Consider the following 57671-nt stretch of genomic DNA (forward strand, 5'->3'; position numbering starts at 1 on the left):
CTCGATGCTCCGGATAGTTCCTGAAGCCGTCGACGCCGGTCCGGGCGAGCGGGGCGCGGGGGGGGGGGGGGGGGGGGGGGGGGGGGGGGGGGGCCCCCCCCCCCCCCCCCACTCCGTGTACGGCCACCGTCTGAAGGGCCGGTTTTGTCCACCTTCGGGTAGCTTCTAAGCATGAAGGTCGTCACCCCGGCCCGAGCTCTTCTCCGCCCGCTGCTCACCCTCGCCGCCGCCGTGGCGGCCGTCGCGGTGCCGGCCTCCGTCGCGGCGGTGGGACCCGCGGGCGCCGGGACGACGGCGGCCGGCACCACCCGGTCCGTGGCCGCACCGGTCGTGAACGTCCTGCCGGACGGCGTGCCCCGGGTGCCGGCGCCGGGCGGCGTGCCGCGGGTCGCGGCGGCCACCAGCGTCTCCGCGATCGCCGAGGCGCTCCGCAGAGGTCCGGTCTACGTCGACCCGGCCGCGTCCGCCCAGCTGCCGCCCGCCGACGCCGCCGCGCTCACCCGGCGGATCAAGGACGCCGGAAAACCTCTGTTCATCGTCGTGCTGCCCGCGAACTATCCGACGCGGAACCTGTTCACCGAGCTGCGCACGGCCACCGGCATCACCGGCGCCTACGCCGTCCGCGTCGGCGACCGGTTCGACGCCCGCGCCGACTCCTCGGTGCTGCCGCGCACCGCCGTGAGCAATCTCGTCACCAGCGTCCAGGGTGAGAGCGGCCGGACCCAGCTCACCGACTTCACCGACCGGGCTCTGGCCAACATGGGCGGCCGGGCTCCCTCCACCTGGGGCGGCACCGAGCACGGCGGCACGGTCTCGAACACGGCGCTGATCACCGCCGGCGCGGTTCTGGTGGCGGGCGGTGTGGGCGCGTACGCCCTGGTCCGGCGCGGCAGGAGCCGTCAGGAGGCGGAGCAGCGGGCCGCGCTGGAGAAGCTGCGGGTCGTCGTCGACGAGGACATCACCGCCTTCGGCGAGGAGCTGGACCGCCTCGACTTCCATCCCGCGGAGGTCGGCGCGGACGATGCCATGCGCGCGGACTACGAGCGCGCGCTGGACGCCTATGAGCAGGCCAAGCAGTACATGGCCGACGCCCGCAGGCCGGAGGACGTGCGGGCGGTGACCCAGGCTCTGGAGGACGGGCGGTTCTCGCTCGCCCAGCTCGCCGCGCGCCGCGAGGGCCGTCCACTGCCCGAGCGCCGGCCGCCCTGCTTCTTCGACCCGCGCCACGGTCCCTCGGTGACCGATGCCACCTGGACGCCCCCGGGCGGGTCGCCCCGTCAGGTCCCGGTGTGCGCCGCCGACCAGGCCCGTCTGGCCGACGGCCGCGACCCGCACGTCCGCGAGGTCGACACCGACGGGGGCCGACGCCCCTACTGGGACGCCGGCCCCGCGTACGGTCCCTGGGCGGGCGGCTACTTCGGCGGCGGCCTCCTGCCCGGCCTCCTGGTCGGCACGCTGCTCGGCAGCATGATGGCCACCCCGTCGTACGCGGCCGGCTACGGCACCGGCTACGGCGACTTCGGCGCCTACCAGGGCGGCGACCTGTCGGGCGCGGACTTCGACCCGGGTGACTTCAGCGGTGGCTTCGGCGACGGCGGGGGAGGCGACTTCGGTGGGGGAGGCGGCGACTTCGGGGGCGGCTTCTGAGCCCGGCTCAGGCGTTCTTGACGGCCGAGATGTCGAAGTTAAGCTTGATCTTGTCGGAGACCAGGACGCCACCGGTCTCCAGGGCCGCGTTCCAGGTCAGGCCCCACTCCGAGCGCAGGATCTCGGCCTTGCCCTCGAAGCCGACGCGCTCGTTGCCGAACGGGTCCTTGGCGGCGCCGTTGAACTCCAGCTCGATGGTGAGCGGCTTGGTCACGCCGAGGATGGTCAGGTCGCCGGTGATGCGGTAGTCGTCGCCGCCCACGGCCTCCGCCTTGGTGGAGCGGAAGGTCATCTGCGGGAACTCCTCGGTCTTGAAGAAGTCCGCGCTCTTCAGGTGGCCGTCGCGGTCCGCGGAGCCCGTGTCGATGCTCTCCATCTTGACGTCGATGGACGCGGTGGAAGCGGCGGGGTCGGTGCCGTCCAGGTGCAGGCTGCCGGTGAAGTCGTTGAACTTGCCCTTGACGTTCGTGACCATGGCGTGCCGCGCGACGAAGCCGAGCGTGGTGTGGGACGGGTCGATCGAGTAGTCGCCGGTGAGCGCGGCCAGGTCCGGGTTCACGGCGGCCGGGGCGGCGGTGGTGGTGTCGGCGGTGTCGTTCTTGCGGCCGAAGATGCCCATGAGGTGCTCCTTGAGGACGGTAGGTCGCTCGGCGCGGAGACAGAGCGCCGAGTAAGTTGAAGATTCAACGAGGTGAACGAGTACGACCGTAGACCTATTCCGTTCGACTTTCAACATCATCCGGCACGTGTTTGCCGGATCGCGCACGGTTATCGTTTACGCCCTCTGGCGGACGCGCGTAGACCTCGGGCACTATCTCCCTGCACCACCTGCACAGCCGCCCCACAGGACGCACGGCCGACAGCAGGAAAGGTTCCCCCAATGAAGACCACGAAGGTCAGCAAGCTCACCAAGGCCCGCGCGGCAGTCACCGCCCTCGCCCTGGTCGTCGCCCCCGGCGTCGCGGTCATCGGCACGGCCACCGAGGCCTCCGCCGCCACCAAGATCAGCCACGCCACCGCGACCCAGATGTTCCGCGACGTGGGCATCACCTGGTCCTCGTCCGGCAACTGCTCCAACCGCAACGTCTCGACCTGCACGTCCTTCGACCAGCTCAACCTCGCCACTGCACAAGGGGCCCAGACCCTCAAGCGGGCCAGCGGCTGCGCCCTCAACATCACCGGCGGCACCGAGACCGGTCACGCCTCCGGCACCTACTCCCACTGGAACGGCTACAAGCTCGACTACGGCAAGAACACCTGCGTGACCAACTACATCAAGAACTACTTCGCCTACATCGGCCTGCGCGGCGACGGCGCCCCCCAGTACCAGTCGGGCTCCGGCAACATCTACGCCGACGAGGGCAACCACTGGGACGTCCTGTACTACAACTGCGGCGGCTGCTGACCCGCCGCCGTCGCACCCCCGGACGGCGGCTACGCTCTGTGCGAGCCCGCCGCCGTCCGGGTCTGCGCGTCACTCCAGCGAGGGCATGTGCCCGATCCGAATGTGAGCAGACTCCCATGCCGTGACTTTGTGGCATCCCCACAACGCGGAAGCCCTCTGAACAGTCGGAAGGGCTGCAAGCCGTCATGGTTCTGTTCAGTGGCACCAGGAAAACGGGTCGGAGACTGTACGGAGTCAACGGCCCGGTTTCCCAGGTGTCCTTCGTAAGGTCGCTACATGACCGTTTTGGAAGAGACGACGGGTGATCCGGCGGACGCGCGTGGGCGGGTCGCCGAGCTGCACGGGATCCGTGCGCAGGCGGTGGCGGGCCCCAGCGAGAAGGCGACCGCGGCACAGCACGCCAAGGGCAAGCTGACCGCGCGGGAGCGGATCGAACTGCTCCTGGACCCGGACTCCTTCCAGGAGGTCGAGCAGCTGCGCCGGCACCGGGCGAGCGGGTTCGGTCTCGAGGCCAAGAAGCCGTACACCGACGGTGTGATCACCGGCTGGGGCACGGTGGAGGGCCGGACGGTCTTCGTCTACGCCCACGACTTCCGCATCTTCGGCGGCGCGCTGGGCGAGGCCCACGCCAAGAAGATCCACAAGATCATGGACATGGCCATCGCGGCCGGTGCCCCGCTGGTCTCCCTCAACGACGGCGCCGGCGCCCGGATCCAGGAGGGCGTCTCCGCCCTGGCCGGCTACGGCGGCATCTTCCAGCGCAACACCAAGGCCTCCGGGGTCATCCCGCAGATCAGCGTGATGCTCGGCCCGTGCGCCGGCGGCGCCGCCTACAGCCCCGCGCTCACGGACTTCGTGTTCATGGTCCGCGAGACCTCGCAGATGTTCATCACCGGCCCGGACGTGGTCAAGGCGGTCACCGGCGAGGAGATCACCCAGAACGGCCTGGGCGGCGCGGACGTGCACGCCGAGACCTCCGGTGTGTGCCACTTCGCCTACGACGACGAGGAGACGTGCATCGCCGAGGTGCGCTACCTCCTGTCGCTGCTCCCGCAGAACAACCGGGAGAACCCGCCGCGGGTGGAGTCGGCCGACCCGGTCGACCGCCGCTCCGAGGTCCTGCTCGACCTGGTCCCGGCCGACGGCAACCGGCCCTACGACATGGTCAAGGTCATCGAGGAGATCGTCGACGACGGCGAGTACCTGGAGGTCCACGAGCGCTGGGCGCGGAACATCATCTGCGCGCTGGCCCGTCTGGACGGTCAGGTCGTCGGCATCATCGCCAACCAGCCCCAGGTCCTGGCGGGTGTCCTGGACATCGAGGCAAGCGAGAAGGCCGCCCGCTTCGTGCAGATGTGCGATGCCTTCAACATCCCCATCGTCACTCTTTTGGACGTACCCGGCTTCCTGCCCGGCGTCGATCAGGAGCACGGTGGAATCATCAGGCACGGCGCCAAGCTGCTCTACGCCTACTGCAACGCCACCGTGCCGAGGATCTCGCTGATCCTGCGCAAGGCGTACGGAGGTGCCTACATCGTCATGGACAGCCAGTCGATCGGGGCCGACCTCACCTACGCCTGGCCGACGAACGAGATCGCCGTGATGGGCGCCGAGGGCGCGGCCAACGTCATCTTCCGCCGCCAGATCGCCGGGGCCGAGGACCCCGAGGCCATGCGGCAGAAGATGGTCAAGGAGTACAAGGCCGAGCTGATGCACCCCTACTACGCGGCCGAGCGCGGTCTGGTGGACGACGTCATCGACCCGGCGGACACCCGCGAGGTCCTGGTCAAGTCCCTGGCGATGCTGCACGCGAAGCACGCCGACCTGCCCTCCCGCAAGCACGGCAACCCTCCGCAGTAACCCAGCGGACTCGCCGCGGTCATTCCGCGGACCCCTCAGCCACGGAGACTGACACCCATGGACAACGTAGACATCCGCGTCGAGAAGGGCCACGCCGAGCCCGAGGAGGTCGCCGCCATCACGGCCATCCTCCTGGCCCGCGCCGCGGCCCGCCCCGCCGACACGACCCCGGCCCACCGCGGCCGCGCCAAGGCCGGCTGGCGCCGACTGGAGCGCGAGAACGGCTTCCGCGCCCCGCACAGCTGGCACGGCTAGACCGGCCGCCGGTCGAGCCGGCTGCCCACGACGGAAGAGGGCCCCTCCGCTTGGAGGGGCCCTCTTCCGTCGTGCTCGCGTCGTACTCGTGCTGTGGTCGAGCCTCTTGGGCCGGCAAAAAAGCAGGCGGCCCTTCCCATGGGGGAGGGCCGCCTGCTTTTTGTCCCGAGTGCTAGCGGAGCCGGGCCATGAGGGCGTGTTCCACCAGGGTGATGAGGGTGGATTTGGCGTCGGCGCGGTGGCGGGCGTCGGTGATGATGATGGGTGCGTCGGGGCCGATCTGGAGTGCTTCGCGGACTTCGTCGGGGGTGTAGGGCTGCTGGCCGTCGAAGCCGTTGAGGGCGATGACGAAGGGCAGTCCGCTGTTCTCGAAGTAGTCGACGGCGGGGAAGCAGTCGGCGAGCCTGCGGGTGTCGACGAGTACGACGGCGCCGATGGCGCCGCGGACGAGGTCGTCCCACATGAACCAGAAGCGGTCCTGTCCGGGGGTGCCGAACAGGTAGAGGATCAGGTCCTGGTCGAGCGTGATGCGGCCGAAGTCCATGGCCACCGTGGTGGTGGTCTTGTCCCCGGTGTGGGTGAGGTCGTCGATGCCCGCCGAAGCGGACGTCATCACGGCCTCCGTGCGCAGCGGGTTGATCTCCGAGACGGCACCTACGAACGTGGTCTTGCCCACGCCGAAGCCGCCCGCCACCACAATCTTCGCGGAGGTGGTGGAGCGGGAAGGACCGCCGCTAGAGCTTGCGAAGTCCACTGAGCACCCTTTCGAGCAGTGTCACGTCTGGCTGGCCACCGGCGTTCTCGTTGCCGCCGGGCTGATGGATGGCGACCAGGCCCGCCTCCGCCAAGTCGGCGACGAGGATCCTGGCCACGCCGAGAGGGATCGAAAGCAGGGCCGAGATCTCGGCCACCGATTTGATCTCGCGGCACAGATGGCAGATCCGCTGATGTTCGGGCAGCTGGCCCTGCATCTGGTGCGGCTGCGCGGTGGTGTGCACCAGTGCCTCTATGGCGAGCTGGTACCGCGGCCTGGTGCGGCCGCCCGTCATGGCGTACGGGCGCACCAGGGGGTTGTTCGACGCCCCCGCGGGCGCTGGTTCAGGGGTGCGTCGCTGGGGCTGGACCGGCTGGATGCGCGGCGCGGGCGGCTGGTCGTACGGTGACGGACCGGGTCCCTGCGGCGCGTATGGCTGCCGGTAGTGGGGGGTGGAGGGGAAGCCGTACGGATTCGCCGAACCGTCGTTCGGGCCCTGGGCAGGGCCATGCGACCAGTTACCCGAAGACGAACCGCCTGGGGGTGTTGCCACGTTCTCTCCTCCTCCGACTGTGCCGGGCATCCAACGGGTGGAAGCCGCGTCCCGAAACCTTACGGCTCCGGGACGCCAAAACGCACCGGCTGTCTGTTAGTTGAGAAGGCTCCCCTGGAGTTCCGCACGGAGATCCGGGGTCAGGACCGTGCCCGCACGGTCCACCAGAAGGGCCATCTCGTACCCGATGAGGCCGATGTCCGCATCGGGGTGTGCGAGGACCGCGAGCGAAGAACCGTCGGAAATGGACATGATGAAGAGGAATCCCCGCTCCATCTCCACAACCGTCTGGTTCACGCTGCCGCCCTCGAAGATGCGCGAGGCACCGGCGGTCAGCGAGGTCAGACCGGAGGCGACGGCCGCGAGCTGGTCGGCGCGGTCGCGGGGGAAGCCTTCGGACATCGCCAGAAGGAGTCCGTCGGCGGAGACCACCACGGTGTGGGACACCCCGGGGGTGTTGTCCACGAAGTTGGTGATCAACCAGTTCAGGTTCTGTGCCGCCTGGCTCATCGGGCTCACACTAACGCTCCTGGTTGTAGGTGCTGTCAGGACCACTGTGTTCATTCCTTGTGGCCTGGCCGTTCTTGTCAATTCCTGCGCTGCGTCCTCGTTGGACGCCCCGGCGCAGGTTGCTCAGCCTGCCCCGGATGTCCTCGGGGGCGCGGGAGACCTGTGGGCCTCCCTGCGGGGTTGATTCCGCGGTGCCTTCGACCAGGTTGGCCTTGGGCACACGCCGCGGCAGTCCGGAGGAGGTCACTCCGCCTGCCTTGGGCTTGCGGAGCTGCGAGGCCTGCTGCCAGCGATTGTCGTTCGCCGAACGCCAGGCGTCGCCGTCGCTCTCCGAAGTTTGGGTCGGTGCTTCCTGGTCCAGGGGACCCGCGCCGTTCGAACCGCTCGCGACGGATCCGCGACGGGGCAGCCCGGCGTCGGTCAGCTCGTGGGCGGCGGAGGGGGCCGGTCCAGGACGCTCGAAGCCTACGTGGTCCGCCTCGGTTCCGTCAGCGGCCTGCGTGGATTCCGCTTCCGGAGCGTACTGGTCCGGGTAGCCGTTCTGGTATCCGTCCGGCTGCGGCCAGTTGTCCTGGTAGGACTGCTCCTGGAAGCCGGCGAACGCCTCCGGCGCCGCGGCGTGCGCCGACGCGGGCTCCTGCTGTCCGGGCTCCGCATAGCCGGGGTCGGGGTAGCCGCCGTTGGACGAGTGGGCATCGCCCTGCGGCATACCGCCGTTCGGCGCGTAGTACCCCTCGTCGTACGTCGGCCGGCCCTGCTCGTCGTACGCCGTCTGTTGCGGGTCGTACGCAGAGTGCTGCGGTTCCTCGTACGGCGCCTGCGGGTCGTACCCGCCCTGCTCCGGGAAGGGCATCCGGCCGGTGTCGTACGGCTGCTGCTGCCCGGTGAGCTCGTCGGGGTACCCGGCCGGTTCGGCCGTCTCCGAGCCCGCCGGCCGGTCGTGCGTCTGGGCCTCCAGGGCGGCGCGGCGCTCCTCGCGCTTGAGGGAGCGGCCGACGGGGTCCAGCTCCTGGGAGCCGTCCGGGGCATCGGCGTACCGGCTGTCGTCGAAGCCGAGCTCCGCGGCGGTGCGCATCGGCGGGAGAGCCCCGAAGTTCTCGCCCGGGATCTCCTGCTCCGGGATGATCTGCGAGACGGTGAAGTCGTCGCGGTCCAGCGCCTGCTCGCCGCCACCGCCGTGGGTGATCGCGTCCGGCAGCATGACCAGCGAGGTGGTGCCGGCCTGCTCGCCGGAGGGGCGCAGCTGGACGCGGATGCCGTGCCGGTCGGCGAGGCGGCCGACCACGAACAGGCCCATGCGCTGGGAGATCGCGGCGTCCACGGTGGGCGGGTTGGCCAGCTTGTGGTTGATGTCCGCGAAGTCCTCGGCGGTCAGGCCGATGCCCTTGTCGTGGATCTCGACCATGATCCGGCCGTCGGGCAGCCGGGTCGCGGTGACCCGGACCTTGGTCTGCGGCGAGGAGAAGGTGGTGGCGTTCTCCAGCAGCTCGGCCAGCAGGTGCACGAGGTCGGTCACGGCGCGGCCGTGGATCTCGGCCTCGGGTACGCCGGAGAGCTCGATGCGCTCGTACTGCTCCACCTCGGAGGAGGCGGCACGCAGCACGTCGACCAGCGGGACCGGCTGGTCCCAGCGGCGGCCGGGCTCCTCGCCGGCGAGGACGAGGAGGTTCTCGCCGTTGCGGCGCATACGGGTCGCCAGGTGGTCCAGGCGGAAGAGGTTCTCCAACTGGTCCGGGTCGGCCTCGTTGTTCTCCAGGTCGGTGATCAGGGTCAGCTGACCCTCGATCAGCGACTGGTTGCGGCGCGAGAGGTTGGTGAAGATCGCGTTGATGTTGCCCCGCAGCAGGGCCTGTTCGGAGGCGAGCCGGACGGCCTCGCGGTGCACCTGGTCGAAGGCGCGGGCGACCTCGCCGATCTCGTCGGTCGAGGTGATCGGGATCGGCGCGACCCGGGTGTCGACGCGGCCGGGGTCGGTGCGCGAGAGCTGGTCGACCAGCATCGGCAGGCGCTGCTCGGCGATGCCGAAGGCGGCGTTGCGCAGCCGGCGCATCGAGCGGCTCATCTGGCGGGCCACCATTGCGGCCAGGATGAAGGCGGCGAGCAGGGCGATCAGGACGATCGCGCCGGTGATGAACGTCGACTGCTTGGCGTTGTCGGCGATCGAGGCCGCCTCGTTCACCGCGGTGTCGGCCATGTCCGACTCGATCTTGCCGTAGGCGTCGAACTTGAGGGTGTTGACCGCCCACCAGTTCTCGGGCGTGATGCCCTTCTGCGCCAGGGCCGCGCGCTCGGCCGGGTCCGTGCCGCTCAGCGTGGCCAGCGCGGTGACCATCTGGGTCGGATCCTGCGGCGGGGCCACGTAGTTCGGGTCCTTGGCCTTGGCCTGCTGGGCCATGGTCGCGGCGTTGGCCTGGATCTCCCTCTTCAGCGCGTCCAGCTTGTCCGCGTCCTCCTGGGTGCCGCCGCCGATGTACTCCTCGACGGCGATGCCCTCGAGGTAGGCGTAGGAGGACAGGGCGACGCGCTGGCCGGCCAGGCTGGTGGCGTCGGGGCCGGGCTTGATCAGCAGGTGCATGCCGATCGAGCGCTCCAGCGACAGCGCGGCCTTGGTCAGCGAGATGGCGTAGACGGTACGGCCGTAGGAGGTGATGTTGCCGGTGCCCAGGCCGAGTTCGTTGGCGAACTCCATCAGCGGGTGGGCGACCTTGACGTAGCCCTCCTCGGTCTGCACGCCAGGCAGCTTGGAGCTGAACGAAGCGGCGCGCAGCTTCTGCAGCTCGGGCTCGGCGTCGCGGAACAGCTTGAGCCGGCGATCCAGCCCGGCCTTGTGCGGCATGGACTGCGCGGCCCGGTCGAAGGCGTCGGCGGCCTTGTCGGTGACCTTGCGTGCCTCGGTGACGGTCGGGTCGTTCTGGCCCTTGCCCTGGAGCAGGGGGGCCGTGCTGACGTCGCGCTCGTGATAGAGCGCGTCGGCGTAGGCCAGCGAGGCCCGCACCAGACGCGCGGTGTGCTCGGCGTCCTGCGCGTTCTGCCAGGTGTTGATCGAGCTGTTGACCTGGAAACCGCCCATGACCAGGCCGACCAGCACGGGCAGGAGCAGGATGGCGTTCAGCCGGGTCGGCACCCGCCAGTTGCGCGGGGAGAAACGGCCACCGCTCGGGGTGGGCGCGGCCGTCGGCTCCGAACCGGGCACGTGCGCGGGCGCCGCACCGCGCGGCGGCGGGGTGAAATTGCCCCGGGCCGACGGCTCGGGGCCGTTCTTGCTTCGCCTCACTCGACCAACAACCTCTCGGCGGTCGGCACCTACGTTGTGCCGCGGTGTCTCAGAACCCTGTCCGCCATAGGCGGCCACTACCGGTGAGTACGTCTTTGACCATTGGGTAGTTCAGGCATTCCAGCACGTCAACATGCGCTCTTCCAAACAGTGGAAACGGGTGGTTCCACGTGACGCAAGTCCCACATAAAACGGTCATAAACAGCTAGCCCCGGCAAAAAACCGGGGGAATGTGCGCACAGCGGCACCGTATGTGCGCGACGCGTGGCCATACCACGCGATTCCTCTGCCGAAACGTTATGAACACCGGGGCCGACCGTGTCAAAGGACACAGCCGGCTCCGGTGCATCTACGGCAACTGTCGTATGGCGCTGCCGACTTGGGGGCTACTCGTAGTGCTTCGGCTACCTCAGCCGGGCCATGAGGGCGTGTTCCACCAGGGTGATGAGGGTGGATTTGGCGTCGGCGCGGTGGCGGGCGTCGGTGATGATGATGGGTGCGTCGGGGCCGATCTGGAGTGCTTCGCGGACTTCGTCGGGGGTGTAGGGCTGCTGGCCGTCGAAGCCGTTGAGGGCGATGACGAAGGGCAGTCCGCTGTTCTCGAAGTAGTCGACGGCGGGGAAGCAGTCGGCGAGCCTGCGGGTGTCGACGAGTACGACGGCGCCGATGGCGCCGCGGACGAGGTCGTCCCACATGAACCAGAAGCGGTCCTGTCCGGGGGTGCCGAACAGGTAGAGGATCAGGTCCTGGTCGAGCGTGATGCGGCCGAAGTCCATGGCCACCGTGGTGGTGGTCTTGTCCCCGGTGTGGGTGAGGTCGTCGATGCCCGCCGAAGCGGACGTCATCACGGCCTCCGTGCGCAGCGGGTTGATCTCCGAGACGGCACCCACGAACGTGGTCTTGCCCACGCCGAAGCCGCCCGCCACCACGATCTTCGCGGAGGTGGTCGCCCGGCCCGCGTCAGAGCTTGCGAAGTCCACTGAGCACCCTTTCGAGCAGCGTCACAGCCGGTGCGCCACCGTTGTTCTCGTCCCCGCCCGGCTGGTGGATGGCCACCAGGCCGGCCTCCGCGAGGTCCGCTACGAGGATCCTGGCCACGCCCAGCGGCATGGCGAGGAGCGCCGAGACCTCGGCCACGGATTTCACCTCGCGGCACAGGTGGCAGATCCGCTGGTGCTCCGGGAGCAGTCCCATCAGCGCTGCCGGGTCGGCCGTCGTACTGATCAGTGCCTCGATGGCGAGCTGGTAGCGCGGCCGGGTCCGGCCGCCGGTCATCGCATAGGGACGTACCAGCGGCTGGTCGCCCTCATCCCCGTACGGCTCAGCGTACGGATCATGAGAGGCGGGGGGCGGGGTCATGAATCCTCCGGGCGGGACAGCAAGTCGGTCAGTCAAGCCGTCTGACGGGGCCGGTGGGGGGATTGTGGCGGCCGGACGGTGATTTGGTGAGATGGATGGTGCCGGAGCCGGTCAGTGCAGCAGACTGCCCTGTAGTTCGGCGCGCAGGTCGGGTGTGAGGACCGCCCCCGCGCGGTCGACGAGCAGCGCCATTTCGTAGCCGACGAGGCCGATGTCGCACTCGGGGTGGGCCAGAACCGCCAGGGACGACCCGTCCGAGACGGACATCAGGAAGAGGAAGCCGCGCTCCATCTCGACGACCGTCTGCGACACGCTGCCGCCCTCGAAGATCCGGGAGGCACCCGCGGTCAGCGAGGTCAGACCGGAGGCGACGGCCGCGAGCTGGTCGGCGCGGTCGCGGGGGAACCCTTCGGACATCGCCAGTAGGAGTCCGTCGGCGGACACCACGACGGTGTGGGACACCCCGGGGGTGTTGTCCACGAAGTTGGTGATCAACCAGTTCAGGTTCTGTGCCGCCTGGCTCATCGGACTCAACTAACGCTCCTGCTGGTGAGTGGGGCTCGGGAAACTGCCCGTCTGACCTGTGCCGGCCTGACGGCCCTGTGCGATGCCCCGACGGAGATTGGTCAGCCGGCCGCGTACGTCGTCAGGCGAACGCGAGACCTGCGGACCGCTCTGGTGCTGTTGCTGCTGAGCCGTGCCCGGGACGAGGTTGGCCCGGGGCACCCGGCGCGGCAGGCCGGAGGTGGTGACACCGCCCGCAGCCGGCTGCCTGACACGCTCGGCCTGCCGTACGAGGTCGTCGTTCGGCGAGGTGCGCCAGGCGGAGGCGGCGGGACGCTGGGGGGCCGCAGGAGTCTGCGGCTGTTGCTGTTGCTGCGGCGGCGAGGCCGGAGCCGGTTCGCTGCTCTGCTGATGCCGGTCACCGCGGAACCAGTTGGTCTCCAGGGTGTCGAACAGCGGCGTACGGCCGTCGCCGGGACCCGGGGCCGGCGGCAGGGCCCAGGCGTCGTCCGGCCGCTGCTCCGGGGCAGCCGCGTTGCCCGGTTCCGGGCGGGCGGGACGCTGCTGGGGCCGCTGGGCGGCCGGACCGCGCAGGCCGCCGAAGTCGGCGGCGCCGCCCGGGTGGGCGTTGCGGCCGGGCGCGCCGTTGTCGTGTCCGGGCTGGGTGAACTGGCCCGTGGAGCCGTTGTCGTACCCCTGCTGGGCGGCGAACTGGCCGGTGGAGCCGTTGTCGTGTCCGGGCTGGGCGAACTGGCCTGTGGAGGCGTTGTCGTATCCCTGCTGGGCGGCGAACTGGCCTGTGGAGGCGTTGTCGTATCCCTGCTGGGCGGCGAACTGGCCTGTGGAGCCGTTGTCGTATCCCTGCTGGGCGGCGAACCGGCCCGTGTCGGCGGGGTTGTTCTGCCCGCCCTGGCCGTAGACGTCCGGGCGGACGAACTGGCCCGTGTTCTGGCCCTCGTTGGCGCCCGGGTGGGGAGCGTTGAAGTCGGGGCGGGGGATCGCCGAGGTATCCGCTGCGGAGCCCGGTCCCTGACGGTCGTCGAACCGGGGTATCTCGGCCGTCGGGCCGGGTCCCTGATGGTCGTCGATCCGCGGCATCCGGGAGGTCTGCGACGGGTCCTGCTCGTCGTGGCCGCGCGGCGCGTCCAGAGCGGCCCGGCCCTGAGCGTTCTCGTCGCCCCAACCCGGCGTACGGGACGGCCCGTTGCCGCCCGGCAGCTCGGCCCGCGCGCCACTGCGCGGCGGCAGCTGCGGCTGCCGGCCCGTCTCTCCGCCGTTTCCGCGCTGCGGGGGCACGCCACCGCGTGCGCTGCCGAAGGCGTCCTGGCGGTGTCCGTCGCCGAAGCCCTGCGGAGCGCCCGCACCGGGACCCTGCGGCCCGCCGAAGCCGCCGGCCATGCCCGACGCGGCCGGGCGGCCCTGCTGCGGCTGCCCCGGACCCTGCTGGCCGCGCGGTCCGTTCGGACCGCCCTGGCGGCCGGCACCGGGCAGCGCGGCCCGCGGACCCTGGCCGCCACCGACCTGGCCGCGGGGAGCGGCTCCGGCACCGAGCCGGCCTGCCCCGCCCTGCTGACCGCCCGCACCGAGGGCTCCGCCGCCCTGCTGACCGCTCTGCCGGCGGGCCGCTGCGGCGCCGGCGCCGGCGGCGGCGGCAGCGGCCGCCGGACCACTCGCGGACGGGCCGCCGGGCTTGCCCGCGCCCGGCTTCTTGCCGCCCTGGGCGACGTCGACGGGCAGCATGACCAGAGCCGTAGTACCACCGGAGTCGGAGGGGCGAAGCTGGATGCGGATGCCGTGGCGCTGGGACAGACGACCGACCACGAAGAGGCCCATGCGGCGGGAGACCGACACGTCCACGGTGGGCGGCGAGGCGAGCCGCTCGTTGATCGCGGCGAGGTCCTCCGGGGACAGACCGATACCGGTGTCGTGGATCTCGATCAGCACCCGGCCGTCCGGCAGCGCGTGACCGGTGACCTTGACCTTGGTCTGCGGCGAGGAGAACGAGGTCGCGTTCTCCAGCAGCTCGGCGAGCAGGTGCACGAGGTCGTTGACGACCCGGCCGGCGACCTCGGTGCCCGGCACCGAGGTCAGCTCGATGCGCTCGTACTGCTCCACCTCGGACGCGGCGGCGCGGAGCACGTCGACCAGCGGGACCGGACGGGTCCAGCGGCGGCCGGGCTCCTCACCGGCGAGGACGAGGAGGTTCTCACCGTTACGGCGCATGCGCGTGGCGAGGTGGTCGAGCTTGAACAGCGAGGACAGCTGGTCCGGGTCGGCCTCGCGGGACTCGAGCTCGGAGATCAGCGACAGCTGGCGCTGGATCAGACCCTGGGAGCGGCGCGAGAGGTTGGTGAACATCGCGTTGACGTTGCCGCGCAGCAGGGCCTGCTCGGCGGCGAGGCGGACCGCCTCGCGGTGCACGTCGTCGAAGGCCGCGGCCACCTGGCCGATCTCGTCCCGGGAGTGCACACCGACCGACTCCACGGACGTGTCCACGTCCTGCGGGTCGGACTCCGACAGCTGCCGGACCAGCTCGGGCAGGCGGTCCTGGGCGACCTTGGTGGCGGTCTCCTGGAGCCGGTGCAGCGAGCGGATCATGGAGCGGGCCACGACGAAGGCGCCGACCAGCGACACGCCGAGCACGAGCAGGATCAGCACACCGGAGACGATGGCGTCGTACTCGGTGGCCCTGCGCAGCTCGCGGGCCTTCTGCTCCATCTCCTCGAGCAGCGTGTGCTCGATGTTCTTCATCTGCCCGATCTTGGTGGAGCTGTCGTCGACCCAGTCGCGGTAGGAGCGCTTGGGCGCCTGCCCCAGGCCCTCGGGGCGGTCCAGGACCCGCTTGGCGTAGGTGTCCGCGTTGAGGATCGTCGGGTTGCCCTCCACGATGGGCTTGATGAGCTCCTCGGAGCCGTCCCCGTAGATGTTGCGGAAGCTGTTGAGGTCGGAGATCTGGCTCTCCAGCGCCTGCTGGGCGTAGAGGCGGTCGTTCTCCGAGAGCTCGCCGGCGCTGGTGTTGTTGGCCGGCAGGGCGGCGGCGATGACGGCGCGCTGGACGGAGGCGTACTCCTTGGCGGAGGAGAAGGCGGCCAGGGCGCGCGTGCGCTGGATCATCTGCGGGTTGCTGGTCGCCTCGGCCATGTCCTGGGAGAGGGCGAGCAACTCGGTGATGAGCCGGTGGTAGCTCTCGACCGTCCGGGCCGAGTTGTCCTTGGACTGGTACGCGTCCTTGCGGATCTTGGTGAGGCCGTTGAGGTCGCTCGCCAGGCCGACGAGGGTGTCGCGTACACCCAGGAGGTTGCCGTTCTTGCTGGCGGCGTCGATCTCCTCGGACGCGGAGACGAAGTTGTCCCTGGCCCGGTCGGTCTTGTCCCGGGGGCCCTTGACGGTGATCTCGGCCGCGCTGGAGTGCTGCGCCATCGGGCCGGCGGACTGGTCGCGCTCATCCTGGAGCGCGGCGGCCAGTTCGGTGGCCTGCTTGGTCATGTCCGTCAGCAGCTTCATATTGTCGAGCTGCTGGATGTCGTCCATGCTCTGGCTGATGCGCATCCCGCCCAGCGAGGTCGCCGCGACCACGGGCAGGGCGAGCAGTGACACCAGACGCGTGGAGATGCGCCAGTTGCGCAGGGCCATGCGCGAGCCGGGCCCCGACGGACCCTGGCTCCCGGTCTGCTTGGCCGCCGGAGCCTGACTCGACGACGCCGACGCACCCGCCCGGCCGGTCGTGCCCGAGCGTCCGGGGCGCTCTGCGCCGTCGCCGGCCGGGGCCGGGTTCTGGGCGTGCTGGGGCGAGGAGCTGACGGCCATGGGGCCAGTCCCGCCGTGCGGCTCCGGCTCCGCCGAAGCGCTGCCATCCCTCTTGAAACGTCCCTGCACTAGCGTCGCAACCTCTGGACCAGGCGCCCCTCCGCGCGAGCGGAAGGACGGTGTCGGCGTTGTGGGAAGCGCCCTGAACACACTTCCCGGATGGTCGTGAGTGACCGGCGCTGGTTCCCCCTTCTCGCCGCCACTCGGCGCTGCGTTGCGCCCCCTGCGCGCCGGCTCGATCCTGCGGCGGTCCGTGGCATTCCAGCACAGTGCCGGATCTCCAACAAGGCATGTGGACCAGGCTGTGACCTCCGTGACAGCCCGTGAGTGACGGATTACCTGACGTGGAAAGTGATCTCCCGTATAGGGGACATTTCGCTACGTACCCGCGAGTCACTTGAGGTGTCCCAGTCGCCATGATCGGGAGCGGAATGATGGCTTCAGTGGCCCAATGTCCGATTCGGCGGCAGGTAAAGCGCTCATGAATTGTCTGGATTGTCGAGGTGTTCGTGAGCAAACTCACACCGACATCACGGGCTCTTCACACCTTCGGCCGGGAATTGAATGTTTAGCCTGAGGCTTTACAGGGATGGCAAATCCGACAACCGGCGCCCGCGCGGGGGTCATGCGGACCTCCCGGTGCCCGAAGACGACAAGGTCTCGTACAACCGTGAAGACGACGATGATGTTCCGCACCATAGCCAACCCCCGGCGCACGACGCTGATGCACCTCGAAGGAGCCGACGCGCTGCCGACGCCGGAGCAGCCGGAGCACTCCGTCTCCCTTCCCGAGCACACCGCCAACCCCCGGCGCACCGTCCTCATGGAGGTGCCCGTCGCGGCCGCCGTCGCGGAGTAGCACGCACCCTGTCCGCGGACGGGGACCCAGGGGCGTCCCGCACGCGGGGCGCCCCTCCTTCGTGCCCCGTGCGCCGTAATGCTGCGAGGTCCGGGGTCCCGGCCGCGTTAGCCTGGAGCGTCAGACTCCAGCCGCTTCAGTCAAGGGGCCAAGCAACCCGTGCGCATCGCCAGGTTCTCCATCGACGGGAACGTCGCCTTCGGCGCGGTCGAGGGCGACAAGCCGGACGAACTCGTCCTCGACATCATCAAGGGCATCCCGTTCGCGGACTTCGAGCTTTCCGGTACCCGGGTGCCGCTGAGCAAGGTACGGCTGCTGCCGCCGGTGCTCCCCAACAAGGTCGTGGCCTTCGGCCGCAACTACGCCGAGCACGCACGCGAACTCGGCAACGAGGTGCCCGACGCGCCGTTCGCCTTCTTCAAGCCGTCCACCTCGGTGATCGGCCCCGGCGACCCGATCCAGTACCCCTCCTTCTCCCAGGAGCTGCACCACGAGGCCGAGCTGGCCGTGGTCATCGGCCGCATGTGCCGCGAGGTCCCGCGCGAGCGTGTCAAGGACGTGATCTTCGGCTACACCTGCGCCAACGACGTCACCGCCCGCGACGTGCAGCGGCGCGAGAAGCAGTGGGCCAGGGCCAAGGGCTTCGACACCTCCTGCCCGCTCGGCCCCTGGGTGGAGACGGACATCGACCTCACCGCCGCGGCCGACCTGACCATCCAGCTCACCGTCAACGGCGAGCAGCGGCAGCTGGGCCGCACCAGCGAGATGATCCACCCGATCGAGGATCTGATCGTCAACATCTCCGAGGCCATGACGCTGCTCCCCGGCGACGTGATCCTCACGGGCACCCCGGCTGGGGTCGGCCCCCTCAACGTCGGCGACGAGGTCGCCGTCACCATCGAAGGCATCGGCACTCTCACCAACAAGGTTGTCAAGCGTGGCTAGCGCATCCGGTTCCCCCGTACGCGTCCGTTTCTGCCCGTCGCCCACCGGTAACCCCCATGTGGGGCTGGTTCGCACCGCCCTGTTCAACTGGGCGTTCGCCCGGCATCACCAGGGCACTCTGGTCTTCCGCATCGAGGACACCGACGCGGCCCGCGACTCCGAGGAGTCCTACAACCAGCTGCTCGACGCGATGCGCTGGCTGGGCTTCGACTGGGACGAGGGCCCCGAGGTCGGCGGACCGCACGCGCCGTACCGGCAGTCGCAGCGCATGGACATCTACCAGGACGTCGCCCACAAGCTGCTCGAGGCCGGCCACGCCTATCACTGCTACTGCTCCCAGGAGGAGCTGGACAGCCGCCGCGAGGCCGCCCGCGCGGCCGGCAAGCCGTCCGGCTACGACGGCCACTGCCGCGACCTGACCGTCGCGCAGGTGGAGGAGTACAAGGCCCAGGGCCGGGCGCCGATCGTCCGCTTCCGCATGCCCGACGAGACGATCACCTTCACCGACCTGGTCCGTGGCGAGCTGACCTTCACCCCGGAGAACGTCCCGGACTACGGCATCGTCCGCGCCAACGGCGCCCCGCTGTACACCCTGGTCAACCCGGTCGACGACGCGCTCATGGAGATCACCCACATCCTGCGCGGCGAGGACCTGCTCTCCTCCACCCCGCGCCAGGTCGCCCTGTACAAGGCGCTGATGGAACTGGGCATCGCCAAGGAGATCCCGTCCTTCGGCCACCTTCCGTACGTGATGGGCGAGGGCAACAAGAAGCTCTCCAAGCGCGACCCGCAGTCGTCGCTGAACCTCTACCGCGAGCGCGGCTTCCTGCCCGAGGGCCTGCTCAACTACCTCTCCCTGCTCGGCTGGTCGCTCTCCGCCGACCGGGACATCTTCTCCGTGGAGGAGATGGTCGCGGCCTTCGACATCGCGGACGTGAACCCCAACCCGGCCCGCTTCGACCTGAAGAAGTGCGAGGCGATCAACGCCGACCACATCCGGCTGCTCGACGTGAAGGACTTCACCGAGCGCTGCCGCCCCTGGCTCCAGGCTCCGTCCGCCCCCTGGGCCCCGGAGGACTTCGACGAGACCAAGTGGCAGGCGATCGCCCCGCAGGCGCAGACGCGTCTGAAGGTCCTGTCCGAGATCACGGACAACGTGGACTTCCTGTTCCTGCCCGAGCCGGTCTTCGACGAGCCGAGCTGGACCAAGGCGATGAAGGAGGGCTCGGACGCCCTGCTCCGCACCGCCCGGGAGAAGCTGGAGTCGGCCGACTGGACCTCCCCCGACTCCCTGAAGGAGGCCGTCCTGGCCGCCGGCGAGGCCCACGGCCTCAAGCTCGGCAAGGCCCAGGCCCCGGTCCGCGTGGCCGTCACCGGCCGCACGGTCGGCCTGCCCCTCTTCGAGTCCCTCGAGGTCCTGGGCAAGGAGACGACCCTGGCCCGCATCGACGCGGCGCTGGCGAAGCTGGCGGCGTGAGCGTGCGGCGCTGACACGGATACGGCCGTCACGGATACGGCTGTCGCAGGTACGCGCGAGGGGCGGCACCCGGCCGGGGTGCCGCCCCTCGGCGTTCGGCACCGCCCGCCGGGAACGGATCTTTAAGCGGCCCGTCCCCGTACGGCGGTCCGGACGGTACCGTCGGTGGCATGGCGATCAGAGCGGTCCTGTGGGACGTCGACGACACCCTCTTCGACTACACGACCGCCGACCGGGCCGGCATGCGGGCGCACCTGGTGGCCGAGGGGCTGTTGGACGGGTACGGGACCGTGGAGGAGGCCCTGGCCCACTGGCGGCGGATCACCGACGCGCAGTGGGCGCGGTTCTCGGCGGGGGAGGCGACCTTCGAGGAGCAGCGGCGGGACCGGGTGCGGGACTTCCTCGCCCGGCCGGAGCTGACCGACGACGCGATCGACGCGTGGTTCGAGCGCTACCTGGGCCACTACGAGGCCGCCTGGACGCTCTTCCCGGACGTGCTGCCCGTCCTGGACGCGCTCGCCGCCAGCCACCGGCACGCCGTGCTGTCCAACTCCAGCATCCACGTCCAGGAGCGCAAGCTGCGCACCCTCGGCGTGCGCGACCGCTTCGAGACCGTACTGTGCGCCGCCGAACTCGGGGTGTCCAAGCCGGAGCCGCGGGCGTTCCACGCGGCCTGCGAGGCCCTGGAACTCGGGCCGCACCAGGTGGCGTACGTCGGCGACCACCCGGAGATCGACGGGCGGGGCGCCGCCGAGGCCGGGCTGCTGTCGGTCTGGATCGACCGCGCGGGCGTGCACGCCGAAGACCACGACGGCGCGGGCCGGCACCGGATCGCCTCGCTCGCCGAACTGCCCGCGATCCTCGGCTCCGATACTCGTTTTGGAGCCCCGTCCACCTTCAGGTAATGTTCTTCCTGCGCCGCGGGGCGCGGGCCGAAGGTCCGGAACCGCGGTTGCAACACTAGAACAGGATCCCCACAGGATCTTGCTTTTCAGTGGCCTATGGTGTAATTGGCAGCACGACTGATTCTGGTTCAGTTAGTCTTGGTTCGAGTCCAGGTAGGCCAGCTCGCAGAGCTCATCTGCACCGCGGATCTCATCCGCAGGCCCCCGTTGTGTAGCGGCCTAGCACGCTGCCCTCTCAAGGCAGTAGCGCCGGTTCGAATCCGGTCGGGGGTACGGATCTCAGGAGCATTCCAGGGATCAAGGCCCCCGTTGTGTAGCGGCCTAGCACGCCGCCCTCTCAAGGCGGTAGCGCCGGTTCGAATCCGGTCGGGGGTACGACTGGTCTAAACCATCATTGGTCTATGGTGTAATTGGCAGCACGACTGATTCTGGTTCAGTTAGTCTTGGTTCGAGTCCAGGTAGACCAGCTCGGACCTGCGGAAACGCAGTGTCCACGCCCCCGTTGTGTAGCGGCCTAGCACGCCGCCCTCTCAAGGCGGTAGCGCCGGTTCGAATCCGGTCGGGGGTACGCGATCGGAAGGGCCCTCCCTCGGGAGGGCCCTTCGGCGTTTCCGCGGAGTTTCTGCACCTGCCCCATGGGCTGGGGAGGGGCGGGTACCTGCCTGCCGTAGGTCTCGGCCGGAGCCGGGCGGTGGGTTGGCGGGTGGGGGAGAGCCGACTGCCGGAAGGGCCTGCCGCGGCGTTGAGGCCGGCCCTTCCGGTTTTTTGCGTCAGCCGGAGCGGCGCAGGGCCTCGGACAAGCGCGCGGCGGCGTCGATGACCGCCTGGGCGTGCATGCGGCCGGGGTGGCGGGTGAGGCGCTCGATGGGGCCGGAGACCGAGACGGCGGCCACCACGCGGTTGGAGGGGCCGCGCACGGGCGCGGAGACGGACGCGACGCCCGGCTCGCGCTCGCCGATCGACTGGGCCCAGCCGCGGCGCCGTACGCCCGACAGGGCCGTCGCCGTGAAGCGGGCGCCCTGGAGGCCGCGGTGGAGCCGCTCCGGCTCCTCCCAGGCCATCAGGACCTGCGCCGACGAACCCGCCTTCATCGTGAGCGTGGAACCGACCGGGACGGTGTCCCGAAGGCCGGACAGGCGCTCGGCCGCGGCGACGCAGATGCGCATGTCGCCCTGGCGGCGGTAGAGCTGCGCGCTCTCGCCCGTCACGTCCCTCAGATGTGTGAGCACCGGCCCGGCGGTGGCCAGCAGGCGGTCCTCGCCCGCGGCCGCGGCCAGTTCCGAGAGGCGCGGGCCGAGGATGAACCGGCCCTGCATGTCGCGCGCCACCATGCGGTGGTGTTCCAGCGCCACGGCCAGCCGGTGGGCCGTGGGTCGTGCCAGTCCGGTGGACGCGACCAGACCCGCGAGGGTGGCCGGACCGGACTCCAGAGCGCTCAGGACAAGGGCTGCCTTGTCCAGAACGCCGACGCCGCTACTGTTGTCCATGCAACGATACTTGCGTCTCACTCTGTGAAACGCAAGTTCAATTTTCCGTGGAACACGCCACTCTGGAAGTCATGGCGGCCCGTGGACCTGCGGGCTCGGCGGCGGACGCCCGGAGGGGGCGCGGGTGCCGCATCCTCAAGATCTCTAGTTGGGCCGGCGCCCTTGGCGTCCGGCCGGAGGGAAAGCGATGGGTAGGACACTCGCGGAGAAGGTCTGGGACGACCACGTCGTCCGGCGCGCCGAGGGCGAGCCCGACCTCCTCTTCATCGATCTGCACCTGCTGCACGAGGTGACCAGCCCCCAGGCCTTCGACGGCCTGCGCAAGGGTGGCCGCACCGTGCGCCGGCTCGACCTGACCATCGCGACCGAGGATCACAACACCCCGACCCTCGACATCGACAAGCCCATCGCGGACCCCGTCTCCCGCGTCCAGCTGGAGACGCTGCGCAAGAACTGCGCCGACTTCGGGGTGCGGCTGCACCCGCTGGGCGACGTCGAGCAGGGCGTCGTCCACGTGGTGGGGCCGCAGCTGGGCCTGACCCAGCCCGGCACCACCGTGGTCTGCGGTGACTCGCACACCTCCACGCACGGCGCCTTCGGCGCGCTGGCGTTCGGCATCGGCACCTCCCAGGTCGAGCACGTGCTCGCCACCCAGACCCTGCCGATGGCCCGCCCGAAGACCATGGCGATCACGGTCGAGGGCGAACTGCCCGAGGGCGTCACGGCCAAGGACCTGATCCTGGCGATCATCGCGAGGATCGGCACCGGCGGCGGCCAGGGCTACATCCTGGAGTACCGCGGCACCGCCATCGAGGAGCTCTCGATGGAGGCCCGCATGACCATCTGCAACATGTCCATCGAGGCTGGCGCCCGCGCGGGCATGATCGCCCCCGACGAGACCACCTTCGCCTACCTCCAGGACCGCCCGCACGCCCCCCAGGGCGAGGACTGGGACGCCGCCGTGGCGTACTGGAAGACCCTGCGCTCGGACGACGACGCCGTCTTCGACGCCGAGGTCGTCATCGACGCCGCCGCACTGTCCCCGTTCGTCACCTGGGGCACCAACCCCGGCCAGGGCGCGCCGCTTTCGGCCGCCGTCCCCGACCCGGCTTCGTACGAAGACGCATCGGAGCGCCTGTCCGCCGAAAAGGCCCTGGAATACATGGGGTTGGAGGCCGGACAGCCGCTGCGCTCCATCGGTGTGGACACCGTCTTCGTAGGCTCGTGCACCAACGGCCGCATCGAGGACCTGCGCGCCGCCGCCGAGATCCTGCGGAGCCGCAAAGTCGCCGACGGCGTACGGATGCTGGTCGTCCCCGGCTCCGCGCGCGTGGGTCTCCAGGCCGTCTCCGAGGGCCTGGACGTGGTCTTCAAGGAGGCCGGCGCCGAATGGCGGCACGCGGGCTGCTCGATGTGCCTGGGCATGAACCCCGACCAGCTCGCCCCCGGCGAGCGCTCCGCCTCCACCTCCAACCGCAACTTCGAGGGCAGGCAGGGCAAGGGCGGCCGCACGCACCTGGTCTCCCCGCAGGTCGCCGCGGCCACCGCGGTCCTCGGCCACCTGGCCTCCCCGGCCGACCTGTCCGACGCCCCCACGCCCGCTGGAGTCTGAGAATCATGGAAGCCTTCACCACCCACACCGGCCGGGCCGTCCCGCTGCGCCGCAGCAACGTCGACACCGACCAGATCATCCCCGCCCACTGGCTCAAGAAGGTCACCCGCGACGGGTTCGAGGACGGGCTGTTCGAGGCCTGGCGCAAGGACCCCGAGTTCGTGCTCAACCGCCCGGAGCGCCAGGGTGCCACGGTCCTGGTCGCCGGCCCCGACTTCGGTACCGGCTCCTCCCGCGAGCACGCCGTGTGGGCACTACAGAACTACGGCTTCAAGACCGTGATCTCCTCCCGCTTCGCGGACATCTTCCGCGGCAACTCGCTGAAGAACGGTCTGCTGACCGTGGTCCTGGACCAGAAGGTCGTGGACGCGCTGTGGGAGCTCACCGAGAAGGACCCCGAGGCCGAGGTGACCGTCGACCTGGTCGCCCGCGAGGTGCGCGCCGAGGGGATCACCGCCTCCTTCGAGCTGGACGAGAACTCCCGCTGGCGGCTGCTGAACGGGCTGGACGACATCTCCATCACCCTCCAGAACGAGTCCGACATCGCCGCCTACGAGGCGAAGCGCCCGGTCTTCAAGCCGCGCACCCTGCCGGTCTGATCCACGGCCCCGGCCGATGATCGGCCGCCGAGCCGGACACCGCTCCCCGGCGCTGTGGCAAGTCGACTTTCGGCCACCGTACGACCCCGCTGTACCCCCGATCGAGGCGATCGGGGGTACAGCCGTTTTGGCGTCCGTACCACCCGGCGCGCCGCCGTCGAGGCACTCAACTTCCCACGTTAAGCGGGTTATTGCCGGGGTAGACGAGGTTCCGGACCCCGCCCGCCGCGGCCGCCCGGATGGCCGTCACAGGCGCCAGTTACCCCCCAGCGCAGGCGACAACTCGCCCCAGATGGCACAATCTGTGCATGGACAACGACGGCCAACTCGAGCTCTATACGGCAGTCGCGGCCCAGCTCAAGGAAGCGCACGAAAGAGTGCGCGCACTGCAAGTCCCGGAGAGCGTACGGATGGCGCTGACCCGGAAGCTGCTGGTCATTACGGCCGCGGCCAAGCACGATCTCGCCGGTGCGACAAGGCGTCTGGAGAGGTTCACGGCAGACCTCGACCAGGGGCGAATCCCCGGCGAGGAAGGCTGAACAGCCCGAGGCCGTCGAGTCCGTTGCGGCACAAGGGTGATTAGCCCGTTTCGTGTTTGATTTGCGGTATATATCTGCCTAACGTGCGAAAACGCTTGAACACTTTCGTTCTGGCAAGGTCTCCGAAGGGGAAGACGTGAACAAGGCGCAGCTCGTAGAAGCGATTGCCGACAAGATGGGCGGCCGCCAGCAGGCTGCCGAGGCCGTGGACGCGGTGCTGGACGCCGTCGTCCGCGCGGTCGTCGCGGGAGACCGGGTCTCGGTCACCGGCTTCGGGTCCTTCGAGAAGGTCGACCGTCCCGCCCGTTATGCGCGCAACCCGCAGACGGGTGAGCGGGTGCGGGTCAAGAAGACCTCCGTTCCCCGCTTCCGGGCCGGCCAGGGCTTCAAGGACCTGGTGAGCGGCTCGAAGAAGCTCCCGAAGCACGACATCGCGGTCAAGAAGGCGCCCAAGGGCAGCCTGTCCGGCCCGACCGCCACCATTGCCAAGGCCGCCGGCAAGAAGGCCGCGGCGAAGAAGGTCACCGCGGCGGCGAAGAAGACTGCCGCGAAGAAGACCACCGCGGCGGCCAAGAAGACCACCGCGGCGGCGAAGAAGACCACGGCGGCGGCGGCCAAGAAGACGACGGCCACGAAGGCCGCCGCCAAGAAGACCACGGCCAAGAAGGCGCCGGCGAAGAAGGTGACGGCCAAGAAGGCCCCCGCCAAGAAGTCGACCGCCCGCAAGACCACCGCCAAGAAGACCACCGCCCGCGGCAAGTAGCGGCGCAGGGTACTCACGCGCCGGGCCGGACTCCCGAGGGAGCCCGGCCCGCGGCGTGTTCGGGCACGCTCGGCCCGGTCCGCTTGGTGGGGAAGGTCTCTCGCGCCGACCGGACGGTCTTCCTGCCTGCTCAGAAGGTCTGCAGCGTCACCAGGGTGATCCGCAGGCCGTTCCCCTCGCCCTCGGTCTCGATCCGCACCCGCTGCCCCGGCCGCAGCAGCCGCAGACCGCCCGCGTCGAACGCCGGCGCGTCGAAGGGCACCGGGGTGCCGTCGTCCAGGAGCACCTGCCCGCTGCGGCTTTCGGGGTCGTACGTGTATGCGGTGGCGTGCATGACGGCAGCCTACTGTCCCGGGACCGGCAGTCGCGCGGCGGCGGCGGCCGTCCGCGGTCCCACTCCGAGGGCCAGAGCAGCCCGCAGATCGTGCCCGGTGTCCACGTCCTGGCGTACGGATTCCACCGCCTGAAGGGACAGTTCCACCGCGCCGGACGCCCGGTGGCGGGCCCGGGAATCGGTGCCGAAAGCCGGGAGCAGCGGATGCCCGGGGGACGCCGCCAGCAAAGTCGTGCCGATGGCCGCGGAATCCGCGAGAAATGCCCGTGGGAATTGTGCGGCCGCCTCCAGAACCCGGGCCAATTCCATGGGCCGCAGCGCGGGGAGATCGGCGTTCAGGGCAGCCACCGGACTTCGGGGGCGCGAGGCCCGTACCACCGCCGCTCCGTGCGCGAGCGCGGCGTTCAGGCCGGCCCGCGGCTCGTCGGCGACGATCCGGGCGCCCAGCGCCGCCAGCTCCCGCCCGGCCTCGGCGTCGTCCGTGACGACCGCCACATCCGCCACCGCGGGGCAGGCCAGCGCGGCCGCCACCGTGTCCACGGCGAAGGCGAGGGCCAGGCCGGGACGCACCCCGTCACCGGCGGTGTCCGACAGCCTGCTCTTGGCCCGGGTCAGGGGCTTCAGGGGGATGACCAAGGTCCACTGCACCGGCGTTCCGCCCCTCTCGTGTGGTCGTCATTGTCTCCCGGAGTCCCCCCGGACCGTCCGAGGGACCGCGAAGGGGAGGGGCGCGAAGCCCCTTCCAAGAGCGCTGTCCGGTGACGTGCGGGCGTACGGTGTTCTCGACAGACAGGCGGCCTGGGGCGACACTTGTGCGGCCCCCCAGGCCCTAGAGGAAGGTGTCCGCGTGCCCCGCCGCAGAATCGGCTTCTGGTATCGCTTCGCAGCGGTGATCTGCAAACCGCCACTGGTGGTTCTGATCAAGCGGGACTGGCGCGGAATGGAGAACATTCCGGCCGACGGCGGATTTATCACCGTGGTGAACCACAATTCGCACGTCGACCCCTTCGCGTACGCCCACTTTCAGTACAACACCGGCCGCGTGCCGCGATTCCTGGCGAAGAGCGGGCTTTTCAAGAAGGGATTGGTGGGTGCCGCGATGCGCGGCACCGGGCAGATCCCCGTCTACCGCGAGAGCACGGACGCGCTGAGTGCGTTCCGGGCCGCCATCGACGCCGTGGAGCGCGGCGAGTGCGTCGCGTTCTACCCCGAGGGCACCCTCACCCGCGACCCCGACGGCTGGCCGATGACCGGCAAGACCGGCGCCGCCCGGGTCGCCCTCCAGACCAAGTGCCCGGTGATTCCGGTCGCCCAGTGGGGCGCCAACGAACTGCTGCCGCCCTACGCCAAGAAGCCCCACCTGCGGCCCCGCAAGACCCACCACGTGCTGGCCGGACCGCCCGTGGACCTCTCCCGCTTCTACGACCAGGAGATGACCCCGGAACTCCTGAAGGAGGCGACCGAGGTCATCATGGCGGCCATCACCCGCCTGCTGGAGCAGATCCGCGGCGAGAAGGCGCCCGCCGAGCCGTACGATCCGCGCCGGGAGCGGATCGAGCAGCGCCGCCGCACCGAGTCGCAGAACCAGGGCGGGACCGTGCCGGCCGCGCAGCGCGGGCCGGCCGTGCGGGAATCCGTACAGGAAGAGGGGCAGGGCACGTGAGCAAGTCGGTCAAGGCGGCCGTCTTCGGTACCGGATCGTGGGGCACCGCCTTCGGCATGGTCCTCGCCGACGCCGGTTGCGAGGTGACCTTGTGGGCCCGCCGGGCCGAACTCGTCGACGCGGTCAACTCCACCCGGACCAACCCCGACTACCTGCCCGGAGTCGAACTCCCGGAGAACCTGCGGGCCACGGCCGACGCCGCCGAGGCCGCCCGCGACGCCGACTTCACGGTGCTCGCCATCCCCTCGCAGACCATGCGGGCCAACCTCGCCGAATGGGCGCCGCTGCTCGCCCCGGACACGGTCCTCGTCTCCCTGATGAAGGGTGTCGAACTGGGCTCGGCCATGCGGATGAGCGAGGTCGTCGAGGACGTCGCCAAGGTCGGCGCCGACCGCGTCGCCGTCGTCACCGGGCCCAACCTGGCCCGGGAGATCGCCGCCCGCATGCCGGCCGCCGCCGTGGTCGCGTGCACCGACGAGGCGGTGGCCCGGAGGTTGCAGGCCGCCTGCCACACCCCGTACTTCCGGCCGTACACCAACACCGACGTGGTCGGCTGCGAACTCGGCGGCGCCGTCAAGAACGTGATCGGTCTGGCCGTCGGCATCGCGGACGGCATGGGGCTCGGCGACAACGCCAAGGGCTCGCTCATCACCCGCGGCCTCGCCGAGACCACCCGGCTGGGCATGGCCCTGGGCGCCGACCCGCTGACCTTCTCCGGACTCGCCGGCCTCGGCGACCTGGTGGCCACCTGTTCCTCGCCGCTGTCGCGCAACCACACCTTCGGCACCAACCTCGGCAAGGGCATGACCCTCCAGGAGACCATCGCGGTCACCAAGCAGACCGCCGAGGGCGTCAAGTCCTGTGAGTCGGTGCTGGATCTGGCCCGCCGGCACGGCGTCGACATGCCCATCACGGAGACCGTCGTCGGCATCGTGCACGAGGGCAAGCCGCCCGTGGTGGCCCTCCGCGAGCTGATGTCGCGCAGCGCCAAGCCCGAACGCCGCTGAAACCGGCGCCGTTCGGCCGTCCGCATCACGTTGCGCGACCGTCCGTGCGACGCTGAGCTACGGTGCCCATGCGGGCACTGACGTCGTGGATACCAGCGGGTACTCTCATCGCGATATGAGCAGCGAGAACCTCCCCCAGAGCCCCGAGCAGCCGTCCCGCAAGCCCCGCGTGGCCGTCGTGTGCGGCGGCCGCAGCTCCGAACACGGGATCTCCGTGGTCACCGCGGGCGCGGTGCTGAGCGCCATCGACCGGACCAAGTACGAGGTCCTGCCGATCGGCATCACCCGCGACGGCCGCTGGGCGCTGACTGCCGACGAGCCGGAGCGCATGGCCATCACCGAGGGCCGCACCCCGAGCGTCGAGGAGCTCACCGACTCCGCCGAGGGCGGCGTGGTGCTCCCCGTCGACCCGGCCAACCGTGAAGTCGTCTACAGCGAGCCCGGTTCGGTGCCCAAGGCGCTCGGCGAGGTCGACGTGGTCTTCCCGGTGCTGCACGGCCCCTACGGCGAGGACGGCACCCTCCAGGGCCTCCTGGAGCTGTCCGGCGTGCCGTACGTGGGCTCGGGCGTGCTCGCCTCGGCCGTCGGCCAGGACAAGGAGTACATGAAGCGGGTGTTCACCTCCTTCGGGCTCAAGGTCGGCCCGTACGTGGTGATCCGGCCGCGCGAGTGGGCGCAGGACCCGTCCGCCGCCCGCAAGAAGATCGTCGACTTCGCCGGCGAGCACGGCTGGCCGCTGTTCGTGAAGCCCGCGCGCGCCGGTTCGTCGATCGGCATCACCAAGGTCGACGACCTCTCCGGCCTGGACGAGGCGGTCGAGGAGGCCCAGCGGCACGACCCGAAGGTGCTCGTGGAGGCCGCGCTGCGCGGCCGTGAGATCGAGTGCGGGGTGCTGGAGTTCGAGGACGGCCCGCGGGCCTCCGTACCGGCCGAGATCCCGCCGCCCGAGGCGCACGCGTACTACGACTTCGAGGCCAAGTACATCGACTCCACGCCCGGCGTCGTGCCCGCCCCGCTGACCGACGAGGAGACCGCCGAGGTGCGGCGGCTCGCGGTGGAGGCGTTCGAGGCGGCCTCCTGCGAGGGCCTGGTCCGCGCGGACTTCTTCCTCACCGAGGACGGCGAGTTCGTGATCAACGAGATCAACACCATGCCCGGCTTCACGCCCATCTCGATGTACCCGAAGATGTGGCAGGCGAGCGGGATCAGCTACCCGGAACTGGTGGACCGGCTGATCCAGGCGGCGCTGCGCCGTTCGACGGGCCTGCGCTGAGGACGCGCGCCCCGGGGGCAGCGGTGCCGGCAGGCGTCCAGGGCCCCCGCGGCGCGTGTCGGGCGCTCAGTCGGCGATCCCCTTGGGGATCGCCTTCTTCACGGCCGGGGCCAGATCGACCAGCGGCGCCACCCCGTGGTTTGTCCGCCCCGCGGGGATCGTCACCTCCACATAGGCAAGGCGCAGCGTGGTGGTGAAGCGGAACGACCCGTCCCCCTGCTTCTGCAGCAGCCAGCCCACGTCGTTCACCTCGGCCCCGTCGGCCTCCGGATCGTCCATCGCGGCGGGCCGCGGGACACCGCAGCGCAGTATGATCGCCGGGCTTCCCCAGCCCGCGGTCAGCGCGGAGGCGGGCCGGGGGTCCTCGCGGCTCAGTCCGTCCACTTTCCCAGGCAGTTCCCTGTCCAGATTCCGGCACAGTTCGGCAACCGACGGCCGTGGGCTGGGAACCGCCACGGTGGCGCTGTCGTCGCTTGGGGAACAGCCCGCGGCGGAGATCAGCGCGGCGAGAACGGGCAGGCCGAGAAGCCGGTGACGGAAGAAGCTCACCGGCCAAGGGTAGACGGGGGCTACAGATGCACGACCGGGCAGGTCAGGGTGCGCGTGATGCCGTCCACCTGCTGGACCTTCGCGACCACCATGCGGCCCAGGTCGTCCACCGTGTCGGCTTGGGCGCGCACGATGACGTCGTACGGTCCCGTCACGTCCTCGGCCTGGATCACCCCAGGGATCTTGCTGATCGTCTCGGCGACGGTCGACGCCTTGCCGACCTCCGTCTGGATCAGGATGTACGCCTGTACCACGGAACCTCCAGGGCGGCCACGAGGATCATGTGGGGAAAAGGAACGCCACGGTATCGCGTCGTCACACGCCGTGGGGAGACCCGGGAAGACCGTGACGCACGCGCCGGGGTGCAGGTAGGACAGAAGTTGACGGTCACCTCGACCGTAGCGAGGACCGCGTTGAAGCGCGACCGGGACCGTACAGGGACAGAAGGGGCGAAAGGTCGATGAAGGGCACTGTTGGTGAGCTCGGGGAGTTCGGGCTCATCAGGGAGCTCACCTCCCGTCTCACCACCACCCCGGCGGTCCGGGTCGGCCCCGGCGACGACGCCGCGGTGGTCGCCGCCCCCGACCGCAGGGTCGTGGCGAGCACCGACATACTCCTGGAGGGACGGCACTTCCGCCGGGACTGGTCCACGGCCTACGACGTGGGCCGCAAGGCGGCCGCCCAGAACCTCGCGGACATCGCCGCCATGGGCGCCGTGCCGACCGCGCTGCTGCTCGGCCTGGTCGTCCCCACCGAGCTACCGGTCACCTGGCCCACCGAGCTGATGGACGGCCTGCGCGACGAGTGCCAGGTCGCCGGGGCCGCCGTCGTCGGCGGCGACGTGGTGCGCGGCGACACGATCATGGTGTCGATCACCGCGCTCGGTGATCTGCGCAACCACGAGCCCGTCACCCGCGCCGGCGCACAACCCGGCGACCTGATCGCGGTGACCGGCTGGCTGGGCTGGTCCGCGGCCGGGTACGCGGTGCTCTCCCGGGGCTTCCGCTCGCCCCGCGCCTTCGTCGAGGCCCACCGCCGCCCCGAGCCGCCGTACCACGCGGGCCCCGCGGCCGCCGGGCTCGGCGCCACCGCGATGTGCGACGTCAGCGACGGACTGATCGCCGACCTCGGGCACATCGCGGAGGCCAGCAAGGTCCACATCGACATCCGCTCCGGAGCCATAGACATCCCCTCGCAGATGAACGACATCGGGCAGGCCGTCGGGGTCGACCCGTTGCAGTGGGTGCTGACCGGGGGAGAGGACCACGCGATCGTGGCGGCCTTCCCCCCGGACGTGAAGCTGCCGGCCCGCTGGAAGGTGATCGGCGAAGTGCTCAGTCCCTCGGCCCTGCCCCAGGTCACGGTCGACGGCGCGCCGTGGACCAGCAAGGGCGGCTGGGACCACTTCGGGGACATCGAGTCATGACCGCCGCCCCTCCCCGGGTGCTGACCGTCGCGGGCTCCGACTCGGGCGGCGGCGCCGGCATTCAGGCCGACCTGAAGACGATGCTCGCCCTCGGTGTGCATGGCATGAGCGTGATCACCGCGGTCACCGCGCAGAACTCCCTCGGCGTGCAGGGCGCGTGGGAACTGCCCGTGGAGGCGGTTCGGGCCCAGTACCGCAGCGTCGTGGACGACATCGGCGTCCAGGCGGTCAAGACCGGGATGCTGGCCTCGGCGGAGCTGGCCGGGGCCGTCGCCGAATTGATCGCCGGGTCCGACGCGCTCGCGGTCGTCGACCCGGTCGGCGTCTCCAAGCACGGCGACTCGCTCCTTGCCGCGTCCGCGCTTCGGACCGTACGGACCAGGCTGCTGCCGGTGGCGACCGTGGCCACGCCGAACCTCGACGAGGTGGCCCAGCTGACCGGCGTCCGGGTCCGGACGGAGGAGCAGATGCGGGAGGCCGCGGAGGCGGTGCTGGCGTTCGGGCCGAAGTGGGTGCTGATCAAGGGCGGCCACCTCGCCGGGGACGCCGGGCAGGACGGCGGTGACCAGGCCGTGGACCTGCTCACCGACGGCGCCGAGGAGCACTGGCTGCGCGCCCCCCGGTACGACAAGCGGCACACGCACGGCACCGGCTGCACCCTCGCCTCCGCGATCGCCTCGCAGCTGGCGAAGGGCGACTCCGTGCCGGAGGCCGTGGCGGCGGCCAAGAAGTACGTCACCGGGGCGATCGCGGCCGGCTTCGCGCTTGGCGGGGGGATCGGGCCCGTGGACCACGGGTGGGCCCTGCGCAGGCCTCAGGCGGGGTAGTCGCGCGGCCCGCGCACCGACCGGCGGTCCCGGTGCGCGGGTACGGCGTGTGCGGGCATGGCGCGCGAGGGTACGGCAAAAAGCCGGTCCACCGAGGTGGACCGGCTCAGTGCAGCGAACCAGCGGTGGCCGCGCGCTTAGCTGTTGCTGTGCGTCAGCGCGAGACCTTGCCGGCCTTGATGCACGAGGTGCAGGCGTTCACGCGCTTCGGCGTCCCGCCGACCACGGTACGCACACGCTGGATGTTCGGGTTCCAGCGTCGGGACGTACGGCGGTGCGAGTGCGAGATGTTGTTGCCGAAGCCCGGCCCCTTGCCGCAGACGTCGCAGTTGGCAGCCACGGGTCACTCCAAAGACTTCAGATGCACTTACGGTTGATCCCGGCATGCCGGGATCAAGATCTCAGGCTCAGAAAATGCTCTTGAAACTTGAAATCCGAGTGGCGTTGCCAGGGGGATAGCCCGATCAGGATCGGGCAACCGGAGCAGCATACAACGGCTGCGTCCGTAGGGCGAAACTACCATGGTGGCTCCGGAGCCCGCGCGGGCCCTCTTCCGTCCGGCACCACCCCGGGGTCTACGCTGCGTCCAGTCCAGCAGCTCAGGGAGGCGCAGGTGGCGCAGGTGCCGCAGACGTTCGACGCGCCGGCGGTGCGCACCTGGTGCGGACTGGCGCTGCGGGCGCTGGGGCGCGCGCGCGAGGAGATCGACGCGATCAACGTCTACCCCGTGGCCGACGGGGACACCGGCACCAACCTGTATCTGACCGTGGAGTCCGCCGCGGCGGCGGTGGAGGCCGTGTTCGCCGGGCACGAGGTGGGCGGCGGGACCGGCGGGGCCGCCGGGACTTCCTCCGGCCCCTCCCTGGCCGACGCCGCGCGGGCGATGGCGCACGGCGCGCTGATCGGGGCCCGCGGCAACTCCGGGACGATCCTCGCCCAGCTGCTGCGCGGCATGGCTCAGGTGTTCGCCGCCGACGGTGACCGTGCGCACACCGACGGGCGCGGCCTGTGCCTGGCCCTGCGGCGCGCGGCCGACTCCGCCCGGCAGGCCGTGGCGCATCCGATGGAGGGCACGGTCCTGTCGGTGGCCTCGGCCGCCGCGGACGCGGCCACCGGGGCGGAGGGAGACTGCGGGGCGGTCGCGCTGGCCGCCTACGAGGGAGCGTGCGCGGCCCTCGCCGCGACCCCCGGCCAGCTGGCGGTCCTGGAGCGCGCCGGGGTGGTCGACGCGGGCGGGCGGGGGCTGGTGGCGGTCCTCGCGGCCCTGGTGGAGACGTTCACGGGACGGACGCCGGAGCAGGGCGCGTCCCCCTCGGCAGCCGCGGTGGCGGCTGACGGCCGGCCGGTCGTGCCCCACGCGCGCGTGTCCGCCGCCGAGGACGACGGGCCCGGCGCCTGCGCGCCGCCTGCGAGCGGTCCCGCCTTCGAGGTGATCTACCTGCTGGACGCCGAGGACGCGGCCGTCGCCCGGCTGCGCGAGCGGCTCGACGCGCTCGGGGACTCACTCGTCGTGGTCGGTGGCGACGGCCTGTGGAACGTGCACGTGCACGTCGACGACGCCGGAGCCGCCGTGGAGGCGGGCGTGGAGGCCGGGCGGCCGCACCGGATCAGGATCACGCACTTCGGCGCCGGTGACGCGCACACCGGCGGGTCCGGGCGGCCGCACCGGGAGCGGGCCCAGCGCGCCATGGTGGCCGTCGTGCCCGGCGAGGGCCTGGCCGGGCTCTACACCGAGGCTGGGGCGACCGCGGTGCTCGCCCGGCCCGGGGAGCAGCTCGCGAGCGGGGAGCTCGTCGAGGCCGTACGGCGGGCACACGCGCGCGAGGTGGTCCTGCTGCCCAACGACCCGGAACTGCGCCACACCGCGTCCGCCGCGGCCGAGCAGGCCCGCGGGGAGGGCGTCCGCGTCGCCCTGATCCCGACCCGCTCGGCCGTGCAGGGCATCGCCGCCCTCGCCGTGCACGAGCCGGGGCGCCGCTTCGACGAGGACGTCGTCGCCATGACCTCGGCGGCAGGGGCGACCCGGCACGCCGAGGTCGCCGTCGCGGAACGCCAGTCCTGGACCACGGCCGGCATCTGCCAGGCCGGTGACGTCCTCGGCCTCATCGACGGCGACGTGGCCGTGATCGGCTCGGACGTCGCGGCCACCGCCGAGACCGTCCTGGACCGCATGCTCTCGGCCGGCGGCGAACTGGTCACCCTCGTCCTCGGCGACGAGGCCCCCGACTCGATCGCCGACCGCCTCCAGACCCGCGTCCGCGAGACCTACCTCGCCGTCGACACGGTGGTCTACCAGGGCGGCCGGCAGGGAGCGCTGCTGCTCATCGGGGTGGAGTGAGCCTCAGTCCTCGGATCCCTCCTCGAGGGCTCGCAGGAGTCTTTCGGCTTCCGTGCGGCGGGAGGGCGTCCGGCCGTCCTCCTCGTCGGCGTCCTCGTAGGCCGCCAGCACGGCACGCGCGTGTGCGGTGGCCTCGGCGGGGCGGCCCAGGTCGGCCGCCAGCCGGCCCGCGGCGAGTTCCGCTCCGGTCCGGTCGTGCAGGGCGGCCGGACCCAGCAGGGTGAAGGCGGCGATCGCCTGCTCCAGCCTGGCCAGGGCCTCCTCGGACGCGGCCCCGTCCGCCTCGTCCTCCGCGCTGTCCGCGAGCAGATCGCTGAACTGCCGGTGGGTGTGCCCGAGTTCGGCGACGAGCCGCTGCCTCGCCGCCGTGTCGTCCACCGCGTCCAGCGCCGCCTCGCACTCGATGACGGCGGCCCCCATCAGCGCCCGCGCCGCGTCCAAGCCGGCCTCGGTGCCGAGCGCCAGCCACGCGCGTGCGCGCAGGGCGCGGACCAGACCGTGCACGTCGCCCAGGGAGCGCCACAGGTCGCCCGCGCGCGTGTAGGCACGGTCCGCCTCGTCGTGCAGCCCGGCCCGGCTCAGCGACTCGGCGGCCAGATGGGCGAGGGTCGCGTGGTCCTGCTGCTCGGGCCAGTGCCGGGCGGTCTCGGCGGCCTGGAGCCTGCGTTCGGCCGCCGCACGGTGCTCCCCGAGCTCGCTCAGACAGTCGCCCAGCCACCACTGCGTCTGTACGACGGCCCCGTCGCCGTGCGTCTCGGCGGACAGGTCGGGCAGCGCGGACTCCAGCACCTCGGCGGCCTCCGCCCACCGCCCCAGCCGCAGCAGCAGACCTCCGAGCTGCTGCCGGGCCCAGGCCCCGAGTGCCGGCCCCTCGTCCGCCTCGTCGGCCCAGTGCGCCGCCTCCAGGGCGTGTTCCGCCGCCTCCTCGGTCCGGTCCAGGCCGCCGAGCACCTCGGCGAGCTGAAGGTGCAGCTGTGCCCGGCCCGCGGCCTCCAGATGCGCCCCGCCGTGCTCCAGGGCCGCCCGCAGCGCCCGCTCGGCGCCCTCCGGATCGCCCAGGTGGTGCGCGAGCGCCGCCAACCGGGCCTCGTACTCCACCGCGAACCACGGCAGGCCCGCCCCGACGTACTCGGCCGCCGCCCGCGCGAACAGCTCCGCGGCCTCCCGGAGGTCCCCGGTGCGCGCGGCGGTCTCGGCGAGCATCGCCCGCGCCTCGGCCGCCCGGGACGCGAGCCGCACATCGTCCCCGGCGTGCCCCTCCACGAGGGCCAGGACCTCGCGCGCGGCCTCCTCGGCGGCGGACAGCGTCCCCGGGTCCACGGGCCCTTCGGCCTCGTACACCGGTCGCATCAGGATCCGCGCCCGTCCCATCACCACGGACGCGGCCTGCCGTACGCCGGTGCCCTCCTCGGCGTACAGCGCGAGGACCCGCTCGTAGGGTTCGGCGACCGCGGCGAGCGCCCCGTCCACGTCGCCGGTCAGCGCCCTCACGTACGCCGCACGCGAGCGTGCCGCCAGCGCCTCGCCCGGATCGCCCGCCCGCGCGTACAGCTCGGCGGCCCGCTCGAACAGCGCGTCGCCCTCGGGGCCCCGGTCCATCGCCTCGTGGTCGGCGATCTCGGCCAGGTCCCGGGCCTCCAGCTCGACGCCCTTCGCGGCCCGCTCGACCGCCGCCCACGCCTCCACGGCGTGCGGCCGCAGGGTGTCCGACAGCCGCCGTGCCTTCGCGATCAGCGCGGGCAGGTCGGCTTCTTCGGGCGCCGCCGCTTCGGCCGCCGCCTCAACGGGGACGCGCACGGGGGGAGCCGGAGCGATGCCGGCGGTCCGAGCCGTGCGCACGCCGAGCGGCAGCCGGTCCACCAGCGGGCGCCGCGCCATGCGCGCGCGTGCCCACTCGCCGACCCGGGACGTGCCGTTGCGTTCGTCGAAGCGGGCCGCCAGGGCCGACGCCTCCGCGCGCGCGTGCACGGCGAGTTCGCCGGCCGTCCAGGCACGCCCCGCCGGACCGGGCACCGCCTGCCCGTCCCGCCCCAGCTCGACCAGCCGGTCCATCAGCAGGGTCGCCACCGCCAGGAAGTCCAGCCTGCCGAGCGGGTTGCCGTCGTCCGTGAAGTACGCCGGCCGCTCGGCCAGCAGCTCCAGGGCTCGCGCCTCGTTGCCGGTCAGCGCGCAGAACTCCACATGGTCGGCGTAGGCGTCGCGCATGCTCTCCATCGGCCGCACCAGCCTCAGGCCCCGCAGATGGTGGGCGCGCGCCTCGTCGAGGCGGCCGAGCCGCAGCAACGGCAGCAGCGAGGAGGCGAGGACGCCGTGCGGCTCGTGCGCGCAGGTGAACTCGCCGTCCAGCACCGGCCGCCACAGCTCCACCGCCTCCGCGTCCCGGCCGCACTCGGCCTGCCACTGGCCCTGGTCGTGCAGTTCGCAGGCGTGGCAGTCGGCCATGCTGTCCCGGTCGGCGGCCAGCCACTGCGCGTACGCCCGTTCCGCCCGCGCGAGGTCCCCGATGTGCCGGGCGACGCTGAACTCGGCGCTGCGCACGGCGCGTTCGGAGTGGCCGGCGAGCCGGTAGCGGTGCTCCATCTCGCCGAGCCACTTCTCGACGGCGGCCAGCGGGATGTGCGGCTGGCGCAGCATGCCCGCCGACATCCACTTGAAGACCCAGTGCAGCGAGTGGGTCTCGTACTCGTCGAAGTCCTCCGGGCGTTCGTCCCACATGCGCAGCAGCCGCGCGAACGGGACGAACATCCTGTCCTTCTCGGAGCTGTAGTTGTAGACCTTCAGCTGGTGTCCGAGCGCCTCGATCACGGCGAGCGGGATGTTCAGCCTCTCGGCCTCGGCGAGCAGCCGCTCAGCGCGCGCGTTGCGGGCCGGGCCCTCCGGCCGCGCGCCGTTGGCCGCCATCTCCCGGCGCAGCGAGTCGAAGTCGGTGATCTCACTCATCGGTGGCCGTCCCCGTCGCGTCGGTGCCGCTGTGCGTGGCCCACTCCAGCAGGCCGATGAACGCCCGGTTCAGCAGCGCCGAGTCCGCCGGCCGCAGCGGGCGCTGCGCCATCAGCAGCGCCTGCCCGTACAGCGACTCGGTCGCCGTGCCGATCAGCTCCGGGTCGCCCAGCGAACCGATCCGGCGGATCAGCGGGTTGAGGTGGTTGAGCACCAGACGCGCGCGCGGGGCGCCGCCCCGCAGCGAGCCCAGGATGCCCGCCCACAGGTCGTCGGCCTGCGCCTCGGCCTCGGCGCGGGCCTGCTCGTGCCGGGCCGCCCGGTCGTCCAGGTGCAGCGCCGGCACGGACAGCGGGTGGAAGGCGCGCAGCACGACGTCGCAGCCCAGCGGGTCCAGCCGGTCCCGGGCGGCGGCCAGGAAGCCCGACAGGGCCAGCTCCTCGGCCGGGTCGACGGAGTCCAGGTGCGCGGTCACGGTGTCCGCGTCCAGCTCGGCGACCACCGTCCCCGGACGGACCGACGGCAGCGCCTCGACCAGCTCGCTGTCGTAGGTGTAGCCGCCGTTGACGACGCCGATGCCCTGCGCGGAGGCGATCGGCGCGACCTGCCGGTACTCCTCGACCGTGCGCGTGAAGTGCACGACGGGGTGCCGCTGCGCGAACTCCTCCAGGGACAGCCGCCCGTCGGTCGTCTCGAAGGGCAGCCACGGCAGCATCGTGCGCAGCATCTCCGTGTCGTGCCGGGCCAGGGACTTCACGCCCAGGAAGTGCACCGACAGGAACGCCGCCAGCCGCTCCGGATCGCCGGCCGCGAGAGAGGTCAGCCAGGACCGGATCCGCTCCCCGAGCGCCTCGCGCACGGCAGCCAGCGTCTCGTCCTCGTACAGCGACTCCCGCGAGGCGGTGGGCCGCAGGCTGTCGGTGTCGAGCACGCAGCGCACGAAGAACGCCCAGTCGGGCAGCAGCTGTTCGGCCCGCTCGGTCAGCAGCATGCCCTTCAGGTGCACGCGGTGACCCGCCCGCTGCGCCGGGCTGACCGCCGACGGCAGCACGTACGCCACCCCGCGGATCCCGGCCAGCGGTACGTCCAGGCCGATGGTGTCCAGCGGGGTGAACCCGAACGCCTCGTGGCAGTACCGGGCCAGGGCGACCCGGCGGGCCGCGGGGGAGGGGTACGCCCGGTCCCAGGGCGCCGGCAGGTCGGTGACCGGCTCCTCGCCCACCCGGACGTCGTACGGCAGCAGCGACCCGAAGTCCCGTGCCAGCGCGAGCACACGCTGCTCGGTGAGCCACTCGCCCGCCCCGGCCCGGGCCTGGAGGTGCACGGTGGTGCCGGGTTCCGGGCGGGCGGAGTCCGGGAGGGTCCGCACGGTGTACGAGCCGTCGTCGCGCGCCGTCCACTCCACGGGCGGAGCGTCGGGCGTACGGGCGCTGCGGCTGACCACCCGGATCCGCTCGGCCACCACGAAGCAGGCCAGCAGGCCGATGCCGAACTGGCCGAGGAAGTCCGAGCGCGCCTCCCGCAGGCCGTCGGCCCGCTTGGAGCTGCGGCCGATGGTGGCCAGCAGTTCGTGCACGTCGGACTCGGTGAGACCGACGCCGGTGTCCTCCACCCGCAGGGTGTCGCCGTCCGCGAACAGCCGTACGCGCGCGGGGGCGCCGGGCTCCTCCGCGCGCCGGGCGGTGATGGCGTCCACGGCGTTCTGCAGCAGTTCGCGCAGGTAGACCTTGGGACTGGAGTACAGGTGGTGCGAGAGCAGGTCCACCAGACCCCGCAGATCGACCTGGAACATATGGGCCGAGTCGGGCCGGCGGGATGACTGTGGTGAGTGGGATGCCTGTGCTGACTGTGAGATCTGGAAGTCCATCGTCGCAGCGCCGGTGGGGGGACTTCGCGTCGGCGCGGGGTAGGGCGGCACCTGTGAGGCGGCTGCCGCGGGGATGGCCGGAGCACGTCATCCTAGGCCCGGACGGACCGGCTGACCAGGGGTTTCCCGGGAGGTCTACGGCATTGTCGGTGCCGTGGTGTGCAATGGATCTCGTGCCCGCACTGCAAGAACCACTGAAACAGCCACTGAAGTCAGTGCTCGGCCCCGCCACCGCGAAGGTGATGGCCGAGCACCTCGGCCTGCACACCGTCGGCGACCTCCTGCACCACTACCCCCGCCGGTACGAGGAGCGCGGCCAGCTCACCCACCTCGCCGACCTGCCCATGGACGAGCACGTCACGGTGGTCGCCCAGGTCGCCGAAGCCCGCCTGCACACGTTCGCCTCCGCCCGCGCGCCCCGCGGCAAGGGTCAGCGCCTGGAGGTGACGATCACGGACGGCAGCGGCCGGCTCCAACTGGTCTTCTTCGGCAACGGCGTGCACAAGCCTCACAAGGAACTCCTGCCGGGCACACGCGCGATGTTCGCGGGCAAGGTCTCGGTCTTCAACCGGCGGCTGCAACTGGCCCACCCGGCGTACGAGTTGCTGAAGGGCGAGGACGGAGAAGCGGTCGAGAGCTGGGCCGGCGCCCTCATCCCGATGTACCCGGCCACCGCCAAGCTGGAGTCCTGGAAGATCGGCAAGGCGGTCCAGACCGTCCTGCCCAGCGCCCAGGAGGCGCTCGACCCGCTGCCCGAGTCGCTGCGCGCGGGCCGCGGCCTGGTCACCCTCCCCGAGGCCCTGCTCAAGATCCACCGCCCGCACACCAAGGCGGACATCGCCGACGCCCATGCCCGCCTGAAGTGGGACGAGGCCTTCGTCCTCCAGGTCGCCCTCGCCCGCCGCCGCCACGCGGACACCCAACTCCCCGCAGTCGCCCGCGTAGCCGTCCCGGACGGACTCCTGGCGGACTTCGACGACCGCCTCCCCTTCACCCTCACGGAGGGGCAGCGGAAGGTCTCCCGCGAGATCTTCGCCGACCTGGCCACCGAGCACCCGATGCACCGCCTGCTCCAGGGCGAGGTCGGCAGCGGCAAGACCCTCGTCGCCCTGCGCGCCATGCTCGCCGTCGTCGACGCGGGCGGGCAGGCCGCGATGCTCGCGCCCACCGAGGTGCTGGCCCAGCAGCACCACAGGTCGGTCACCGAGATGATGGGGGAGCTCGCCGAGGGAGGCATGCTGGGCGGCGCCGAGCACGGCACCAAGGTGGTCCTCCTCACCGGATCCATGGGCGCCGCGGCCCGCCGGCAGGCCCTGCTCGACCTGGCCACCGGCGAGGCGGGCATCGTCATCGGCACACACGCGCTGATCGAGGACAAGGTCCAGTTCCACGACCTGGGCCTGGTCGTGGTGGACGAGCAGCACCGGTTCGGCGTCGAGCAGCGCGACGCCCTGCGCGGCAAGGGCAGGCAACCCCCGCACCTGCTGGTCATGACCGCCACGCCCATTCCGCGCACGGTCGCGATGACCGTCTTCGGCGACCTGGAGACGTCCGTTCTCGACCAGCTTCCGGCGGGCCGCTCGCCCATCGCCAGCCATGTCGTCCCGGCCGCCGACAAACCGCACTTCCTCGCCCGGGCCTGGGAGCGGGTGCGCGAGGAGGTGGCGAAGGGCCACCAGGCGTACGTGGTCTGCCCGCGCATCGGGGACGAGGAGGACGACCCGAAGAAGGCCGCCGCGAAGAAGTCCGCCGAGGACGAGGCGGAGAAGCGACCGCCGCTCGCCGTGCTGGACATCGCGGACCGGCTCGCCAAGGGCCCCCTGCACGGCCTGAAGGTCGAGGTGCTGCACGGCCGGATGCAGCCCGACGACAAGGACGCGGTCATGCGCCGCTTCGCCGCCGGCGAGACCGACGTCCTGGTCGCCACCACGGTCATCGAGGTCGGCGTGAACGTACCGAACGCCACGGTGATGGTGATCATGGACGCCGACCGCTTCGGCGTCTCCCAACTGCACCAGCTGCGCGGCCGCGTCGGCCGCGGCGCGGCGCCCGGACTGTGCCTGCTGGTCAGCGAGATGCCGGAGGCGAGCGCCGCCCGGCAGCGGCTGAACGCGGTGGCCTCCACCCTCGACGGCTTCGAGCTCTCCCGCATCGACCTCGAACAGCGCCGCGAGGGCGACGTCCTCGGCCAGGCCCAGTCCGGCGCCCGCTCCAGCCTGCGGGTGCTCGCCGTCATCGACGACGAGGAGATCATCGCCGAGGCCCGCGAGGAGGCCGCCGCGGTGGTGGCCGCCGACCCGGACCTGGAGCACCTGCCCGGGCTGCGCACGGCGCTGGACGCGTTGCTGGACGAGGAGCGGGAGCAATACCTGGAGAAGGGCTGACAGACTGGGACCGGCCCGCACCCGAGCCGCCACCGACAAGGCCGCCACCGACAAGCAAGGACCAGACATGACCCGCGTGATCGCCGGCCGGGCCGGCGGACGCCGTCTCGCCGTACCGCCGGGCAGCGGAACCCGCCCCACCTCGGACCGGGCGCGCGAAGGCCTCTTCTCCACCTGGCAGTCCCTCCTGGGCGGCCCGCTGGACGGCGAACGCGTCCTGGACCTGTACGCCGGCTCGGGCGCCGTCGGCCTGGAGGCGCTGTCCCGGGGCGCCGGGCACACCCTGCTCGTGGAGGCCGACGCGCGAGCGGTGCGCACCGTCCGGGAGAACGTCAAGGCGCTCGGCCTCCCCGGCGCCGACGTGCGGGCGGGCAAAGCGGAACAGATCGTCCACACACCACCCCCGGCGGAGCCGTACGACATCGTCTTCCTCGACCCGCCGTACGCGGTCTCCGACGACGATCTTCGCGAGATTCTGCTCACACTCCGCGCCGAGGGGTGGCTCGCGGAGGGCGCCCTCGTCACCGTGGAGCGCAGCACCAGGGGCGGCGAGTTCACGTGGCCGCGAGGGTTCGACGCGATCAGGGCCCGTCGCTACGGCGAAGGGACGTTTTGGTACGGTCGCGCCGCCTCTACGTGCGAAGACGCACGATGACCGGACCGGAGAGCGAGGGATCTCAAGTGCGCCGAGCCGTCTGCCCCGGGTCGTTCGACCCCATCACCAACGGACACCTGGACATCATCGCCCGCGCCTCCCGTCTCTATGACGAGGTCTACGTCGCGGTGATGATCAACCAGTCGAAGAAGGGCCTGTTCGAGATCGACGAGCGGATCGACCTCATCCAGCAGGTCACCGCCGAGTACGGAAACGTCCGCGTCGAGGCCTTCCACGGCCTCCTCGTCGACTTCTGCAAGCAGCGCGACATCCCGGCCATCGTCAAGGGTCTGCGCGCCGTCAGCGACTTCGACTACGAGCTGCAGATGGCCCAGATGAACAACGGCCTCTCCGGCGTCGAGACGCTGTTCGTGCCCACCAACCCCACCTACAGCTTCCTGTCGTCCTCCCTGGTCAAGGAGGTCGCGGCATGGGGTGGAGACGTCTCCCACCTGGTGCCGCCGCTGGTCCTCGAGGCCCTCACCCAGCGGCTGAAGAAGGACTGAGGCGGCTGACGGCCCGTCACCCGGTGTCCGGCGATCACCTCATGGACGTACAGTCGTCCCGTCCGTCTCCGACACATCGGTAGTCCAACACACCTGTAGAGAGTGGCGAGCACACGGTGGACGTGCAGAAGAAGCTCGACGAGATCGTGGCCACGGTCTCCGGCGCCCGGTCCATGCCCATGTCGGCGTCGTGCGTGGTCAACCGCGCCGACCTGCTCGCGCTGCTCGACGAGGTGCGCCAGGCCCTGCCCGGTTCCCTCGCGCAGGCCCAGGAGCTGATCGGCGACCGCGACCAGATGGTGCAGGAGGCCCGGCGCGAGGCCGAGCGGATCATCGAGGGCGCGCACGCCGAGCGCGGCTCGCTGGTCTCCGGCACCGAGGTCGCCCGCCGCTCCCAGGCCGAGGCCGACCGGATCCTCGGCGAGGCCCGGCAGGAGGCCGAGGAGGTCCGCGCCGAGGCCGACGACTACGTCGACTCCAAGCTCGCCAACTTCGAGGTCGTCCTCACCAAGACCCTCGGCTCGGTCGGCCGCGGCCGCGAGAAGCTGCTCGGCACCGGCCCCGGCCTCGACGAGGACGGCTACGAGGACGAGGACGCCCCCGAGCGCAGCCACGACCCCGAGACCCTGCGCCGCAACGCCGACGCGTACGTCGACGCCAAGCTCGGCGCCTTCGAGGCGGTCCTCGCCAAGACCCTGGAGGCCGTCGGCCGCGGCCGCCAGAAGCTGCACGGCCGCATCGCCACCGACGACCTCGGCGCCCTCGCCGACGACACCACCACCGTCCAGCACTCCAGCGACGCCGACTACCTCGCCGACCTCGCGGCCCTGGCCGACGCCCCGGCGGCCCCGCGCTCCCCGGCCCCGCCCGCCGAGCGGCCCGCCTCGCCGCAGTACGAGCCGCAGCCCGCCTACGGCTACCAGCAGCCCGAGCAGAACGATCCGTACGGCGGCTACCAGCAGGGCTACGGCCAGCAGGACCAGTACGGCTACCAGCAGCCCGACCCCTACGCCCCCACCGCCGGCACCTCCGGCTACGCCCAGGCGGGAGGCGCCCCCTTCCAGACCTACGACGCCCAGCAGCCGGCCGCCTACGACCCGAACCAGGCTCAGCAGGGGCAGCAGGACCCCCAGGACCACCACGGCTACGCGCAGCCGCAGGCCCACGCCCTCGACGAGACCAGCCTCTTCGACACCAGCATGATCAGCGCCGAGCAACTGCGCGCCTACGAACAGGGCCGCGGCCTGTAGGCCGGCCGCCCGATTGGGCCGAGAGCGAAAGGTCAAGTATCCTGGCTCTTCGGTCGTGCATACGTCCGCGTTCAGCGCTGCCCGGAACGCCACCGGGAAAGCGTCCCCCGAGTTCGGAAACCGAAAGCAGGAATGGCTCAGAACGCCCGCCTCGACCACCGCAACCCTCTTGTGTTCGACACACACGAGCTGGGGCGGCGGCCTGGCGCGCTGCAGCGCCAGACCCGCACGGTCCCCGCCCCCAGGGACCTCGGTCTCCAGGGCGTCGTCGGAGTGCCGGAAGGCGCCCCGGTGGAGCTCGAACTCCGGCTCGAGTCGGTCATGGAAGGGGTGCTCGTCACAGGCACCGCCCGTGCACAGGCCGAGGGGGAGTGCGTAAGGTGTCTGGAGCCGCTCGAGCTCGAACTCGACGCGGACTTCCAGGAGCTGTTCTCGTACCCCGACGCCGACGAGCGGGGCCGTGCGATCGCACGGTCCGACGAAGACGCCGACGACGAGGACGACGAGGACAGGCTCTTCCTCGAGGACGGACTCTTCGACCTCGAACCTTTGCTGCGGGATGCGGTGGTGCTCGCACTGCCGATGCAGCCGGTGTGCCAGGAAGACTGCGCTGGTCTGTGCTCCGAGTGCGGAGCGCGACTCGTGGACGACCCGGACCACCACCATGACGCCGTCGACATCCGTTGGGCGGCTTTGCAGGGACTCGCCGGCACCATGAAGGACGGCGAGAAGGACGAGATGAGCGGCGGCGCGCCTCGATCAGCACGCGCCGACGAGAAGCAGGAGAAGTAGCCGTGGCTGTTCCGAAGCGGAAGATGTCGCGCAGCAACACGCGCCACCGCCGGTCGCAGTGGAAGGCTGCGGTCCCCACCCTGGTTGCGTGCGAGCGCTGCCACGAGCCCAAGCAGCAGCACATCGCGTGCCCGTCGTGCGGCACCTACAACAAGCGCCAGGTCCTCGAGGTCTGAGCGGCTGGTGAGAGGCACTGTGTCCACTGCCAAGAAGGCGGAAGGCGTCGAAGCGGGCAATCGCCGACGCGCAGGTGCTCCGTCGGACAACACGGCCTCGTCCCACACGCTTCTGGAAGGGCGGCTCGGCTACAAGCTCGAGTCCGCCCTTCTGGTGCGCGCGCTGACCCACCGTTCCTACGCGTACGAGAACGGCGGTCTGCCGACGAACGAGCGGCTGGAGTTCCTCGGTGACTCCGTCCTCGGCCTGGTCGTCACGGACACGCTGTACCGCACCCACCCCGACCTGCCCGAAGGCCAGCTGGCCAAGCTGCGGGCCGCGGTGGTCAACTCGCGTGCGCTGGCGGAGGTCGGCCGTGGCCTCGACCTGGGCGCCTTCATCCGGCTCGGCCGTGGTGAAGAGGGCACGGGCGGCCGGGACAAGGCGTCCATCCTCGCCGACACCCTGGAAGCGGTGATCGGCGCGGTCTACCTCGACCAGGGCCTCGACGCGGCCTCCGAACTGGTGCACCGCCTGTTCGACCCGCTGATCGAGAAGTCCTCCAACCTCGGAGCCGGCCTGGACTGGAAGACCAGTCTCCAGGAGCTCACCGCGACCGAGGGGCTCGGCGTGCCCGAGTACCTGGTCACGGAGACCGGCCCCGATCATGAGAAGACCTTCACTGCTGCCGCCCGCGTCGGAGGCGTCTCGTACGGCACCGGCACCGGCCGCAGCAAGAAGGAGGCGGAGCAGCAGGCCGCGGAGTCCGCGTGGCGGGCCATCCGGGCCGCGGCGGACGAGCGCGCCAAGGCGCTGGAGTCCGCCGACGGCGCCGATGAGGCGCCGGCCTCCGCCTGAGAACCGGGAAACCGAGCGCGGCCGTCCGGCGGTCCTCCGCCCGCGGGCCGCGCCCAGTAGAACGCGACCGAGCGCCCGTCCCCGCCCCGGGGCGGGCGCTCGGTCCGTGACGGCCGCACCGGCCGCGATGTGTGAACGGGGGAGTCATGCCCGAGCTGCCCGAGGTCGAGGTCGTACGGCGCGGACTGGAACGGTGGGTCGCGCACCGGATCGTCGCCGGCGTCGAGGTGCTGCACCCACGTGCCGTACGGCGCCACCCGGCCGGCGCGGAGGACTTCGCGCACCGCGTCCAGGGGCACCGGCTCGGTCTGCCCAGCCGCCGCGGCAAGTACCTGTGGCTGCCCCTCCAGGACAGCGGCCAGGCGATCCTGGCGCACCTCGGCATGAGCGGCCAGCTGCTGGTCCAGCCGCTGAGCGCGCCCACCGAGAAGCACCTGCGCATCCGGGTCCGCTTCGCCGACACGCCGACATCAGCCGCTTCCGCGGCGGAGGCCACCGAGCTCCGCTTCGTCGACCAGCGCACCTTCGGCGGCCTGTCGCTGCACGACACCACGCCCGACGGGCTGCCCGACGTCATCGCGCACATCGCCCGCGACCCCCTCGACCCGCTGTTCGACGACGAGGCCTTCCACCAGGCCCTGCGCCGCAAGCGGACCACCATCAAACGGGCCCTGCTCGACCAGTCCCTGATCAGCGGCGTCGGCAACATCTACGCGGACGAGGCCCTGTGGCGCACCCGCGTCCACTACGAACGCCCCACCGCGTCCTTCACCCGCCCCCGCACGGCCGAACTCCTCACCCATGTCCGGGACGTGATGAACGAGGCCCTCGCCGTCGGCGGCACCAGCTTCGACAGCCTCTACGTCAACGTCAACGGGGAGTCCGGCTACTTCGACCGCTCCCTGGACGCCTACGGCCGCGAGGGCCTGCCCTGCCGCCGCTGCGCCACCCCGCTGCGCCGCCGCCCGTGGATGAACCGCTCCAGCTACTACTGCCCGAAGTGTCAGCGGGCGCCGCGCGTGGCGTCGTAACGCTCGCGTGCCGCCAGGACGTCGTCCATGCGCCCCTCCACGCAGTGGATGAGGGCCAGCAGCCGCTCGGCGACCTCGCGGCCCAGCGCCGTGAGCTCGTAGTCCACCCGGGGCGGGTTGGTCGGCTGGGCCTCGCGATGTACCAGGCCGTCCCGCTCCAGCGCCTGGAGGGTCTGGGACAGCATCTTCTCGCTCACGCCGTCGACACGGCGGCGCAGCTCGTTGAAGCGGAACGAGCCCTCGTACAGAGCGCTCAGCGCGAGCCCGCCCCAGCGCCCCGTCACATGCTCCAGCGTGCCGCGTGAAGGGCAGGCCCTGGCGAACACGCTGTAAGGGAGGTCGTCCTGGGTCTGCGGGGTGCTCATGACCCAAGCGTACTCGCGCACAGCGCTAACCGTCAGATGGCGCTAACCAGGAGTCAGCGCCACCTGACGTTCCGCCGGACGGGTCCCGCCAGTGCTTGAGCTAGTGCCCCAACAGGCAACGTTCGCCCCGTCGCGACGCCCGGCACGCTCTCCCGAGCTCTTCGAGCAGGGGGGACCCCCACTCGCCGCACCGGCCGAAAGCCCAAGTACGTCCAGTAAGAGGACTTCCGGCCGGCACTCCCCCGAGCTCTTCGAGCAGGGGGACCCCCAGAGCACGCACCGGACGCCGCTCCTTGACGGGCAGACGTTGCCTGCCGGGGCACTAGTACCCGAAGTCCTGCGTCCACCACGGACCGCCGGAGCCGAAGTGCACACCGACGCCGAGGGTCTTGAAGTCGCAGTTGAGTATGTTGGCGCGGTGGCCGGGGCTGTTCATCCAGGCGTCCATCACCGCCGCCGCGTCGGCCTGCCCGCGGGCTATGTTCTCGCCGCCGAGGCCGGTGATGCCGAGCTTCGCCGCCCGGTCCCACGGTGAGGCGCCGCTGGGATCGGTGTGGTCGAAGAAGTTCTCGTCGGCCATGGCCTCGCTGAAGTCCTGGGCGAGGCCGGCGAGTGCGCTGCTCGCCGTCAGCGCGCTGCACCCCACCTTCGTCCGTTCCTCGTTGACGAGCCTGAGCACCTCGGCCTCGACGGCGGCCTGCGTGGAGACGGCGGTCGGGGCCTGGGTCTTCGGCGGCGCCTTGGTGGCGGTCTCGGCCGGCGCGGTCTCCGGCTTCTCCGGCGCCGTGGTCGGCTTGGCCTCCGGCGCCTTCGTGGGTGTGGCCGACGCCGGGTCCGCGTCCGGCGCGGTGGCCGGGGCCGACTCGGAGGCGGACCGCTCCGGTGACGTGGACCGGTCCGCGTCGCGGCTCGTCGTGGAGCCCCGGGCGGGGCCGCCCGGGTCGGTGTCGGCGCTGCCGGAGGTGCCGCCCTGCGGGCTCTCGCTGTTCGTCGGCGAGCCCGCGGCCTGCACCTTGTCGGCACCGCCGTTCGGGCCGCCCAGCTTGTAGTTTTCAAGCCCGGGCACCGCGCCGGTGGCGACCGCGACGGTGCCGAGGGCGACCGCGGCGGAGACCCCGAGGAGCCCCGTGCGGACCGGTGTCGCGGCCTTCTTCTTCCGGCGGTGCCCCCGCTCCCGCGGTCCGTCCGCCGGGCTGAAGCCCTCGGAGGGGAAGACCACGGTGGTCCCGGCGTGCGCGGCGGCGTCGTCGGTGTCGAAGAGGTACTCCTGGGGCCTGGTGTGGGGGTCGGCGTACAGATCCGGGTTCAGGTAGGGCGCGATGCCCAGGCGGCCGTCGTCGTCCTGCGGGTGGCTGTCCCACGGATCACGGTCCCGCTCGTACGAGCCGTGCGTCCGACTGTCCCCCGTGGCGCGGCCCGTGGCGGCGCGGCCGGCGTCCGAGCGTCGGTGGCGTCCCATGTGCTGGCCTTCCTTGTCTCTCTCTGTCGACGCGCGCCCTGAGCCGACGCGGTCAACCCAACTCACTCAATCGAGTGAGTTTCAGATGAGATTCATTGGATCGGGACGGTACCGCATGGCGCGAGAGGCGGAGGTGCCCCGAGAGACATTGGCCGGTTAGGTTGCACCCATGAGCGAGGATGTTCGACTGGTCGCCTGGGTCCGCGGACGAGTCCAGGGAGTGGGTTTCCGCTGGTTCACCAGGGCCAGGGCGCTGGAGATCGGGGGCCTGAGCGGTTTCGCCCTCAATCTCGGGGACGGGCGCGTGCAAGTGGTCGCCGAGGGGGCCCGCGAGGGGTGCCAGAAACTCCTGGACTGGTTGCAGGGGGGCGACACGCCCGGACGTGTGGACGGTGTCACCGAGATCTGGGACACACCGCGCGGCGGGTACGACGGCTTCGCCATCCGCTGATCGTGTGGCACGGTGCGGGTCCGTCGGCGGCGGCGGGAACTGCCACCGGCATCTGCCCGGAGGGAAAAGGGGCAGGTGGTTGCCAAGAAACGCGCGGCGTGGCAGGCTCCGCTCAGCAAGATGATCCGCACGCCCCGAGGGGCCCGCAGGAGTCGCAGCGCCACCTGGTTTCCGGTCGCGCGCCCCCGGGACGCCCATGGATACGGGGCGTGATCGTGTTGACCGTCAAACTTTTTGGTGAGACGCTGAAAACCCGCGCACCTTAGCTGTTTGGCATGGATGAACGGCACCACAACTCAGGCAGTGCCAAGCACCACGGGTGCGAATCCCTCACGACCCACACCGCTTCGGTCGGTCACTCAGTGTGGAGGACCATCCATCATGGCAAAGGCGCTTCTCGGTTACGTCGGCGGCTCCGACCCTCGACTCCTCGCCGAGATGCGACGGCTCCAGCAGCGCGTCCAGGACCTGGAATCCGAGCTTGTGCGGATCCAGGCTGAGAACGACGCCCTGACGGCTGCCGCTTCTCACGACAGGATCATGGAGCGAGTCGACGCACACCAGGCGGAGCCTGCGCTCACCTGATCACTGCATCGCACAACGACACAGTGGTTGGGCTGCCCGTCAACCGCTCAGTTGTCAGAGTTGCAAGGGACGCTTCGGCGTCCCTTCCTTCTTTCCCCCGCCCTTCTTGCCCCGCCTTTGCTGCCCCCGCGCGTTCCTTCACCGTCTTTAACTTTTGGTGTGCCCTGCATATTCAATGGTGAAACCGCGCGGTTGCGGGGGTTCGTGGAGTGGGGTAGCGACGGCCGGTAAAGTCCGGCGGCGTGCACCTCAAGGCCCTGACCCTCCGCGGGTTCAAGTCGTTCGCCTCGGCGACCACGCTCCGGTTCGAGCCGGGGATCACGTGTGTCGTCGGACCGAACGGCTCGGGCAAGTCCAATGTCGTGGACGCGCTCAGCTGGGTCATGGGCGAACAGGGCGCCAAATCGCTGCGCGGCGGCAAGATGGAGGACGTCATCTTCGCCGGCACCACCGGTCGTCCGCCGCTCGGCCGCGCCGAGGTGTCCCTGACCATCGACAACTCCGACGGCGCCCTGCCCATCGAGTACGCCGAGGTCACCATCACGCGGATCATGTTCCGCAACGGCGGCAGCGAGTACCAGATCAACGGCGACACCTGCCGGCTGCTCGACATCCAGGAACTGCTCTCCGACTCCGGCATCGGCCGCGAGATGCACGTCATCGTCGGCCAGGGCCAGCTCGATTCCGTCCTGCACGCCGACCCCATGGGCCGCCGCGCCTTCATCGAGGAGGCCGCGGGCGTCCTCAAGCACCGCAAGCGCAAGGAGAAGGCGCTCAGGAAACTGGACGCGATGCAGGCCAACCTCGCGCGCGTGCAGGACCTCACCGACGAACTGCGCCGCCAGCTCAAGCCGTTGGGCCGGCAGGCGGCGGTCGCGCGCAGAGCCGCGGTCATCCAGGCGGACCTGAGGGACGCGCGCCTGCGGCTCCTGGCCGACGACCTCGTCGGCCTGCGCGAGGCCCTGAAGACCGAGGTCGCCGACGAGGCGGCCCTGAAGGAACGCAAGGAAACGGCCGAGCAGGAACTGAAGAAGGCCCTCCAGCGCGAGGCCCTGCTGGAGGACGAGGTGCGTCGGCTCGTCCCGCGCCTCCAGCGCGCCCAGCAGACCTGGTACGAACTGTCCCAGCTCGCCGAACGCGTGCGCGGCACGATCTCGCTCGCCGACGCGCGTGTGCACAGCGCCACCTCCGCGCCACCCGAGGAGCGGCGCGGCCGCGACCCCGAGGAACTGGAGCACGAGGCCCAACGCGTGCGCGAACAGGAAGCCGAGCTGGAGGCGACCCTGGAGGCGGCCCAGCGCGCCCTGGACGACACCATCGGCCACCGCGCCGAGCTGGAGCGGGAACTGGCCGTCGAGGAGCGGCGCCTGAAGGACGCGGCCCGCGCCATCGCCGACCGCCGCGAGGGCCTGGCCCGGCTGGGCGGCCAGGTGAACGCGGCACGTTCCCGCGCCGCCTCCGCCCAGGCCGAGATCGAGCGACTGGCCGCCACCAGGGACGAGGCCCAGGAACGGGCCGTCCACGCCCAGGAGGAGTACGAGGCGCTCAAGGCCGAGGTCGACGGCCTCGACGCAGGCGACGAGGAACTGTCCGGGCGGCACGAGGCGGCGAAGACGGCACTGGCCGAGGCGGAGGCCGCCCTCACCGCCGCCCGAGAGGCGGTCACCGCGGCCGAACGCAGGCGGGCCGCGACCCAGGCCCGGCACGACGCCCTCGCCCTGGGCCTGCGCCGCAAGGACGGCACGGGCGCCCTGCTCGACGCCAAGGACCGCCTCAGCGGCCTGCTGGGCCCCGCCGCCGAACTCCTGACGGTCACCCCCGGCTATGAAACCCCCCTGGCCACCGCCTTCGGCACCGCCGCCGACGCCCTGGTCGTGACCACCCCCGCCGCCGCCGACGCCCTCCGCCTGCTGCGGAAACAGGACGCGGGCCGAGCCGCCCTGCTCCTCGCGGGCCCCTCCCCCGAAACCTCCATGCCGCCGGGCGAAGCCCTCCCGAGCGCCCCGCAGCCCGCGCCGACGGCGGCGCCGACGGCGCCCACCACCTTGCCGGGCACGCCGGACGCCCCCCGCCCGGCCGAGGCCACGACCTCCGAGGCCTGCGCCGATCCGTCCGCGGCCGGGGGCGTGGCAGCGGCCGACGCGGGTGGGAGCGGTGCGGCGGGAGCCGGGCTTTCCGCAGCCGGTGGGTCGGATGGTGCCGCTGCCGGGTGGGGTGGGTCCGAGGACCGTACCGGCGGTGCGGCGGGCACATCCGCCACCACCGGCACCCCCGTGTCCGGGCACCCCTTCGCCGCCGAGTTCGTGCGCGGTCCCGCCGAGCTCATGCCCGCCGTGCGGTGGCTGCTGCGGGGAATCGTCGTGGTGGGGACGCTGGAGGACGCGGAGGATCTGGTTCTCGCCCGACCCGAGCTGACCGCCGTGACCGGCGAAGGGGATCTGCTCGGGGCGTACTTCGCACAGGGCGGCTCCGCGGGGGCGCCCAGTCTGCTGGAGGTGCAGGCCTCCGTGGACGAGGCCGCCGCCGAGCTGGAGCGGCTCGCCGTGCGGTGCGAAGAGCTGACCGAGGACCAGCAGCGGGCCACCGAGCGGCGCGGCCGGTGCACGGCACTGGTCGAGGAGCTGGGAGAGCGGCGGCGGACCGCCGACCGGGAGAAGTCGGCCGTCGCCCAGCAACTGGGCCGGCTCGCCGGGCAGGCGCGCGGCGCCGCCGGGGAGGCCGAGCGGTCCGCGGCCGCCGCCGCCCGCGCCCAGGAGGCCCTCGACAACGCCCTCCAGGAGGTGGAGGAACTCGCCGAGCGGCTCGCCGTGGCCGAGGAGACGCCGATCGAGGAGGAGCCCGACACCTCCGCTCGCGACCGGCTCGCGGCCGACGGTGCCAACGCCCGCCAGACCGAGATGGAGGCCCGCCTCCAGGTCCGTACGCACGAGGAACGGGTCAGGGGGCTGGCCGGCAGGGCCGACTCGCTGGACCGGGCCGCCCGCGTCGAACGCGAGGCACGCGCGCGTGCCGAGCAGCGGCGCGCCCGGCTGCGTCACGAGGCGGAGGTCGCCTCGGCGGTCGCCTCCGGCGCCCGGCAGCTCCTCGCGTACGTCGAGGTCTCCGTGGCCCGCGCCGAGGAGGAGCGGGCCGCCGCCGAGGCCGCCAAGGCCCGCAGTGAGCAGGAGCTGACCGCCGCCCGCACCGAGGGCCGGGAGCTCAAGGCCGAACTCGACAAGCTGACCGACTCGGTCCACCGGGGCGAGGTGCTCGGCGCCGAGAAGCGGCTGCGCATCGAGCAGCTGGAAACCAGGGCACTGGAGGAACTCGGGGTCGAACCGGCGGGCCTGATGGCGGAGTACGGGCCGCACCAGCTCGTCCCGCCCTCGCCGCCCGCCGAGGGCGAGCAGCTGCCGGAGGACCCGCAGCACCCCCGCAACCGGCCCCGTCCCTACGTGCGGGCCGAGCAGGAGAAGCGGCTGAAGGCCGCCGAGCGCGCCTACCAGCAGCTCGGCAAGGTCAACCCGCTGGCCCTGGAGGAGTTCGCGGCACTGGAGGAACGCCACAAGTTCCTCAGCGAGCAGCTCGAGGACCTCAAGAAGACCCGCGCCGACCTGCTCCAGGTCGTCAAGGAGGTCGACGAGCGCGTCGAGCAGGTCTTCACCGAGGCCTACCGGGACACCGCCCGCCAGTTCGAGGGCGTCTTCGGCCGGCTCTTCCCGGGCGGTGAGGGCCGGCTCGTACTGACCGACCCCGACAACATGCTCACCACGGGCGTGGACGTCGAGGCACGTCCGCCGGGCAAGAAGGTCAAGCGGCTCTCCCTGCTCTCCGGCGGCGAGCGGTCACTGACCGCCGTCGCGCTGCTCGTGTCGATCTTCAAGGCCCGTCCGAGCCCCTTCTACGTCATGGACGAGGTCGAGGCGGCCCTCGACGACACCAACCTCCAAAGGCTGATCCGGATCATGCAGGAGCTTCAGGAGGCCTCGCAGCTGATCGTGATCACGCACCAGAAGCGCACGATGGAGGTCGCCGACGCGCTCTACGGCGTCTCCATGCAGGGCGACGGTGTGTCGAAGGTCATCAGCCAGCGCCTGCGGTAGCACTGCGTCAGCGCCCTGGCACGTGTGGTGCCACGGATCCCGCGTGCCTTCGTCACTTCGGGGTAGACGGACCATGTCCACAGCTTGACTACAACACTTGAATCGAAGTCCTGGTTTGCCAGTGGTTGGGTGACCGTCAATAGGTGAAGGCATAGTCTCTGTGTCTTACCTTTTATCTTCAGATCTCATCATCTGGAGGGGCTGATCCCCACCCCGGCAGTGCTGCCGGTGTGCCCGAGGAGTACACGTGACCACAACGCAGGCCCCAGGGCCAGGAGCCCGGACGGCTCACCCCGAACATCTCGGGCACGTCATCTTCATCGCCGCGGCCGCCGCCATGGGCGGCTTCCTGTTCGGATACGACAGCTCCGTGATCAACGGCGCCGTCGAGGCCATCCGGAGCCGCTACGGCATCGGATCCGCGGAACTGGCCCAGGTCATCGCCATCGCCCTGATCGGCTGCGCGATCGGCGCCGCGACCGCGGGCCGTATCGCCGACCGCATCGGCCGCATCCGCTGCATGCGGATCGCCGCGACCCTGTTCACCATCAGCGCCGTCGGCTCGGCCCTGCCGTTCGCCCTGTGGGACCTCGCCTTCTGGCGGATCGTCGGCGGCTTCGCGATCGGCATGGCCTCGGTCATCGGCCCCGCCTACATAGCCGAGGTCGCCCCGCCCGCCTACCGCGGCCGCCTCGGCTCCTTCCAGCAGGCCGCGATCGTCGTCGGCATCGCCATTTCCCAGCTGGTCAACTGGGGTCTGCTCAACGCCGCCGGCGGCGACCAGCGCGGCCGGCTGATGGGCCTGGAGGCCTGGCAGGTCATGCTCGGCGTGATGGTCGTCCCGGCCGTCCTGTACGGACTGCTCTCCTTCGCCATCCCCGAGTCCCCGCGCTTCCTGCTCTCCGTCGGCCGCCGTGAGCGGGCCCGCCGGATCCTCGCCGAGGTCGAGGGCGACCACATCGACCTCGACGCCCGCGTGGCCGAGATCGAGACCGCCATGAAGCGCGAGCACAAGTCCACCTTCAAGGACCTGCTCGGCAGCAGCTTCCTCTTCAAGCGGATCGTCTGGATCGGCATCGGCCTGTCGGCCTTCCAGCAGTTCGTCGGCATCAACGTCGCGTTCTACTACTCCGCCACGCTGTGGCAGTCGGTCGGCGTCAACCCGACGGAGTCGTTCCTCTACTCGTTCACGACGTCGATCATCAACATCGTCGGCACCGTGATCGCGATGATCTTCGTGGACCGCATCGGCCGCAAGCCGCTCGCGCTCATCGGCTCGTGCGGCATGGTCGTCGGCCTGGCCCTGGAGGCCTGGGCGTTCTCGTACCCCCTGGTCGGCGGCAAGCTGCCGGCCACCCAGGGCTGGGTCGCCCTGATCGCGGCCCACGTCTTCGTCCTCTTCTTCGCCCTGTCCTGGGGTGTGGTCGTCTGGGTCCTGCTCGGCGAGATGTTCCCGAACAAGATCCGAGCCGCCGCCCTGGGCGTGGCCGCCTCCGCGCAGTGGATCGCCAACTGGGCCATCACCGCGAGCTTCCCGTCGCTGGCCGACTGGAACCTCTCCTGGACCTACGTCGTCTATACGGCCTTCGCCGCGCTCTCCATCCCGTTCGTGCTGAAGTTCGTCAAGGAGACGAAGGGCAAGGCGCTGGAGGAGATGGGGTAACCGCCCCTGCCTCACTGCCCCGGCTCACGCACCGAGCCGGGGCAGTACGTGCTCGCGTCGGGGGCGTTCCACTCCGTGTGCGCCGGGCGGCCGGCGGGCCCGGTATTCCAGGGGCACGCGGCCCCGTCGGGACTACCGCTGACGGCCCAGGTGGTCGCGCATACTGGACGCGTTATGGAAACCATCATCCTTGCTGTAGTCATCGCCGTGCTCGTGCTCGGCGCGCTCGGCGGGCTCATCGTCGGCAGCCGCCGGAGGAAGCCGCCGCCCCCGCCGCCCTCGGCGCCCGACATCACCGCCCCTCCGGCCGAGCCACACGTCGGCGAGGAGGCCGAGACGCCGCGAGAGGAGCCGCGGCGGACGATCGAGGAGGTGGATCTGCCCGACGGCTCGGCTCCCGTCGCCGTCGAGGAGCCGCCCGTCGAGGAGCTTCCGGCACCCCCGATCGAGGTGCCCGAGCCCACCGCCGGCCGTCTGGTGCGGCTGCGCACCCGCCTCTCCCGCTCGCAGAACGCCCTGGGCAAGGGCCTGCTCATCCTGCTGTCCCGCGAGAATCTCGACGAGGACACGTGGGAGGAGATCGAGGACACCCTGCTGACCGCCGACGTCGGTGTGCAGCCCACCCAGGAGCTGGTCGACCGGTTGCGCGAGCGCGTGCGCGTGCTCGGCACACGTACCCCCGAGCAGCTGCGCGGGCTGCTGCGCGAGGAGTTGCTCACGCTGATCGACCCCGACATGGACCGCACGGTGAAGACCGAGCCCGCCACCAGCAAGCCGGGCATCGTGATGGTCGTCGGCGTCAACGGCACCGGCAAGACCACGACGACGGGCAAGCTCGCCCGTGTCCTGGTCGCCGACGGCCGCAGCGTCGTGCTGGGCGCCGCCGACACCTTCCGCGCGGCCGCCGCCGACCAGCTGCAGACCTGGGGCGAGCGGGTCGGCGCCTACACCGTGCGTGGCCCGGAGGCCGGCGACCCCGCCTCCGTCGCCTTCGACGCGGTGAAGGACGGCAAGGAGATGGGCGCCGACGTGGTGCTCATCGACACCGCCGGCCGCCTGCACACCAAGACCGGCCTCATGGACGAGCTCGGCAAGGTCAAGCGCGTCGTGGAGAAGCACGCGCCGCTGGACGAGGTGCTGCTCGTGCTCGACGCGACCACCGGCCAGAACGGCCTGGTCCAGGCCCGCGTCTTCGCCGAGGTCGTCGACATCACGGGCATCGTGCTCACCAAGCTGGACGGTACGGCCAAGGGCGGCATCGTGGTCGCCGTCCAGCGCGAGCTGGGTGTGCCGGTCAAGCTGGTCGGCCTCGGCGAGGGCCCGGACGACCTGGCCCCCTTCGAACCGGAGGCCTTCGTCGACGCCCTCATCGGAGACTGACTCCCCATCCTCCACAGCGCCCGCCCCGTAACCACCGGGGCGGGCGCTTCCGTCTGCGGAGCCGGCACACCGAGCGTCTACGGGCCCGGCACACCGAGCCGGGCCCGGCGGGCCGAGCCGAGGGCCGCAGGATGAGTCCCTGCCCGGCCGCTGGGAAAGCCGCGCCCCGGACGCTTCGTCGCTCCGGCGCCCGTCGGGCCGAGCGCACCCGCGGCCGCTCCCAGAACGGCCCCGGCCGGACGCCGGCACCTTCGGCCGCAGCCCGCCCCTCGCCTGTACGCGGCGCGGGGACATCGGCGGGCGCGGACACGCGCCGAGTCGCACGGCGCCGCGTAAGCACACGCATGCGCCGTCACCACCAGGACCCAGACGCGCACCCGCACAGGACACTGGGCCCGCGGTGGGGCGTCGCCCGTACGACCGGATCCGTCCCGGCACACGAGCCGAGGCCGGCGCCAGTCGTACGGGCCGCAGGCCCCCGCCCCGGCCGCCTGGCCGCTCGGGCCATCGGCTCGCCGCGTCCGGACGGATCCCGCGCCGTCCGCCCGGCAGGGGCGCGCGAGGGATGCGGCCCGCGAGGCATTTTCGGCCTGCTGCCGAGGGCGGGCCCGCTTGCGTGGAGTCGGCGAGCATCGTGCCCGCACTGTCTCCGCGCACCCCTTGACGGAAGGCCGGAAGGCCCGCAGCCCTCGTGTTCCGCGGGGCTGAGCCCGCCG

General features: G+C 71.4%; 50 protein-coding genes and 5 tRNA genes. 36 read left to right on the top strand and 19 right to left on the bottom strand.

The features are described from left to right. Nucleotides 1-171 precede the first annotated feature (171 nt). Nucleotides 172-1647: a hypothetical protein gene (locus tag ACIQFZ_RS12625; RefSeq protein WP_402691200.1), complete on the top strand. Its 1476-nt coding sequence runs from the start codon at nt 172-174 to the stop codon at nt 1645-1647. A gap of 7 nt (nt 1648-1654) precedes the next feature. Here the strand turns inward: ACIQFZ_RS12625 and ACIQFZ_RS12630 are convergent, their stop codons facing one another. Next, on the bottom strand, nt 1655-2266 hold the full coding sequence (locus tag ACIQFZ_RS12630; protein ID WP_365434582.1) for a YceI family protein: 612 nt from the start codon (nt 2264-2266) through the stop codon (nt 1655-1657). Nucleotides 2267-2527: 261 nt separating this feature from the next. Here ACIQFZ_RS12630 and ACIQFZ_RS12635 point away from each other — a divergent pair, with 261 nt between their 5' ends. The 3 genes from ACIQFZ_RS12635 to ACIQFZ_RS12645 all read left to right on the top strand — a co-directional run bounded on the left by ACIQFZ_RS12635 (nt 2528) and on the right by ACIQFZ_RS12645 (nt 5167). After that, nucleotides 2528-3052 carry a hypothetical protein gene (locus ACIQFZ_RS12635; RefSeq protein ID WP_361416310.1) on the top strand — a complete coding sequence of 175 codons (525 nt, stop codon included), beginning with the start codon at nt 2528-2530 and terminating at the stop codon, nt 3050-3052. A gap of 276 nt (nt 3053-3328) precedes the next feature. Continuing rightward, entirely contained in the window at nt 3329-4912 is a 1584-nt protein-coding gene (locus ACIQFZ_RS12640) for an acyl-CoA carboxylase subunit beta (protein WP_365434579.1), read from the top strand. A 57-nt stretch (nt 4913-4969) separates the two neighbouring features. Next, entirely contained in the window at nt 4970-5167 is a 198-nt protein-coding gene (locus tag ACIQFZ_RS12645) for an acyl-CoA carboxylase subunit epsilon (protein WP_225079617.1), read from the top strand. 172 nt (nt 5168-5339) lie between these two features. Here ACIQFZ_RS12645 and ACIQFZ_RS12650 read toward each other — a convergent pair whose 3' ends face one another. The 8 genes from ACIQFZ_RS12650 to ACIQFZ_RS12685 form a co-directional block, all read right to left on the bottom strand. Further along, nucleotides 5340-5921: an ATP/GTP-binding protein gene (locus ACIQFZ_RS12650; protein WP_361416314.1), complete on the bottom strand. Its 582-nt coding sequence runs from the start codon at nt 5919-5921 to the stop codon at nt 5340-5342. Then, a complete protein-coding gene (locus tag ACIQFZ_RS12655) occupies nt 5902-6474 on the bottom strand; it encodes a DUF742 domain-containing protein (protein WP_365432879.1) in 573 nt (190 codons plus the stop codon). Before ACIQFZ_RS12655 ends, ACIQFZ_RS12650 begins: the two co-directional genes overlap by 20 nt. Before the next feature lie 96 nt (nt 6475-6570). Beyond that, complete coding sequence (locus tag ACIQFZ_RS12660) at nt 6571-6984, bottom strand: roadblock/LC7 domain-containing protein (RefSeq protein WP_055493648.1); 414 nt, start codon at nt 6982-6984, stop codon at nt 6571-6573. Between the two features lie 10 nt (nt 6985-6994). Further along, nucleotides 6995-10258 carry a nitrate- and nitrite sensing domain-containing protein gene (locus ACIQFZ_RS12665; protein WP_402691201.1) on the bottom strand — a complete coding sequence of 1088 codons (3264 nt, stop codon included), beginning with the start codon at nt 10256-10258 and terminating at the stop codon, nt 6995-6997. 404 nt (nt 10259-10662) lie between these two features. Beyond that, nucleotides 10663-11238: an ATP/GTP-binding protein gene (locus tag ACIQFZ_RS12670; RefSeq protein WP_383058965.1), complete on the bottom strand. Its 576-nt coding sequence runs from the start codon at nt 11236-11238 to the stop codon at nt 10663-10665. Continuing rightward, complete coding sequence (locus tag ACIQFZ_RS12675) at nt 11219-11617, bottom strand: DUF742 domain-containing protein (protein ID WP_383058964.1); 399 nt, start codon at nt 11615-11617, stop codon at nt 11219-11221. The genes ACIQFZ_RS12670 and ACIQFZ_RS12675 overlap by 20 nt, the downstream gene beginning before the upstream one ends. A 111-nt stretch (nt 11618-11728) precedes the next feature. Further along, entirely contained in the window at nt 11729-12142 is a 414-nt protein-coding gene (locus tag ACIQFZ_RS12680) for a roadblock/LC7 domain-containing protein (protein ID WP_018544706.1), read from the bottom strand. Between the two features lie 9 nt (nt 12143-12151). After that, the gene (locus tag ACIQFZ_RS12685) at nt 12152-15997 is read right to left on the bottom strand and encodes a nitrate- and nitrite sensing domain-containing protein (RefSeq protein ID WP_402691202.1); all 3846 of its coding nucleotides are present in this window, start codon (nt 15995-15997) and stop codon (nt 12152-12154) included. Nucleotides 15998-16598: 601 nt separating this feature from the next. Here ACIQFZ_RS12685 and ACIQFZ_RS12690 point away from each other — a divergent pair. The 9 genes from ACIQFZ_RS12690 to ACIQFZ_RS12730 all read left to right on the top strand — a co-directional run bounded on the left by ACIQFZ_RS12690 (nt 16599) and on the right by ACIQFZ_RS12730 (nt 20682). Beyond that, entirely contained in the window at nt 16599-16787 is a 189-nt protein-coding gene (locus ACIQFZ_RS12690; RefSeq protein WP_376553899.1) for a hypothetical protein, read from the top strand. A gap of 159 nt (nt 16788-16946) precedes the next feature. Beyond that, complete coding sequence (locus tag ACIQFZ_RS12695; RefSeq protein ID WP_141358021.1) at nt 16947-17732, top strand: fumarylacetoacetate hydrolase family protein; 786 nt, start codon at nt 16947-16949, stop codon at nt 17730-17732. Next, entirely contained in the window at nt 17725-19209 is a 1485-nt protein-coding gene (gene gltX, locus ACIQFZ_RS12700) for a glutamate--tRNA ligase (RefSeq protein WP_402691203.1), read from the top strand. Before ACIQFZ_RS12695 ends, gltX begins: the two co-directional genes overlap by 8 nt. 170 nt (nt 19210-19379) lie before the next feature. After that, entirely contained in the window at nt 19380-20114 is a 735-nt protein-coding gene (locus ACIQFZ_RS12705) for an HAD family hydrolase (RefSeq protein ID WP_402691204.1), read from the top strand. A 90-nt stretch (nt 20115-20204) separates the two neighbouring features. Beyond that, nucleotides 20205-20276: transfer RNA gene (locus ACIQFZ_RS12710), tRNA-Gln, on the top strand. A gap of 38 nt (nt 20277-20314) precedes the next feature. Next, nucleotides 20315-20387, top strand: a tRNA-Glu gene (locus tag ACIQFZ_RS12715). A 29-nt stretch (nt 20388-20416) separates the two neighbouring features. After that, a tRNA-Glu gene (locus ACIQFZ_RS12720) sits at nt 20417-20489 on the top strand. Between the two features lie 20 nt (nt 20490-20509). Further along, nucleotides 20510-20581: transfer RNA gene (locus tag ACIQFZ_RS12725), tRNA-Gln, on the top strand. A 28-nt stretch (nt 20582-20609) separates the two neighbouring features. Further along, nucleotides 20610-20682, top strand: a tRNA-Glu gene (locus ACIQFZ_RS12730). Between the two features lie 202 nt (nt 20683-20884). Here ACIQFZ_RS12730 and ndgR read toward each other — a convergent pair. Next, nucleotides 20885-21601 (bottom strand): IclR family transcriptional regulator NdgR, encoded by a 717-nt coding sequence (gene ndgR, locus ACIQFZ_RS12735; protein ID WP_365438012.1) that lies wholly within the window; start codon nt 21599-21601, stop codon nt 20885-20887. Between the two features lie 187 nt (nt 21602-21788). Here ndgR and leuC point away from each other — a divergent pair, with 187 nt between their 5' ends. The 4 genes from leuC (at nt 21789) to ACIQFZ_RS12755 (ending at nt 25114) form a co-directional block, all read left to right on the top strand. Continuing rightward, nucleotides 21789-23213, top strand: coding sequence for a 3-isopropylmalate dehydratase large subunit (gene leuC / locus ACIQFZ_RS12740; RefSeq protein WP_365775748.1), 1425 nt, complete (start codon nt 21789-21791; stop codon nt 23211-23213). A gap of 5 nt (nt 23214-23218) precedes the next feature. Then, nucleotides 23219-23812 (top strand): 3-isopropylmalate dehydratase small subunit, encoded by a 594-nt coding sequence (leuD, locus tag ACIQFZ_RS12745; protein ID WP_365421783.1) that lies wholly within the window; start codon nt 23219-23221, stop codon nt 23810-23812. Between the two features lie 308 nt (nt 23813-24120). Next, nucleotides 24121-24351 carry a hypothetical protein gene (locus tag ACIQFZ_RS12750; RefSeq protein WP_361416336.1) on the top strand — a complete coding sequence of 77 codons (231 nt, stop codon included), beginning with the start codon at nt 24121-24123 and terminating at the stop codon, nt 24349-24351. A 136-nt stretch (nt 24352-24487) separates the two neighbouring features. Continuing rightward, complete coding sequence (locus ACIQFZ_RS12755) at nt 24488-25114, top strand: HU family DNA-binding protein (protein WP_383058959.1); 627 nt, start codon at nt 24488-24490, stop codon at nt 25112-25114. A gap of 130 nt (nt 25115-25244) precedes the next feature. Here the strand turns inward: ACIQFZ_RS12755 and ACIQFZ_RS12760 are convergent, their stop codons facing one another. Together ACIQFZ_RS12760 and cofC are read right to left on the bottom strand one after the other, a co-directional pair. Next, nucleotides 25245-25448 carry a hypothetical protein gene (locus ACIQFZ_RS12760; protein WP_141358005.1) on the bottom strand — a complete coding sequence of 68 codons (204 nt, stop codon included), beginning with the start codon at nt 25446-25448 and terminating at the stop codon, nt 25245-25247. 9 nt (nt 25449-25457) lie between these two features. Then, entirely contained in the window at nt 25458-26096 is a 639-nt protein-coding gene (gene cofC / locus ACIQFZ_RS12765) for a 2-phospho-L-lactate guanylyltransferase (protein ID WP_365775749.1), read from the bottom strand. A gap of 199 nt (nt 26097-26295) precedes the next feature. Between cofC and ACIQFZ_RS12770 the strand changes: the two genes are divergently transcribed. From ACIQFZ_RS12770 to ACIQFZ_RS12780, 3 genes are all read left to right on the top strand, one after another. Next, nucleotides 26296-27111, top strand: a complete 816-nt coding sequence (locus ACIQFZ_RS12770) for a lysophospholipid acyltransferase family protein (RefSeq protein WP_402691205.1) — start codon at nt 26296-26298, stop codon at nt 27109-27111. Continuing rightward, nucleotides 27108-28118, top strand: coding sequence for an NAD(P)H-dependent glycerol-3-phosphate dehydrogenase (locus ACIQFZ_RS12775; protein ID WP_402691206.1), 1011 nt, complete (start codon nt 27108-27110; stop codon nt 28116-28118). Before ACIQFZ_RS12770 ends, ACIQFZ_RS12775 begins: the two co-directional genes overlap by 4 nt. Nucleotides 28119-28233: 115 nt before the next feature. Next, nucleotides 28234-29391 carry a D-alanine--D-alanine ligase family protein gene (locus ACIQFZ_RS12780; RefSeq protein WP_365775751.1) on the top strand — a complete coding sequence of 386 codons (1158 nt, stop codon included), beginning with the start codon at nt 28234-28236 and terminating at the stop codon, nt 29389-29391. 66 nt (nt 29392-29457) lie between these two features. On the opposite strand, the gene ACIQFZ_RS12785 is transcribed toward ACIQFZ_RS12780, so the two are convergent. Beyond that, on the bottom strand, nt 29458-29940 hold the full coding sequence (locus ACIQFZ_RS12785; RefSeq protein ID WP_365421762.1) for a DUF3515 domain-containing protein: 483 nt from the start codon (nt 29938-29940) through the stop codon (nt 29458-29460). Between the two features lie 20 nt (nt 29941-29960). Then, complete coding sequence (locus tag ACIQFZ_RS12790; protein WP_003997603.1) at nt 29961-30194, bottom strand: Lrp/AsnC family transcriptional regulator; 234 nt, start codon at nt 30192-30194, stop codon at nt 29961-29963. A 206-nt stretch (nt 30195-30400) separates the two neighbouring features. Between ACIQFZ_RS12790 and ACIQFZ_RS12795 the strand changes: the two genes are divergently transcribed. Next, a complete protein-coding gene (locus tag ACIQFZ_RS12795) occupies nt 30401-31366 on the top strand; it encodes a thiamine-phosphate kinase (protein WP_365421759.1) in 966 nt (321 codons plus the stop codon). Next, a complete protein-coding gene (gene thiD / locus ACIQFZ_RS12800) occupies nt 31363-32193 on the top strand; it encodes a bifunctional hydroxymethylpyrimidine kinase/phosphomethylpyrimidine kinase (protein WP_402691207.1) in 831 nt (276 codons plus the stop codon). Before ACIQFZ_RS12795 ends, thiD begins: the two co-directional genes overlap by 4 nt. A gap of 154 nt (nt 32194-32347) precedes the next feature. On the opposite strand, the gene rpmB is transcribed toward thiD, so the two are convergent. After that, nucleotides 32348-32533: a 50S ribosomal protein L28 gene (rpmB, locus tag ACIQFZ_RS12805; protein WP_003993230.1), complete on the bottom strand. Its 186-nt coding sequence runs from the start codon at nt 32531-32533 to the stop codon at nt 32348-32350. Nucleotides 32534-32806: 273 nt separating this feature from the next. Here rpmB and ACIQFZ_RS12810 point away from each other — a divergent pair, with 273 nt between their 5' ends. Beyond that, nucleotides 32807-34531 (top strand): DAK2 domain-containing protein, encoded by a 1725-nt coding sequence (locus ACIQFZ_RS12810; RefSeq protein WP_402691208.1) that lies wholly within the window; start codon nt 32807-32809, stop codon nt 34529-34531. Between the two features lie 3 nt (nt 34532-34534). Here ACIQFZ_RS12810 and ACIQFZ_RS12815 read toward each other — a convergent pair whose 3' ends face one another. Continuing rightward, nucleotides 34535-37471, bottom strand: coding sequence for a tetratricopeptide repeat protein (locus ACIQFZ_RS12815; RefSeq protein ID WP_402691209.1), 2937 nt, complete (start codon nt 37469-37471; stop codon nt 34535-34537). Further along, nucleotides 37464-39338: an HSP90 family protein gene (locus ACIQFZ_RS12820; RefSeq protein WP_365775754.1), complete on the bottom strand. Its 1875-nt coding sequence runs from the start codon at nt 39336-39338 to the stop codon at nt 37464-37466. Before ACIQFZ_RS12820 ends, ACIQFZ_RS12815 begins: the two co-directional genes overlap by 8 nt. 164 nt (nt 39339-39502) lie before the next feature. Here ACIQFZ_RS12820 and recG point away from each other — a divergent pair, with 164 nt between their 5' ends. The 8 genes from recG (at nt 39503) to mutM (ending at nt 46970) form a co-directional block, all read left to right on the top strand. Next, entirely contained in the window at nt 39503-41722 is a 2220-nt protein-coding gene (gene recG / locus ACIQFZ_RS12825) for an ATP-dependent DNA helicase RecG (protein WP_402691210.1), read from the top strand. A gap of 67 nt (nt 41723-41789) precedes the next feature. Beyond that, a complete protein-coding gene (gene rsmD / locus ACIQFZ_RS12830; protein ID WP_365421742.1) occupies nt 41790-42377 on the top strand; it encodes a 16S rRNA (guanine(966)-N(2))-methyltransferase RsmD in 588 nt (195 codons plus the stop codon). 26 nt (nt 42378-42403) lie between these two features. After that, the gene (gene coaD / locus ACIQFZ_RS12835) at nt 42404-42883 is read left to right on the top strand and encodes a pantetheine-phosphate adenylyltransferase (protein ID WP_365421794.1); all 480 of its coding nucleotides are present in this window, start codon (nt 42404-42406) and stop codon (nt 42881-42883) included. 116 nt (nt 42884-42999) lie between these two features. Next, nucleotides 43000-44133 (top strand): DivIVA domain-containing protein, encoded by a 1134-nt coding sequence (locus tag ACIQFZ_RS12840; protein ID WP_402691211.1) that lies wholly within the window; start codon nt 43000-43002, stop codon nt 44131-44133. Between the two features lie 132 nt (nt 44134-44265). Beyond that, the gene (locus tag ACIQFZ_RS12845) at nt 44266-44925 is read left to right on the top strand and encodes a YceD family protein (RefSeq protein WP_365421736.1); all 660 of its coding nucleotides are present in this window, start codon (nt 44266-44268) and stop codon (nt 44923-44925) included. Nucleotides 44926-44927: 2 nt separating this feature from the next. Then, nucleotides 44928-45101, top strand: coding sequence for a 50S ribosomal protein L32 (gene rpmF, locus ACIQFZ_RS12850; RefSeq protein ID WP_003951102.1), 174 nt, complete (start codon nt 44928-44930; stop codon nt 45099-45101). Between the two features lie 7 nt (nt 45102-45108). After that, nucleotides 45109-45939, top strand: a complete 831-nt coding sequence (gene rnc / locus ACIQFZ_RS12855) for a ribonuclease III (RefSeq protein WP_365421732.1) — start codon at nt 45109-45111, stop codon at nt 45937-45939. A gap of 146 nt (nt 45940-46085) precedes the next feature. After that, on the top strand, nt 46086-46970 hold the full coding sequence (gene mutM / locus ACIQFZ_RS12860) for a bifunctional DNA-formamidopyrimidine glycosylase/DNA-(apurinic or apyrimidinic site) lyase (protein WP_365775759.1): 885 nt from the start codon (nt 46086-46088) through the stop codon (nt 46968-46970). On the opposite strand, the gene ACIQFZ_RS12865 is transcribed toward mutM, so the two are convergent. Next, entirely contained in the window at nt 46943-47335 is a 393-nt protein-coding gene (locus ACIQFZ_RS12865; protein ID WP_365775760.1) for a helix-turn-helix domain-containing protein, read from the bottom strand. The two genes, mutM and ACIQFZ_RS12865, sit on opposite strands and share 28 nt — an antisense overlap. Nucleotides 47336-47657: 322 nt before the next feature. Then, on the bottom strand, nt 47658-48794 hold the full coding sequence (locus ACIQFZ_RS12870; protein WP_365776201.1) for a CAP domain-containing protein: 1137 nt from the start codon (nt 48792-48794) through the stop codon (nt 47658-47660). A gap of 169 nt (nt 48795-48963) precedes the next feature. On the opposite strand from ACIQFZ_RS12870, the gene ACIQFZ_RS12875 reads away from it, so the two are divergent. From ACIQFZ_RS12875 to ftsY, 5 genes are all read left to right on the top strand, one after another. Continuing rightward, a complete protein-coding gene (locus ACIQFZ_RS12875; protein ID WP_361416386.1) occupies nt 48964-49245 on the top strand; it encodes an acylphosphatase in 282 nt (93 codons plus the stop codon). 381 nt (nt 49246-49626) lie between these two features. Continuing rightward, a complete protein-coding gene (locus ACIQFZ_RS12880; protein WP_009190853.1) occupies nt 49627-49830 on the top strand; it encodes a hypothetical protein in 204 nt (67 codons plus the stop codon). 242 nt (nt 49831-50072) lie between these two features. Next, entirely contained in the window at nt 50073-53912 is a 3840-nt protein-coding gene (locus ACIQFZ_RS12885; protein ID WP_402691212.1) for an AAA family ATPase, read from the top strand. Nucleotides 53913-54159: 247 nt separating this feature from the next. Continuing rightward, complete coding sequence (locus tag ACIQFZ_RS12890) at nt 54160-55575, top strand: sugar porter family MFS transporter (protein WP_402691213.1); 1416 nt, start codon at nt 54160-54162, stop codon at nt 55573-55575. Nucleotides 55576-55749: 174 nt separating this feature from the next. Continuing rightward, entirely contained in the window at nt 55750-56955 is a 1206-nt protein-coding gene (gene ftsY / locus ACIQFZ_RS12895; RefSeq protein ID WP_365435472.1) for a signal recognition particle-docking protein FtsY, read from the top strand. The last annotated feature ends 716 nt before the right edge of the window (nt 56956-57671 follow it).

The sequence above is a fragment of the Streptomyces sp. NPDC093064 genome (assembly GCF_044754605.1).
In the GTDB taxonomy this organism is placed as follows: domain Bacteria; phylum Actinomycetota; class Actinomycetes; order Streptomycetales; family Streptomycetaceae; genus Streptomyces.

Bases quoted from the DNA above. Each gene is read 5' to 3' on its own strand.
- ACIQFZ_RS12820 (WP_365775754.1), bottom strand. From the start codon at position 39,338: ATGGACTTCCAGATCTCACAGTCAGCACAGGCATCCCACTCACCACAG.
- ACIQFZ_RS12780 (WP_365775751.1), top strand. From the start codon at position 28,234: ATGAGCAGCGAGAACCTCCCCCAGAGCCCCGAGCAGCCGTCCCGCAAG.
- ACIQFZ_RS12705 (WP_402691204.1), top strand. From the start codon at position 19,380: ATGGCGATCAGAGCGGTCCTGTGGGACGTCGACGACACCCTCTTCGAC.
- ACIQFZ_RS12865 (WP_365775760.1), bottom strand. From the start codon at position 47,335: ATGAGCACCCCGCAGACCCAGGACGACCTCCCTTACAGCGTGTTCGCC.
- ACIQFZ_RS12880 (WP_009190853.1), top strand. From the start codon at position 49,627: ATGGCAAAGGCGCTTCTCGGTTACGTCGGCGGCTCCGACCCTCGACTC.
- ftsY (WP_365435472.1), top strand. From the start codon at position 55,750: ATGGAAACCATCATCCTTGCTGTAGTCATCGCCGTGCTCGTGCTCGGC.
- rsmD (WP_365421742.1), top strand. From the start codon at position 41,790: ATGACCCGCGTGATCGCCGGCCGGGCCGGCGGACGCCGTCTCGCCGTA.
- ACIQFZ_RS12645 (WP_225079617.1), top strand. From the start codon at position 4,970: ATGGACAACGTAGACATCCGCGTCGAGAAGGGCCACGCCGAGCCCGAG.
- ACIQFZ_RS12630 (WP_365434582.1), bottom strand. From the start codon at position 2,266: ATGGGCATCTTCGGCCGCAAGAACGACACCGCCGACACCACCACCGCC.
- ACIQFZ_RS12675 (WP_383058964.1), bottom strand. From the start codon at position 11,617: ATGACCCCGCCCCCCGCCTCTCATGATCCGTACGCTGAGCCGTACGGG.
- recG (WP_402691210.1), top strand. From the start codon at position 39,503: ATGGATCTCGTGCCCGCACTGCAAGAACCACTGAAACAGCCACTGAAG.
- ACIQFZ_RS12625 (WP_402691200.1), top strand. From the start codon at position 172: ATGAAGGTCGTCACCCCGGCCCGAGCTCTTCTCCGCCCGCTGCTCACC.
- mutM (WP_365775759.1), top strand. From the start codon at position 46,086: ATGCCCGAGCTGCCCGAGGTCGAGGTCGTACGGCGCGGACTGGAACGG.
- ACIQFZ_RS12815 (WP_402691209.1), bottom strand. From the start codon at position 37,471: ATGAGTGAGATCACCGACTTCGACTCGCTGCGCCGGGAGATGGCGGCC.
- thiD (WP_402691207.1), top strand. From the start codon at position 31,363: ATGACCGCCGCCCCTCCCCGGGTGCTGACCGTCGCGGGCTCCGACTCG.
- ACIQFZ_RS12875 (WP_361416386.1), top strand. From the start codon at position 48,964: ATGAGCGAGGATGTTCGACTGGTCGCCTGGGTCCGCGGACGAGTCCAG.
- ACIQFZ_RS12750 (WP_361416336.1), top strand. From the start codon at position 24,121: ATGGACAACGACGGCCAACTCGAGCTCTATACGGCAGTCGCGGCCCAG.
- ndgR (WP_365438012.1), bottom strand. From the start codon at position 21,601: ATGGACAACAGTAGCGGCGTCGGCGTTCTGGACAAGGCAGCCCTTGTC.
- ACIQFZ_RS12635 (WP_361416310.1), top strand. From the start codon at position 2,528: ATGAAGACCACGAAGGTCAGCAAGCTCACCAAGGCCCGCGCGGCAGTC.
- ACIQFZ_RS12870 (WP_365776201.1), bottom strand. From the start codon at position 48,794: ATGGGACGCCACCGACGCTCGGACGCCGGCCGCGCCGCCACGGGCCGC.
- leuC (WP_365775748.1), top strand. From the start codon at position 21,789: ATGGGTAGGACACTCGCGGAGAAGGTCTGGGACGACCACGTCGTCCGG.
- ACIQFZ_RS12660 (WP_055493648.1), bottom strand. From the start codon at position 6,984: ATGAGCCAGGCGGCACAGAACCTGAACTGGTTGATCACCAACTTCGTG.
- ACIQFZ_RS12795 (WP_365421759.1), top strand. From the start codon at position 30,401: ATGAAGGGCACTGTTGGTGAGCTCGGGGAGTTCGGGCTCATCAGGGAG.
- ACIQFZ_RS12640 (WP_365434579.1), top strand. From the start codon at position 3,329: ATGACCGTTTTGGAAGAGACGACGGGTGATCCGGCGGACGCGCGTGGG.
- leuD (WP_365421783.1), top strand. From the start codon at position 23,219: ATGGAAGCCTTCACCACCCACACCGGCCGGGCCGTCCCGCTGCGCCGC.
- ACIQFZ_RS12845 (WP_365421736.1), top strand. From the start codon at position 44,266: ATGGCTCAGAACGCCCGCCTCGACCACCGCAACCCTCTTGTGTTCGAC.
- ACIQFZ_RS12760 (WP_141358005.1), bottom strand. From the start codon at position 25,448: ATGCACGCCACCGCATACACGTACGACCCCGAAAGCCGCAGCGGGCAG.
- ACIQFZ_RS12680 (WP_018544706.1), bottom strand. From the start codon at position 12,142: ATGAGCCAGGCGGCACAGAACCTGAACTGGTTGATCACCAACTTCGTG.